At 72.5% G+C, this 57,671-nt stretch carries 48 protein-coding genes (1 of these 48 running past the window's edge); 21 read left to right on the top strand and 27 right to left on the bottom strand.

The features are described 5' to 3' along the window. The 6 genes in view from rfbB to SM447_RS23305 are tightly spaced (each overlapping or abutting the next) and all read left to right on the top strand, a layout consistent with a single transcriptional unit that may run on beyond the window. Positions 1-65: the 3' portion of a dTDP-glucose 4,6-dehydratase gene (gene rfbB / locus SM447_RS23330; protein ID WP_474574983.1), read on the top strand. It extends 934 nt beyond the left edge of the window; 65 of the gene's 999 nt are visible here — the last part of the coding sequence; its start codon lies beyond the left edge, outside the window; it ends in the stop codon at positions 63-65. Then, positions 62-946, top strand: a complete 885-nt coding sequence (gene rfbD / locus SM447_RS23325) for a dTDP-4-dehydrorhamnose reductase (RefSeq protein ID WP_474574982.1) — start codon at positions 62-64, stop codon at positions 944-946. Before rfbB ends, rfbD begins: the two co-directional genes overlap by 4 nt. Further along, positions 943-1,341 (top strand): DUF2304 family protein, encoded by a 399-nt coding sequence (locus SM447_RS23320; RefSeq protein WP_474574981.1) that lies wholly within the window; start codon positions 943-945, stop codon positions 1,339-1,341. Before rfbD ends, SM447_RS23320 begins: the two co-directional genes overlap by 4 nt. Next, positions 1,334-2,035 (top strand): glycosyltransferase family 2 protein, encoded by a 702-nt coding sequence (locus SM447_RS23315; protein WP_474574980.1) that lies wholly within the window; start codon positions 1,334-1,336, stop codon positions 2,033-2,035. Before SM447_RS23320 ends, SM447_RS23315 begins: the two co-directional genes overlap by 8 nt. Next, on the top strand, positions 2,035-3,336 hold the full coding sequence (locus SM447_RS23310) for a lipopolysaccharide biosynthesis protein (protein WP_474574979.1): 1,302 nt from the start codon (positions 2,035-2,037) through the stop codon (positions 3,334-3,336). Before SM447_RS23315 ends, SM447_RS23310 begins: the two co-directional genes overlap by 1 nt. Next, positions 3,333-4,361 carry a glycosyltransferase family 2 protein gene (locus SM447_RS23305; RefSeq protein ID WP_474574978.1) on the top strand — a complete coding sequence of 343 codons (1,029 nt, stop codon included), beginning with the start codon at positions 3,333-3,335 and terminating at the stop codon, positions 4,359-4,361. Before SM447_RS23310 ends, SM447_RS23305 begins: the two co-directional genes overlap by 4 nt. Positions 4,362-4,442: 81 nt before the next feature. Here the strand turns inward: SM447_RS23305 and prcA are convergent, their stop codons facing one another. From prcA to arc, 7 genes are all read right to left on the bottom strand, one after another. Beyond that, entirely contained in the window at positions 4,443-5,273 is an 831-nt protein-coding gene (prcA, locus tag SM447_RS23300; protein WP_474574977.1) for a proteasome subunit alpha, read from the bottom strand. Between the two features lie 61 nt (positions 5,274-5,334). After that, a complete protein-coding gene (prcB, locus tag SM447_RS23295; protein WP_474574976.1) occupies positions 5,335-6,174 on the bottom strand; it encodes a proteasome subunit beta in 840 nt (279 codons plus the stop codon). After that, positions 6,093-6,356 carry an endonuclease VII domain-containing protein gene (locus SM447_RS23290; protein WP_474575149.1) on the bottom strand — a complete coding sequence of 88 codons (264 nt, stop codon included), beginning with the start codon at positions 6,354-6,356 and terminating at the stop codon, positions 6,093-6,095. Before SM447_RS23290 ends, prcB begins: the two co-directional genes overlap by 82 nt. A gap of 412 nt (positions 6,357-6,768) precedes the next feature. After that, the gene (locus SM447_RS23285; protein ID WP_092380345.1) at positions 6,769-6,984 is read right to left on the bottom strand and encodes a ubiquitin-like protein Pup; all 216 of its coding nucleotides are present in this window, start codon (positions 6,982-6,984) and stop codon (positions 6,769-6,771) included. 143 nt (positions 6,985-7,127) lie between these two features. Further along, a complete protein-coding gene (gene dop / locus SM447_RS23280; RefSeq protein WP_474574975.1) occupies positions 7,128-8,645 on the bottom strand; it encodes a depupylase/deamidase Dop in 1,518 nt (505 codons plus the stop codon). A gap of 108 nt (positions 8,646-8,753) precedes the next feature. Next, positions 8,754-10,727, bottom strand: a complete 1,974-nt coding sequence (locus tag SM447_RS23275; RefSeq protein ID WP_474574974.1) for a hypothetical protein — start codon at positions 10,725-10,727, stop codon at positions 8,754-8,756. A 128-nt stretch (positions 10,728-10,855) separates the two neighbouring features. Continuing rightward, complete coding sequence (arc, locus tag SM447_RS23270) at positions 10,856-12,637, bottom strand: proteasome ATPase (protein WP_474574973.1); 1,782 nt, start codon at positions 12,635-12,637, stop codon at positions 10,856-10,858. Between the two features lie 178 nt (positions 12,638-12,815). Between arc and SM447_RS23265 the strand changes: the two genes are divergently transcribed. After that, complete coding sequence (locus tag SM447_RS23265) at positions 12,816-13,109, top strand: ferredoxin (protein WP_474575148.1); 294 nt, start codon at positions 12,816-12,818, stop codon at positions 13,107-13,109. 59 nt (positions 13,110-13,168) lie between these two features. Here SM447_RS23265 and SM447_RS23260 read toward each other — a convergent pair whose 3' ends face one another. The 3 genes from SM447_RS23260 to SM447_RS23250 form a co-directional block, all read right to left on the bottom strand. Further along, positions 13,169-13,741, bottom strand: a complete 573-nt coding sequence (locus tag SM447_RS23260) for a hypothetical protein (protein WP_117227855.1) — start codon at positions 13,739-13,741, stop codon at positions 13,169-13,171. A gap of 129 nt (positions 13,742-13,870) precedes the next feature. Then, on the bottom strand, positions 13,871-14,842 hold the full coding sequence (locus tag SM447_RS23255; RefSeq protein ID WP_474575147.1) for a tRNA (adenine-N1)-methyltransferase: 972 nt from the start codon (positions 14,840-14,842) through the stop codon (positions 13,871-13,873). A 47-nt stretch (positions 14,843-14,889) separates the two neighbouring features. Continuing rightward, positions 14,890-16,053 carry a M50 family metallopeptidase gene (locus SM447_RS23250; RefSeq protein WP_474574972.1) on the bottom strand — a complete coding sequence of 388 codons (1,164 nt, stop codon included), beginning with the start codon at positions 16,051-16,053 and terminating at the stop codon, positions 14,890-14,892. 83 nt (positions 16,054-16,136) lie between these two features. Between SM447_RS23250 and SM447_RS23245 the strand changes: the two genes are divergently transcribed. The 5 genes from SM447_RS23245 to SM447_RS23225 all read left to right on the top strand — a co-directional run bounded on the left by SM447_RS23245 (position 16,137) and on the right by SM447_RS23225 (position 22,633). After that, positions 16,137-17,051: a RecB family exonuclease gene (locus SM447_RS23245; RefSeq protein WP_474574971.1), complete on the top strand. Its 915-nt coding sequence runs from the start codon at positions 16,137-16,139 to the stop codon at positions 17,049-17,051. 77 nt (positions 17,052-17,128) lie between these two features. Then, positions 17,129-18,322 (top strand): sensor histidine kinase, encoded by a 1,194-nt coding sequence (locus SM447_RS23240; protein WP_474574970.1) that lies wholly within the window; start codon positions 17,129-17,131, stop codon positions 18,320-18,322. A gap of 26 nt (positions 18,323-18,348) precedes the next feature. Next, positions 18,349-19,035, top strand: coding sequence for a response regulator (locus tag SM447_RS23235; protein WP_474574969.1), 687 nt, complete (start codon positions 18,349-18,351; stop codon positions 19,033-19,035). 281 nt (positions 19,036-19,316) lie between these two features. Next, entirely contained in the window at positions 19,317-20,084 is a 768-nt protein-coding gene (locus SM447_RS23230; RefSeq protein WP_474574968.1) for an ABC transporter ATP-binding protein, read from the top strand. Next, the gene (locus tag SM447_RS23225; protein WP_474574967.1) at positions 20,084-22,633 is read left to right on the top strand and encodes an ABC transporter permease; all 2,550 of its coding nucleotides are present in this window, start codon (positions 20,084-20,086) and stop codon (positions 22,631-22,633) included. The genes SM447_RS23230 and SM447_RS23225 overlap by 1 nt, the downstream gene beginning before the upstream one ends. 142 nt (positions 22,634-22,775) lie before the next feature. Here the strand turns inward: SM447_RS23225 and SM447_RS23220 are convergent, their stop codons facing one another. Both SM447_RS23220 and SM447_RS23215 read right to left on the bottom strand, forming a co-directional pair. Next, on the bottom strand, positions 22,776-23,423 hold the full coding sequence (locus tag SM447_RS23220) for an HAD family hydrolase (protein ID WP_474575146.1): 648 nt from the start codon (positions 23,421-23,423) through the stop codon (positions 22,776-22,778). 101 nt (positions 23,424-23,524) lie between these two features. After that, positions 23,525-24,319, bottom strand: coding sequence for a neutral zinc metallopeptidase (locus tag SM447_RS23215; RefSeq protein WP_474574966.1), 795 nt, complete (start codon positions 24,317-24,319; stop codon positions 23,525-23,527). A gap of 218 nt (positions 24,320-24,537) precedes the next feature. On the opposite strand from SM447_RS23215, the gene SM447_RS23210 reads away from it, so the two are divergent. Both SM447_RS23210 and SM447_RS23205 read left to right on the top strand, forming a co-directional pair. After that, on the top strand, positions 24,538-24,927 hold the full coding sequence (locus SM447_RS23210) for a YciI family protein (RefSeq protein ID WP_474575145.1): 390 nt from the start codon (positions 24,538-24,540) through the stop codon (positions 24,925-24,927). After that, a complete protein-coding gene (locus tag SM447_RS23205; protein WP_474574965.1) occupies positions 24,927-26,165 on the top strand; it encodes an RNA polymerase sigma factor in 1,239 nt (412 codons plus the stop codon). The genes SM447_RS23210 and SM447_RS23205 overlap by 1 nt, the downstream gene beginning before the upstream one ends. A gap of 228 nt (positions 26,166-26,393) precedes the next feature. On the opposite strand, the gene SM447_RS23200 is transcribed toward SM447_RS23205, so the two are convergent. The 3 genes from SM447_RS23200 to SM447_RS23190 form a co-directional block, all read right to left on the bottom strand. Beyond that, entirely contained in the window at positions 26,394-27,026 is a 633-nt protein-coding gene (locus tag SM447_RS23200; RefSeq protein ID WP_474574964.1) for an HNH endonuclease family protein, read from the bottom strand. Between the two features lie 167 nt (positions 27,027-27,193). Next, positions 27,194-28,180: a serine hydrolase domain-containing protein gene (locus SM447_RS23195; protein ID WP_474574963.1), complete on the bottom strand. Its 987-nt coding sequence runs from the start codon at positions 28,178-28,180 to the stop codon at positions 27,194-27,196. 200 nt (positions 28,181-28,380) lie between these two features. Then, positions 28,381-29,052, bottom strand: a complete 672-nt coding sequence (locus tag SM447_RS23190) for a response regulator (protein ID WP_474574962.1) — start codon at positions 29,050-29,052, stop codon at positions 28,381-28,383. A 282-nt stretch (positions 29,053-29,334) separates the two neighbouring features. Here SM447_RS23190 and SM447_RS23185 point away from each other — a divergent pair, with 282 nt between their 5' ends. Beyond that, on the top strand, positions 29,335-30,048 hold the full coding sequence (locus SM447_RS23185) for a DUF2306 domain-containing protein (RefSeq protein ID WP_474574961.1): 714 nt from the start codon (positions 29,335-29,337) through the stop codon (positions 30,046-30,048). Positions 30,049-30,095: 47 nt separating this feature from the next. After that, a complete protein-coding gene (locus SM447_RS23180) occupies positions 30,096-30,872 on the top strand; it encodes an SDR family oxidoreductase (RefSeq protein WP_474574960.1) in 777 nt (258 codons plus the stop codon). Between the two features lie 141 nt (positions 30,873-31,013). On the opposite strand, the gene SM447_RS23175 is transcribed toward SM447_RS23180, so the two are convergent. From SM447_RS23175 to SM447_RS23160, 4 genes are all read right to left on the bottom strand, one after another. After that, entirely contained in the window at positions 31,014-31,262 is a 249-nt protein-coding gene (locus SM447_RS23175; protein WP_474574959.1) for a hypothetical protein, read from the bottom strand. A gap of 22 nt (positions 31,263-31,284) precedes the next feature. Continuing rightward, complete coding sequence (locus SM447_RS23170; protein WP_474574958.1) at positions 31,285-32,394, bottom strand: putative manganese transporter; 1,110 nt, start codon at positions 32,392-32,394, stop codon at positions 31,285-31,287. 70 nt (positions 32,395-32,464) lie between these two features. After that, positions 32,465-33,334, bottom strand: coding sequence for a manganese catalase (locus SM447_RS23165; RefSeq protein WP_474574957.1), 870 nt, complete (start codon positions 33,332-33,334; stop codon positions 32,465-32,467). Between the two features lie 84 nt (positions 33,335-33,418). Further along, positions 33,419-34,150 (bottom strand): sensor histidine kinase, encoded by a 732-nt coding sequence (locus SM447_RS23160; RefSeq protein WP_474574956.1) that lies wholly within the window; start codon positions 34,148-34,150, stop codon positions 33,419-33,421. A gap of 65 nt (positions 34,151-34,215) precedes the next feature. On the opposite strand from SM447_RS23160, the gene SM447_RS23155 reads away from it, so the two are divergent. From SM447_RS23155 to SM447_RS23145, 3 genes are all read left to right on the top strand, one after another. Further along, positions 34,216-34,857 carry a response regulator gene (locus SM447_RS23155; protein ID WP_474574955.1) on the top strand — a complete coding sequence of 214 codons (642 nt, stop codon included), beginning with the start codon at positions 34,216-34,218 and terminating at the stop codon, positions 34,855-34,857. A gap of 67 nt (positions 34,858-34,924) precedes the next feature. Then, positions 34,925-36,067: a GTPase HflX gene (hflX, locus tag SM447_RS23150; protein ID WP_474575144.1), complete on the top strand. Its 1,143-nt coding sequence runs from the start codon at positions 34,925-34,927 to the stop codon at positions 36,065-36,067. Positions 36,068-36,133: 66 nt separating this feature from the next. Next, positions 36,134-37,369, top strand: a complete 1,236-nt coding sequence (locus SM447_RS23145; protein WP_474574954.1) for a cytochrome P450 — start codon at positions 36,134-36,136, stop codon at positions 37,367-37,369. 16 nt (positions 37,370-37,385) lie between these two features. Here SM447_RS23145 and SM447_RS23140 read toward each other — a convergent pair whose 3' ends face one another. From SM447_RS23140 to SM447_RS23120, 5 genes are all read right to left on the bottom strand, one after another. Then, entirely contained in the window at positions 37,386-39,758 is a 2,373-nt protein-coding gene (locus SM447_RS23140) for an ATP-binding cassette domain-containing protein (protein ID WP_474575143.1), read from the bottom strand. Between the two features lie 2 nt (positions 39,759-39,760). Further along, positions 39,761-40,171: a VOC family protein gene (locus tag SM447_RS23135; protein WP_474574953.1), complete on the bottom strand. Its 411-nt coding sequence runs from the start codon at positions 40,169-40,171 to the stop codon at positions 39,761-39,763. Positions 40,172-40,176: 5 nt separating this feature from the next. Next, the gene (locus tag SM447_RS23130; protein ID WP_474574952.1) at positions 40,177-40,656 is read right to left on the bottom strand and encodes a helix-turn-helix transcriptional regulator; all 480 of its coding nucleotides are present in this window, start codon (positions 40,654-40,656) and stop codon (positions 40,177-40,179) included. A gap of 121 nt (positions 40,657-40,777) precedes the next feature. Continuing rightward, positions 40,778-41,440, bottom strand: a complete 663-nt coding sequence (locus SM447_RS23125) for a response regulator (RefSeq protein WP_474574951.1) — start codon at positions 41,438-41,440, stop codon at positions 40,778-40,780. After that, the gene (locus tag SM447_RS23120) at positions 41,437-42,573 is read right to left on the bottom strand and encodes a sensor histidine kinase (RefSeq protein ID WP_474574950.1); all 1,137 of its coding nucleotides are present in this window, start codon (positions 42,571-42,573) and stop codon (positions 41,437-41,439) included. The genes SM447_RS23125 and SM447_RS23120 overlap by 4 nt, the downstream gene beginning before the upstream one ends. Positions 42,574-42,799: 226 nt before the next feature. Between SM447_RS23120 and SM447_RS23115 the strand changes: the two genes are divergently transcribed. Beyond that, positions 42,800-43,189 (top strand): DUF6223 family protein, encoded by a 390-nt coding sequence (locus tag SM447_RS23115; RefSeq protein ID WP_474574949.1) that lies wholly within the window; start codon positions 42,800-42,802, stop codon positions 43,187-43,189. Positions 43,190-43,295: 106 nt separating this feature from the next. Here the strand turns inward: SM447_RS23115 and SM447_RS23110 are convergent, their stop codons facing one another. Both SM447_RS23110 and SM447_RS23105 read right to left on the bottom strand, forming a co-directional pair. Continuing rightward, positions 43,296-43,937, bottom strand: coding sequence for a DUF305 domain-containing protein (locus tag SM447_RS23110; RefSeq protein ID WP_474574948.1), 642 nt, complete (start codon positions 43,935-43,937; stop codon positions 43,296-43,298). A 73-nt stretch (positions 43,938-44,010) separates the two neighbouring features. Then, positions 44,011-44,904: a DUF1996 domain-containing protein gene (locus SM447_RS23105; protein WP_474574947.1), complete on the bottom strand. Its 894-nt coding sequence runs from the start codon at positions 44,902-44,904 to the stop codon at positions 44,011-44,013. A 204-nt stretch (positions 44,905-45,108) separates the two neighbouring features. On the opposite strand from SM447_RS23105, the gene SM447_RS23100 reads away from it, so the two are divergent. Then, a complete protein-coding gene (locus SM447_RS23100; RefSeq protein WP_474574946.1) occupies positions 45,109-57,066 on the top strand; it encodes an amino acid adenylation domain-containing protein in 11,958 nt (3,985 codons plus the stop codon). 82 nt (positions 57,067-57,148) lie between these two features. Here SM447_RS23100 and SM447_RS23095 read toward each other — a convergent pair. Continuing rightward, the coding region (locus SM447_RS23095) for a glycoside hydrolase family 11 protein (protein WP_474574945.1) at positions 57,149-57,671 on the bottom strand (523 nt) is incomplete at its 5' end.

Genomic DNA, 57,671 nt, shown 5'->3' with positions numbered 1-57,671 from the left:
ACACCGTCCGCTGGTACCGCAACAACCGCGCCTGGTGGGAACCGCTGAAGGCGGCAGCCGAATGAGGTTCCTGGTGACCGGTGCCGGCGGCATGCTCGGCCGCGACCTGGCCGACGTCCTCGCCGCGCGACCGGAACACCAGGTCACCGCCCTCACCCGCACCGAACTCGACATCACCGACGCCGCCGCCGTACATGCCGCCGTCGACGGCCACGACGTGGTGGTCAACACCGCGGCCTGGACCGACGTCGACGGTGCCGAGCAGCACGAGCCGGCCGCCACCGCCGTCAACGGCGACGCCGTCACCCACCTCGCCACCGCGTGCGCCGTCCACGGTGCCCGCCTGCTGCACCTGTCCACCGACTACGTCTTCGACGGCACCGCCACCGCCCCGTACCCGGAGGACGCGCCGACCGCACCGGTCAACGCGTACGGTCGCGGCAAGCTCGTCGGCGAACGGGCCGTGACCCGGCTGCTGCCCGACGCCGGCTACGTGGTGCGGACCGCCTGGCTCTACGGCACCCACGGCCGCAACTTCGTCACCACCATGCTCGATCTGGCCGACCGACGCGAGGTCCTCGACGTCGTCGACGACCAGCGCGGCCAGCCGACCTGGTCCCACGCGCTGGCCCGCCACCTGGTCAGGCTCGCCGAGGCCGCTCACGCCGGACATGCCACCCCCGGCGTGTATCACGGCACCTGCTCCGGCGAAACCACCTGGTACGGGCTGGCCCGCGCGGTGTTCGCCCTGCACGGGCTCGACCCCGACCGGATCCGACCCACTACCAGCGCCCGGTTCGTGCGACCCGCTCCCCGACCGGCGTACAGTGTGCTAGGGCACGGCCGGTGGGCCGAGATCGGGCTGCCACCCCTGCCGGACTGGCACGCCACCCTGGTCGACGCGTTCGCCTCCGCCGCTCCACTCTCCCCGTGGAAGGTCGCATGAAGCTCACCCTGGTCACCGGCCTGACCGGTCTGGTCCTGCTGGCCACGATCGTGGAGCTGCTGCGCCGCCGGCAACTGCGCGAGAAGTACGGCATGCTCTGGCTCGGGCTGCTGTTCGTGGTGATCCCGCTGTCGCTGTTCCCCCGGCTGCTCGACGGCGTCGCCGACCTGCTCGGCGTCGCCTCCGGCGTCAGTCTGGTGCTCTTCCTCGGCATCGTCTTCCTCCTGCTGGTCTGCATCCACCTCAGCTGGGAGGTCAGCGCGCTGGAGGAGGAGACCCGCACCCTCGCCGAGGAGTTCGCCCTGCTCCGCGCCGAGGTCGAGGCCGAACGGGCGGAACGTGCCGAGTGGGTAGGACGCCCCGACCGGGCGGAGATGGTGTCCCGCGATGGTTAACGGCAAGCGACTGCTGATCATCATCCCGGCGCTCAACGAGGCCGCCTCCATCGGCGACGTCGTCGGCGAGATCCGGGGCGAACTGCCCGACGTGGACGTACTCGTCGTCGATGACGGCTCCACCGACCGCACCGCCGCCGTCGCCGCCGCCGCCGGGGCCCGCGTCGCCCGGCTGCCGTACAACCTCGGCGTCGGTGGAGCCATGCGGCTCGGCTACCGCTACGCCCACGACCACGACTACGACGTCGCGGTACAGGTCGACGCCGACGGGCAGCACGACCCCCGGTACGTGCCGAAACTGGTCGACCTGCTCGACGACTACGACCTGGTCATCGGGGCCCGGTTCGCCGGCGAGGGCGACTACACCGTACGCGGCCCCCGCCGCTGGGCGATGGGCATGCTGTCGCTGGTGCTGTCCGGCCTGGCCGGCACCACGCTGACGGACACCACCTCCGGCTTCCGCGCCGCCAACCGCCGGATGATCGACATGTTCGCCCGCTGGTACCCCGCCGAGTACCTCGGCGACACCGTCGAGACGCTGGTCCACGCCGCCCGGCGCGGCTACCGGATCCAACAGGTGCCGGTCGCCATGCGTCGCCGGATGGCCGGCACCCCCAGCCACTCCCCCGCCAAGGCGATGATCTACCTTGGCCGGGCTCTGGCCGTCCTCACCCTCGCCCTCATCCGCCGGTGATGCGCCGCCTGCTCCGCCTCCTCCCACCCGGCACGCTCCCCGTCGGCATCGGCCTGGCCGTGGTCGGACTGGCCGCGTACGTCCACCTCGCCCTGGCCGGGCACAACCTCGACGCCGCCGACTACTCCGCGCTGTCGGTGCTCTGGTCCGTCGTCTTCACCCTCGGCATCGGCGTGTTCTTCCCCGTCGAACAGGAGATCGCCCGCCTCGTCGCGGCCCGCCGCACCCGCGCGCTGCCACCCGGTCCGGTACTGGCCCGCGGGGCCGCCGTCGCCGCCGCCGTGCTCGGCCTGCTCCTGCTGTTGACCATCAGCACCGCCGGCACCCTCACCGACCGGCTCTTCGACGGCGACCCCACCATGGTGCCCGCCCTCGGTGGCGCCCTGGCCGCACTGGCCGTGGCACACACCACCCGCGGTGTGCTCTCCGGCCTGCGCCGCTTCGGCTGGTACGGCACCCAACTCGGCCTCGACGGCGGACTACGCATCGTGCTGGTCGCCGCCCTCGCCGTCGCCGGCGTCGACTCCCCCGTGGCGTACGCGCTGGTCCTGGTCGTGGCGCCACTGGCCGCCGTGGCACTGACCGCCGCACCGGTGGCCCGGGCCACCGGGCGCGGACCCAAGGTCCCATGGCCCCCACTGCTCCGCGGACTCGCCCTGCTCACCGCCTCCAGCCTGCTCGCCCAGGTGGTGGTCAACATCGGCGTGATCAACGTACGGCTGCTCGACCCGACCGACGTCGCCACCGCCGGCGCCCTGCTCTCCGCGCTGGTACTGGTCCGCATACCACTCTTCGTCTTCGGCTCGATGCAGGCCGCGCTGCTACCCGGTCTGTCCACCGCCGCCGCCACCGGCGACGACCGCGCCTTCGGCGCCCTGCTGCGCCGCTCCCTGGCGATCGTCACCGCCCTCGGCGTCGCCGGTGGCGTCCTCACCGCCCTGCTCGGCCCATGGCTCGTGCGAGCCCTCTTCGACGCCCCCGACGTCCTCGGCCACGGCGACTTCGTCTGGCTCTCGACGGCCACCGTGGCGTACCTGTGGGCTCTGGTGCTCGGCCAGGCGCTGCTGGCCCGCGACCGGCACCACGCCCAGGCCCTGGCCTGGATCGTCGGCGTCGCCGCGCTGGCCGGCGCGACCCTGGCCCCGCTCTCCGTCGCGCTCCGCGTCGAACTCGGCTACGCCGTGGGCTCCGTGACGGCCGCGCTCGTCATGGGCACCCTGCTGCGTCGCCGCTCGACGCCGCCGCCCGCCCCGCCGGTCGCGGCCCCGGTGCCCGCCACCACCCCCGGAGGAGCCCGATGAAACCACCCCGCGTCACCGCCGTGATGCTCGCCTACGGCACCGAACCCTGGCTGGTCGACGCCGCCCGGGCCGTGCTGGCCAGCACCGGCGTCGACATCGACCTGGTGGTGGTCGACAACGGCTGCACCGGCGACGGCATCGACGTGGTCAAGGGTCTGCCCGGCGTACGGGTCGTCCGGCCCGAGACCAACACCGGCTACTCCGGCGGCTGCAACCTCGGTGCCGCCGAGGCCACCGGCGACTGGCTGGCCTTCGTCAACTCCGACGCCCTCGTGACCCCCGACGCCCTCGCCAAGGTGGTCGCGGTCGCCGCCGAGCCGGGCGTCGGCGCCGCCATGGCCTCCATCCGGCTCGCCAACGACCCCGACCTGATCAACACCTCGGGCAACCCACTGCACTTCACCGGCCTGTCCTGGGCCGGCGGCAACGGTGAACCGGCCAGCGCCCACGCCCGGCGCACCGTGGTCCCGTCCCTCAGCGGCTGCTGCTTCGTCATCAGCCGCCACCGGTGGGAGGAACTCGGCGGCTTCCCCGACGAGTACTTCGCCTACCACGAGGACACCGAACTCAGCCTCCGGCTGTGGCAACGCGGCCTGCGGCTGGAGTACGTGCCCGACGCCGTCGTGCTCCACCACTACGAGTTCTCCCGCAACCAACTCAAGCTCTACCTGGTAGAACGCAACCGCCTGCTCACCCTGCTGACCGCCTACCAGGGCCGGACCCTGACGCTGCTGGCACCGATGCTGCTGCTCACCGAGGCCGCCATGCTCGCCACCGCGCTGGCCGGCGGCTGGGCGGCCCAGAAGGCCCGAGGCTGGGCCTGGCTGTGGCGCAACCGCGCCTGGGTACGCGACCGCCGACGACGCCTGCAGGCCGAACGTACCGTCGGCGACGGCGCCCTCGCCGAGCTGATGACCGCGCGAGTGGCTCCGTCAAATGTGGCGGCCCCGCCGGGAATGGGCCTCTTCAACGCGGTCGCCGTCGCCTGGTGGGCGCTCGTGCGGCCACTGCTCGCCCGGCACTGACCGCCCGGAAAACACGGACGGCGCCCGCCGGTCGTGACCGGTCGGGCGCCGCCGCTGTCCGGTCCGAGACCGGGATGGCGATCAGCTGCCGGACTTGTCGCCCGGCTTGTCCTCCAGGTCCGCTGAGCCGGCGGAGGTGGTCGGCTTGTGCCCCTCCTCCGTCGGCGTGCTCGGGGTCTGCGCCCGGTCGCCCTCCGCCGCCGCGCCGGCCGCGTCGCCGTCGAGCAGCGCGGTCAACGCGGCACCGGTGATCCGCCGGAAGGTGCGACCCACCCGGTTACGGTCCAGGATGGCGACCTCCAACTGGTTGCCGGCGATCGTGCGGGCGGCACCACCCTCGCCGCCGACACTGCCCAGCGCCTGCACCGCCACCTTCACCGCGTCACCGAGCGACATGTCCGGCCGGTGATTCGACTTCAGCACCCCGGAGATTGCCTCGGCCTGACCGCCCATCGCCATCCGGCCCGGCTCGTCGGTCACCGACCCGTCGTAGGTGCACCGGTACAGCGAGTCCTCCTCCGGCGTGGCACCCACCTCCGCCACGCAGATCTCCACCTCGAACGGCTTCGACTGCTCGGTGAAGATGGCGCCGAGGATCTGCGCGTACGAGTTGGCCAGTGCCAGACCCGTCACGTCCCGGCGGTCGTAGCTCAGGCCGTTCAGGTCGGCCATCCGCACACCCGCGCGGCGCAGGTTCTCGAACTCGTTGTAGCGGCCCACGGCGGCGAACCCGATCCGGTCGTAGATCTCGCTGACCTTGTGCAGGGTGCTGGAGAGATTCTCGGCAACGAAGAGCACCCCGCCGGCATAGCTCACGACCACCGCGCTGCGCCCCCGAGCGATGCCCTTGCGGGCCAACTCGGAACGGTCGCGCATGATCTGTTCGGGCGAGGCGTAGAACTGCATGGCCACGGCGGCGGCTCTCCTTCGGGCGCGTACTGGGGGAAACTGCGATCAGCTGCGGGCGGGCGGCTCAGCCACCCGGATTCTCCATCCGGCCGGCGACCACGCTCTCCGCGATCGCCGAGGTCTCCGCGTCGGTCAGCCGGTGCGTCCCCTCCGCCGTCGCGGTCATCACCACCGGGTAGATCCGCCGGGTCAGGTCGGGCCCCCCGGTCGCGGTGTCGTCGTCGGCGGCGTCGTAGAGCGCCTCCACCGCCAGCCGCACCGCGTCGTCGACGGACAGCCCGGTCCGGAACCGCTTCTTCAACGCCGACCTGGCAAACAGCGAACCGGAGCCGATCGCGTCGTAGCCAGTTTCCTCGTACGGGCCGCCGGTGACATCGAAACTGAAGATCCGCCCGGCCCGCGCCGGATCGCTGGCCGCCAGGTCGAACCCGGCGAAGAGCGGAATCACCGCCAGCCCCTGCATCGCCGCACCCAGGTTGCCGCGGATCATCGAGGCGAGCCGGTTGGCCTTGCCGTCGAGCGAGAGCATCGCGCCCTCGATCTTCTCGTAGTGCTCCAGCTCCACCTGGAACAGCCGCATCAGCTCCATGCCGATACCGGCGGTGCCCGCAATGCCCACCAGCGAGTACGCGTCCGCGGGGTGCACCTTCTCGATGTCCCGCTGGGCGATCAGGTTACCCATGGTGGCCCGCCGGTCACCGGCCATCACGACCCCACCGGCCGCCGAGATCGCCACGATCGTGGTGGCGTGCGGCGCCAGATCGGCGGCCATGCCCGGGGGCAGCGCCCGACGGCCGGGCAGCATCTCGGGAGCCACCTTGCTCAGGAAAGCCGTGAAGGAGGACGTCCCCGCGTTGGTGAACACATCTGGAAGACGCCCGGATGGATCAAAACCCGCTGCCACGTGGTTCCTCTCAGGTACGTGATGGCCCTGGCCAGCCTCGTCGGACTGTCGCGGAACTGGCCAAGACCACCGTTGCAGTTGAAGCAGAGTATCCCGCGCACCCACCCGGTGCGATGATCGTGGTCCACATGTTCCGGATCGGGGTCACCGCACACCCCGCAGACCCCGCCCTGCTCGGCCAGCAGCTCATCGAACTCCTTCTGCCCGATGCCGTACCGCCGCCGCAGGTGGTACTCGCGGTTGCCTCCGTAGAGCCTTGGGCGGTCTCCTTGCCCCGCGCGTTATGGCAAGGCTTGCAGTAGCTGTGCCGGCCGCTGGCCTTCCGGGTGGTGCTTGGGAACTCGTCCAACGGCTTGACCTGCTCGCAGTCCGGGCACCACTTCAGACCCTGACCCACCGGAGTCGCCGACCTTCGTGCGGGAGCGATGCCACGCCTGCGGCGGCTGGCCTCCGAGCGGGCGGTCGCACACGCCTTGCAGTAGTAGCCGAGGCCGTCCGCCCGACGACGGTTGCGGTGAAACTCGGTGGTGGGGAGTGAGCGCCTGCACTGGGGACATACTTTGCCCGACCGCCCGGGCAAATCGGACATATGCCCTATTCACCCCCTTTCTGGACATATCCCCTCACGAATTCTTCGGCGTTTTCCTCGAGGACGGAGTCGATCTCGTCGAGCAGGTCATCGACGTCCTCGGTGATCTCGGCGTGCCGTTCGGCGACCTCCGGGTTCGCCTCGACGGTGACGTCCTCGACCTCTTCGCCCTGACGGGACTTGCCCGACTGCGACTGACCGCCGCTGTCACGAGTGGCCATCGTTGCCTCCTCCACGATCTCCCTGCGATGAACTTACCTCGCGGCAGCGACGAAACGCCCGCCGCGCGCCGGTACCGGCGCGCGGCGGCGGACCGCGCTACGGAGGGCGGCCCGGTGGGGCAGTCGCGATGGCGACCGGTGGGTCAGCCGCCGGTCAGGGTCTCCAGCAGATCCTTGGCGCTGGCACAGCGGTCGAACAACTCTCCGACGTGCCGCCTGGTGCCCCGCTCCGGCTCCATCATCGGCACCCGCACCAGCGACTCCCGACCGACGTCGAAGATGACCGAGTCCCAGCTCGCGGCGACCACTTCGGAGGCGTACTGGGCCAGGCAGCGGCCCCGGAAGTAGGCGCGGGTGTCCTCCGGCGGCTCCGTCATCGCCGTACGGCTCTCCTCGTCGCTGAGCAGGGTCTTCATCGACCCGCGGGAGACCAGCCGGTGATAGAGGCCCTTCTCCGGACGTACGTCGGAGTACTGCAGGTCGACCAGCTGGAGCTTGTGCGAGCCCCAGCCGAGCTTCTCCCGCTCCCGGTAGCCCTCCAGCAGCCGCAGCTTCGCCACCCAGTCCAGTTCGTCGGCGCAGAGCATCACGTCGCGCCCCAGCCGGTCGAGGACGTTCTCCCACCGGTCGAGCACGTCGGCGGTCTGTTCGTCGACGTCGTCGCCGTAGCGGTCGTCGACGAACGCGCGCACCCGCTCCAGGTAGGCCCACTGCACGTCCATCGCGGTGAGTCGACGCCCGTCGCGCAGCCGCATCAGGTGCGACAGTGACGGGTCGTGGCTGACCGCCCGAAGTTCGCCGACGGGGTCGGCGATGCCGAGGTCGGGACCGAGCGCCTTCTCCTCGATCATCGTGAGGATCAGCGCGGTGGTGCCCACCTTGAGGTAGGTGGAGATCTCCGAGAGGTTCGCGTCTCCGATGATGACGTGCAGCCGGCGGTACTTGTCCGCGTCGGCGTGCGGTTCGTCGCGGGTGTTGATGATCGGCCGCTTGAGCGTGGTCTCGAGGCCGACCTCGACCTCGAAGAAGTCGGCACGCTGGGAGATTTGGAAGCCGCTCTGGCCGCCGTCCTGGCCGATGCCGACACGGCCGGCGCCGCAGACGATCTGCCGCGTGACGAAGAACGGCGTCAGGTACGCCACGATGTCGGCGAACGGCGTCTGCCGGCGCATGAGGTAGTTCTCGTGCGCGCCGTAGCTGGCGCCCTTGTTGTCGGTGTTGTTCTTGTAGAGGTGGATCGGCGCGGTGCCGGGAATCGTGGCGGCCCGCCGAGCCGCCTCCGCCATCACCCGTTCTCCCGCCTTGTCCCAGCGGACGAGGTCGCGGGGGTTGGTCACCTCGGGGGTGGAGTATTCGGGGTGCGCGTGATCGACGTAGAGCCGGGCCCCGTTGGTGAGGATCACGTTGGCCAGGCCGAGGTCCTCGTCGGCGAGCGCCTCGGCCGGGTCGTAGGCGGCGCCGGAGTAGGTGAAGCCGCGGGCATCGCGCAGCGGTGACTCCTCCTCGTAGTCCCAGCGGGCCCGGCCGCCCCGGTTCAGTTCCGGCCGTGCGCCGTAGGCGTTCACCACCTGGGAGGAGGTGACCATGGGGTTGGCCCCGGCCTGGCCGGGCACGGAGATGCCGTACTCGACCTCGGTGCCCATGATTCGTCTTACGCTCATCGACCTACCCGCTTCGTTTGCCGACCGGTCCCCGTCATGTCGAGCGTAGTCGTCGCTCGGCCAACCGGGGGCGTGGCGGTCGTGCGGCGTACCGCTGGGTCCCGCCGGTCAGGACGGGGGCTCGTCGACGAGCATCACCTCGACGGTGACCCGGTCACGCAGTTCCGGGGCGTCCCGCAGCAGCCTGTTGACCCGGACCTGGGCACCGTCGGTGGTGACCACGAGCCGGATGTCACCCGGAGTTCGTTGCAGCATCTGCGAGGTTCGCTCCGGTTCGACGAAGGCCATGTGGTAGATCCCGGCTTCGGTCTGCGCGGTCGTGCCCTGCATGGTGGCGACGCAGATGTTGGCCAGGTAGGCGCGGTACGGGCTGCGGTCGAGGATCAGCGTGGTGACGCCGTCGGCCGGTGGATACCGCCGCAGGGCCCGGTCGCACACGACGGGGACGCGGGTGGGCTGGTCGACCTGCTGGTGCACCCAGCGCTGCGCCCAGGTCGGGTTGTCGACGACGAGCAGGCTGCGGTGCCAACCGGTGACACCGACGAGCAGCACGGTGGCGGCGGCGACGGCGACGGCGGTGAGGCCGGCCGTGGCGGTGTGCAGCGGGCGGTTGCGACGTGGGACCGGCAGTAGCCGTACCACGGCGGCGGTGCCGGCGATCAGCAGCACGGTGGTGAGGTGGCCGGCCTTGTTGAAGTAGTAGCCGGGTTCACCGCCGAGGCTGACGCTGGCCTGCCCGATGCCCAGGACGAGGGCGAGGCTGACCAGCAGGATGAACAGCCAGCGCCGCCAGGCCGGGTCGTCGCGTCCGGACCGTACGGCGTGCACCAGCAGCGCCGGTACGACGAGGGCGCCCAGGCCGCCGAGGGCGAGCCAGGTCTCGGTGAGGTCGGGTCCGACGGTGGCGGTGAGTGCCTCGGTCTGGTTGGCGCGGAACACGCCGAGCAGGATCGGCAGCGGGGTGAGGACGGCGGTGGCCGTGCCGATGGCCAGCGCGGTGCGGCGGGCCCGCAGCACCTCGCGGCGGCGGGCGAGCAGGGCCCCCAGCACCATGACGGCGGCGGCGGGGAGGAACAGGTAGTAGGTGTAGCCGATGCCGACGAGCAGGGCACCGAGCAGCAGCAGGTGTTCGCGGAGGGCGGCGACCGGCCGGGCGACGAGCGCTGCGAGGGCGATGGTGAGGGTCAACCCGAGCGTCTCGGTGGGGTATCCCGACAGGAGCATGCGGGGCATCTGGCTGCCGAGGACGAGGGCACATACGACGATGGTGAGCACGCTGCGGCTGAGCGGGTGCAGCGGCCCGGGTAGGCGGTGCGCGGCCCAGAGCAGGGTGATCACGAAGAAGCCGAACGTGGCGACGTTCCACCACAGGAACGGCTGCAGCGCGCCGGTGCCGGCCGGTGCGGTGCCGGGCGGGGTGAGGTGGCCGTCGAGCAGGGCGACCAGCAGGTGCCAGCCCTGTGGGTAGTGGACGAGCAGGGAGAGGAGTTGCTCGCGTACGGCGTCGGGGTCGAGGAAGACGTAGCCGCCGTGTCTGCCGATGACGTCGACGAGGGAGAAGTGCCGGAAGTAGTCCTCGCCCCTGGAGAGGATCGTCAACCGGCCGAGGGGGTCGTCGGCGCGCAGTACGGGCTGCGCGAGATAGCCGACGAGCGCGGCGGTGCCGAGGACGGGGAACAGGTCGTCCCGGCCGGGTCGGGGCAGGGTGGGGTGCCGGCCGGTGGCCAGGGCGGTGAGGATGAGGACGGTCAGCGCGGTGCCGGCCACCGGGACCGGTGCCATCCCCCAGGGCCAGACGGCGAAGAGCAGCCCGGCCGCGGTGGTGAGGCCAGCGAGCAGGAGGGTGGCGAGCAGCAGCCGGTCGAGCAGCGTCCGGCCGCCGCGCAGCAGGCTGGCGGTGGCGAGCAGGACTGCCGGGGGCAGTGTCCAGCGGGCGTCGACGGCGGTCGCGGCCAACGGCAGCAGCCAGGCCGCGGGCAGCGCGGCAAGCGCGGTGAGCAGGGGCCGGCGGCGCCACGCGGCGGGGCTGGCGGTCGGACTAGTGGGGAGCGCCGGGGCTTTTTCGCTCTGCTGGGTGGGCACGACTGTCCTTCTCGGATGGGAAGGTGGCCCCGGAGTCTATCCGTGCGGAGTGGTGCGCGCGCGGCGGGCCGGAGCGCATGCGCGGGGCCCGTGACGGGTGGCGTCACGGGCCCCGGTGGTGCGTCGGGTCAGAGGTACTGACCGGTGTTGCTGGCGGTTTCGATGGAGCGGCCGGCCTCGGTGCCCTTGCCGCCGGAGACGAGCGTGCGGATGTAGACGATCCGTTCGCCCTTCTTGCCGGAGATGCGCGCCCAGTCGTCCGGGTTGGTGGTGTTGGGCAGGTCCTCGTTCTCGCGGAACTCGTCGACGCAGGCGTCGAGCAGGTGCTGCAGGCGTAGTCCCTTGCGACCGGAGGTGAGGAACTCCTTGATGGCCATCTTCTTGCCCCGGTCGACGATGTTCTGGATCATCGCGCCGGAGTTGAAGTCCTTGAAGTACAGGACTTCCTTGTCGCCGTTGGCGTAGGTGACCTCCAGGAAGCGGTTCTCCTCGGTCTCCGAGTACATCCGTAGCACCACCGCGTCGATCATGGCGGCGACGGTGGCCTGGGGGTCACTGCCGTGTTCGGCCAGGTCGTCGGCGTGCAGCGGCAGGCCGGGGAGGATGTACTTGGAGAAGATGTCCTTGGCCGCCTCGGCGTCCGGACGCTCGATCTTGATCTTCACGTCGAGTCGCCCCGGGCGCAGGATCGCCGGGTCGATCATGTCTTCCCGGTTGGAGGCGCCGATGACGATGACGTTCTCCAGCCCTTCGACGCCGTCGATCTCGCTGAGCAGCTGCGGCACGATGGTGTTCTCCACGTCGGAGGAGACACCGGAGCCGCGGGTGCGGAAGACCGAGTCCATCTCGTCGAAGAAGACGATGACCGGAGTGCCTTCGCCGGCCTTCTCCCGGGCCCGCTGGAAGATCAACCGAATGTGCCGCTCGGTTTCGCCGACGTACTTGTTGAGCAGCTCGGGGCCCTTGATGTTGAGGAAGAAGCTGGTGTGCTTCTCCTCGCCCCGCCGCTCGGCGATCTTCTTGGCGAGTGAGTTGGCGACCGCCTTGGCGATCAGCGTCTTGCCGCAGCCGGGTGGGCCGTAGAGCAGGATGCCCTTCGGCGGGCGCAGCTGGTGCTCCCGGAACAGGTCGGCGTGCAGGAACGGCAGTTCCACCGCGTCGCGGATCTGCTCGATCTGGGAGTGCAGGCCGCCGATGTCGGTGTAGTCGACGTCGGGCACCTCCTCCAGCACGAGTTCCTCGACCTCGCTCTTGGGGATCCGCTCGTAGGCGTACGCCGAGCGGGGTTCGATCATGAGCGAGTCGCCGGCCCGGATCGAACTGCCGATCAGGGTCTCGGCGAGGTGCACGATGCGTTCCTCGTCGGAGTGCGAGACCACCAGCGCCCGGTCGCCCGGCGCGCCCTCGGGACCCGCGAGGATCTCCTTGAGCATGACCACCTCGCCGACCCGCTCGTAGCCGAACGCGTCGACGATGTTGAGCGCGTCGTTGAGCAGGACCTCCTGGCCGCGTTGCAGCTCGTCGACGTCGAGCGACGGCGACACGGCGACGCGCAGTTTGCGTCCGCCGGTGAAGACGTCGACCGTGCCGTCGTCGTGCCGGGCCAGGAAGACGCCGTAGCCACTTGGGGGTTGAGCGAGCCGGTCGATCTCCTCCTTGAGCGTCACGATCTGCGCGCGAGCTTCCTTGAGGGTGCTCACGAGCCGTTCGTTGTTCTCGGTCAGCCGCGCCAACTGCGCCTGGGTGGCGGCCAGCCGCTCTTCGAGCTGCCGGACGTGTCGGGGGCTCTCGGTCAACTTGCGCCGCACCAGAGCGAGTTCCTCTTGAAGGAACGCGACCTGCGTGGAGAGATCGTGGGCCTCCTTCTCCCACCGTGCGGCGCGCGAGTCCGCGTCGTCGCTGCGTGCCACGTCCCACCTCCCCGGGGGGCTTGAACGTTCTGACCTAACACTAGCCGCTATGAGCCCGATTCGGTCCTCCGCAACGCGCCCGTCACCGAAGCTTGATCGCCAAGGGTGGGTCGACGGGCGGGTACCGGCATTCGGGTACCGTCGGGGGGTGGGACGGGAGAACATGGGGGGTGCGCCGGTGGCCGAGGTCGCGACCGACCAGTTGCAGGTCTGGGTGGATCAGGATCTGTGCACGGGCGACGGGCTGTGCGTGCAGTACGCGCCGGAGGTCTTCGAGTTCGACGTCGACGGGTTGGCCTACGTCAAGGGTCCCGACGGTGAGCTGGTGCAGCAGCCGGGTGGCCGGGTGGCGGTGCCGGAGCACCTGCGCCTCGAGGTGATCGACTCGGCGAAGGAGTGCCCGGGCGAGTGCATCCACGTCGTACGCGGCAGTGACGGCGTCGAGGTGGCCGGCCCGGAGGCCGACGACTGACGCGGGCCGCCCTGCTGACAGCGGCTCACCCGCCCGGCGGCACCGGTCGCGGGCCGCTGCTACAGCAGTGGACGGCCGACCACCGAGGCGACAAGCCGGGCGAACTCCTCCAACCGGGCGATCTGCCCGGCGCCCCCGTCGTCGAGGGTCTTGCCGAAGCGCAGCGCGTCGTGGCGCGGGCCACCGGCGGCCTCCTCGCTCGGCGGCGACTCGTCCAGCGAGGTCAACAGCAGGTAGACGTCGATGCTGTCGACCCGGATCTCGCCGTTGTCGTGGCGGAACAGTCGGCGCCGGCAGCCCACCTCGGTGACCGAGGAGACCGGCACCACCCGCAGCGAGGAGGTCATCGAACCCGGCGGCCCCTCCCCCGGCGGCACGTCCTCGCCGTGCCAGAGCACCAGGCGGCTGCCGTCGCAGACGACGACCTCCTGCCACACCCCGTTCACCTCGTTGACGAAGCGTTCGAGGGTGAAGCCGAGCACCGAGGCCCCGCGCAGCACACCGCCGAGGGCCTCCAGGGCGACGTCGGGGTCCCGCAGGTAGGCCCGCGCCGCCGATTCGAGGTCGGTGTACGGGGACCAGTCGGGGAAGACCGCCGGCAGGTCGCCACCGCCGAAGCCGGGACGGCTCATGCGGTCACCTCGCTCCGCTCGGCGTCGGCCTCGGCCCGCGTGGCACCGCCTCCGCGCACACCGTCACCTCCGGCCACCGCCGGACCTGCCAGGATCAGCCCGCTCACTCCCAGCCGTCCCATTCCGCCGTCACGGCCTGTCCGTCTCCTGCGTCACCTCGGGTGGTGTCTGCTCGGCCGACGCCTCGTGCGGCACCACGGTCGCCTGCCGGGCCGCCTCCGCCTCGCGTAGCGCCTGGCGGCGCTGCGCGTACGCCTCGGTGCCCTTGCTGGGCTTGCGGCGCCGGGGCGGGGCGGTGACTCCGGGGGCGAGCTTACGCGCGGAGACGAGGAACGCGGTGTGCGCGATCATCCGATGGTCCGGACGGACGGCCAGCCCTTCGGCGTGCCAGTCCCGGACCAGGGACTCCCAGGCCCGTGGCTCGGTCCAGCCGCCGCGTTCGCGCAGCGCCTCGACCAGCTCGGACAGCTGCGGGGTGGTGGCCACGTAGCCGATGAACACGCCGCCGGGCAGCAGCGCCCGCTCGACCATGTCGAGGTTCTCCCAGGGAGTCAGCATGTCCAGGATGATCCGGTCGAAACCGGTCTCGCGGCACTCGGCGACGTCGCCGACGTGCAGGTGCCAGGCCGGGTGCGGGCCGCGGAAGAACGACTCGACGTTACGTCGGGCGATCTGGGCGAAGTCGTCGCGCAGCTCGTAGGAGTGCAGCTCGCCGGAGGTGCCCACCGCGCGCAGCAGCGAGCAGCTCAGCGCTCCGGAGCCGGCGCCGGCTTCGAGGACCTTCGCCCCGGGAAAGATGTCCCCCATGGCGACGATCTGCGCGGCGTCCTTGGGGTAGATCACCTGGGCGCCGCGGGGCATGGAGAGCACGTAGTCCGACAGCAGCGGGCGCAGCGCCAGAAACGCGGTGCCGCCGCCGGAGGTGGTGACGACGCTGCCGTCGGGCAGGCCGATCAGCGTGTCGTGCGCCAGGATGCCGCGGTGGGTGTGGAACTCCTTGCCCGGCTCCAGGGTCACCGTGTGCATTCGCCCCTTGGGGTCGGTCAGCTGCACCCGGTCACCGGGCTGGAACGGCCCACGCCGCACGGCGGGCGGCTCCACCTTCTCCTCGGGGAGGTCGCTGGCCGGGTGGGCGGAGTGGGTGACGGTCACGTGTTCATCTTCCGGTGAGGTTCGAGCAGTTGAGCCAGATCCGCGATGTGCAGAACGCCGACGACATCTTCGCCTGCCGTCACGACGTACTGTGCGCCCGGGTGTGCCTGCACGGTCTCCAGCACCCGTTCCCCATCGGTGGCCACCGGGATGCTCGGCAGGTCGGCGAGGGTACGGGCGACCGCGTCCACGGCCAGCCAGGGCCGGCGGGCCGCCGGGACGGCCGCGGCGGCGGCCGGGTCGACCAGGGCCACCGGCCGGCCGGCGGAGTCGGTCACCAGCAGCGCGGCGGGGCGCCGCGGTTCGGTGGCCGGGTGCGCCTGCGCGGCGCGGCGCTGCGCCTCGGCCAGTGGGGTGCCGGTGGGCACGGTGTGCACCGGGCGGGCCAGCTCGGCCAGGTCGACCAGCGGGAGCCGCCGGCCGATGCGGGACATCCGGATCGACTGGCCGGCGCCGTGCCAGAGGGTGAGGGCGACCAGTGCCGTCAGCGGCAGGGCCAGCAGGCTCAGCACGTCGATCGCGTACAGCGTCGCCACCAGCAGCGCGGTGGCCACGGCCAGGACCCGCCCGGCCCACCCGGCCACCTCGGTGGCCCGGTGCCGGTCGCGGGTCAGCGCCCAGACCACCGCGCGCAGCGCCCGCCCGCCGTCCAGCGGCAGGCCGGGCAGGATGTTGAACACCGCGACGATGACGTTGCTCGCCGCGAGTTGGAACGCGAGCTGATCGGCGACGGTGCGGTCGGGCAGGGCCAGCGTCGCCGCGACGGCGGCCGCGCCGAGCACGGCGGAGACGGCCGGCCCGGCCAGCGACACCAGCAGGTCCACCCGTGGGGAGGGGGCGTCGCGGTCCATCTCGGTGTACCCGCCGAGCAGTTCCAGGGTGATTCCCCGCACGCCGATGCCGAAGCGACGGGCGGTGAGGGCGTGGCCGAGCTCGTGGGCCAGGACCGAGCCGAGCAACGCGAGGACGAATCCGGCGCCGACGAGGTAGCCGCCGAGCGGGGACAGTTGCAGCCGCTGGCCGGCCAGTTCGCCGTACAGGACGGTGATCAGCAGGGCGAGCAGCAGGATCGAGGCGTTCAGGTACAGCGGTACCCCGAGGATCCGACCCACCCGCATGCCGGGGCGCTGGCCGGCCCGCGGTCGCCTCCGCTGTTCCATCGGGCTGATGCTACGCGTCAGGTGATCACCTTTCGGAGCGGCGGCGGCCGGCCTGTCACACACGTGGCCTAACCTTCCGGGGCATGACGGCCGATCCGGTGATCACTCAGCAGGCCCCGACCCCGACGCCCCTGCCGGCGACCGTGCGAGCCTCGCTGTCACCGTCGCGGGCGGCGGATTTCAAGACCTGCCCGCTGCTCTACCGGTTCCGCAGCATCGACCGACTGCCTGAGCGGCCCACCGTCGAGCAGGCGCGGGGCACGCTGGTCCACGCGGTGCTGGAGCGGTTGTTCGACCTGCCGTCGGCCGCGCGTACCCCGGAGGCCGCCGGTGACCTCGTCGCCGGTCAGTGGGACCGTCTGGTCACCGAGCAGCCGGAGCTGGGCGAGCTGTTCGCCGACGACGAACCGCCCGCCGTGGCGGAGTTCCTCCGCTCGGCGTCGGCTCTGCTGCAGGGCTACTTCGCGGTGGAGGATCCGCGCCGGCTGGAGCCGGCCGAGCGGGAGAGCCTCATCTCCGCCGTGGTCGACGACGAGCTGCTGATCCGCGGCTACCTCGACCGGCTCGACGTGGCGCCGGACGGCGCGTTGCGGGTGGTCGACTACAAGACCGGCGGCGCTCCGCGGGAGGCGTTCGAGGCCCGTGCCCTGTTCCAGCTGAAGTTCTACGCCCTGGTGTTGTGGCGGACCCGTGGCGTGGTGCCCCGGGTGCTGCGGCTGCTCTACCTCAAGGACGCCGAGGTCTGCGACTACGCCCCCGACGCCGAGGAGTTGGTGCGCTTCGAGCGGACGGTGGTGGCGCTGTGGCGGGCGATCGAGCAGGCCACCGCGGCGCGGGAGTTCCGCCCCCGGCCGAGCCGACTGTGCGACTGGTGCAGTCATCAGGCGCGCTGCCCCAGCTTCGGCGGCACCCCGCCGCCCTTCCCGGAGCCGGTGGCGACGCCGGATCCGCTGCGTGACGCCCGGTCCTCCCCGGCACCGCCGGGCGCCGACGAGTAGCCTCTCCTCCCCGGGGAGGAGACCTGGCTCACCACACAAGACGATCTTTCGGCTGCTGGGGAAGCTAGCGTCGTGGCGTGGGTGGCGAGCTGAGGGAGTGGTTGCGTCGACGGCCGGTGGCCGGCGATCTGCTGCTGGCCGCCGGGCTGGTGGTGGCGGAGGTCGTGTTCACGCTGCTCACTCCGCGGGAGTTCTGGCCCCGGCCGCTGCCGGCGGCGCTGGGCTGGAGTCTGCTGTGCGCGGCACCGGCCGCCCTGCGCCGGGTGGCGCCGTGGCCGGCGGTGCTGGCCGCGCTGGCGACGCTGGTGCTGCCGGGCACGCTGGGGGTGGCGCCGACGACGCAGAGCCTGACGTTCGTGGTGCTCACCTACACGATGGCCGCTTATCATCCGGCACGCGCGGCCCTGGCCGCGGCGCTCGTGTTGTGGCTGCCGGTGGCGGTGGTGAACGCTGTCGTGCCGCCGGAGGGCATCCCGCAGGTCAGCTCGGCGTACCTGATCGCCAACAACATCCTGGTCGGGATCGTGTCGTTCTCGGTGGGCCGGACGGTACACGCGCGCCGCTCCTCCCACGAGGCGCTGCGGGAGCGGGCGCGGGTCGCCGTGGCGAACCAGCGGGCGCTGGCCGAGCAGGCGGTCGCCGACGAACGGCGGCGGATCGCCCGCGAGCTGCACGACGTGGTGGCACACCATGTCAGCGTGATGGGGGTGCTGGCCACCGGGGTGCGGCGGGTGCTGCGCCGCGATCCGGACGGCGCCGACGAGGCGATGGCCACGATCGAGGAGACCAGCCGGGCGACCCTGCGGGAGCTGCGCCGGCTGCTCGACGTGCTGCGTACCGAGGCGGAACCGGCGGCGGAGTTGGCGCCGCAGCCGGGCATCGCCGGCCTCGAGGCGCTCACCGATCAGGTCCGCGAGGCCGGTTTGCCGGTGCGGCTGACCGTGGCGGGCAGGCCTGGGCAGTTGGAGGAGGGGGTGGCGCTGACCGTGTACCGGATCGTGCAGGAGGCGCTGACGAACGCGCTGAAGCATGCCGGGGCGGCGACCGCGCAGGTGCGGGTGAGTTTCGCCGGTGACGCGGTGGAGGTGGAGGTCACCGACACCGGCCGCGGGCCGTCGCCCACCGATCGGGTCGGGCACGGCCTGGTCGGGATGCGGGAGCGGGTCGGCCTCTACGGTGGGATCCTGCGCACCGGCGCGCGGACCGGCGGCGGCTACCGGGTGTACGCCCGGATCCCGGTCGAGCCCCTGCCGGAGGCGACCCACGGGTGAGCGGTGCTGGCGAGAGGGAGGACCAGATGGCCGATTCGACGGCACAGGCCCGGCCGGTGCGGATCCTGCTCGCCGACGACCAGCCGCTGCTGCGTACCGGCTTCCGGATGGTTCTCGGCGCGGAAACCGACCTGGACATCGTCGCGGAGGCGGGCGACGGGGTGGAGGCGGTGGAACTGTCCCGTCGGTTGTTGCCGGACGTGGTGCTGATGGACATCCGGATGCCCCGCATGGACGGGGTGACCGCCACCCGGGCGATCGTCGATGCCCGGCTGCCGGTGCGGGTGCTCATCCTGACCACCTTCGACCTGGACGAGTACGTGGTGGGGGCGCTGCGGGCGGGGGCGAGCGGCTTCCTGGCCAAGGACGTGCCGGCGGAGGACCTGGTCACCGCGATCCACACGGTGGCCGCCGGTGACGCGGTGGTGGCGCCGCGGATCCTGCGGCGGCTGCTGGACCGGTTCGCCGACGTGCTGCCGGACCCGGCCGCCGCACCGCCGAAGACCCTGGGCGCGCTGACCGAACGGGAGCGGGAGGTGCTCGTGCAGGTCGCCCGTGGGCTGTCCAACGCCGAGATCGCCCGGGCCTTGTCGGTGAGCGAGACCACCATCAAGACCCACGTCGGGCACGTGCTCACCAAGCTCGGGCTGCGGGACCGGGTGCAGGCGGTGGTGTTGGCGTACGAGTCGGGTCTGGTGCGACCTGGGGCGTAACGCGCACGTTGCATCCGTCACCTACCGTGACGGCGGGCGGCGGAAACTGGTTGACCCTCACGTGGCGACAGCGTGCACCATGGCCGTGCGCCGTCCGGCCAGGGCGGCGACGGTGCGGTGTCGGGGTCAACCCTGACGCCGCGTTGGGGGGTACCCGCAGCCGGAAATCCGCCACGGCTCCGCCCGGAGTCGGACGGATCCGCCTCGGGCAGCACAGATGATGGGACGCGTGCCGGACCAGCGGGGGCGGCACGATCGACACCGACGGAGAGGTACGTGACGTGACCGCTACGACAGGCCAGCCGGCACCGGCCGCAGCCCGGGCGAGCGACGTGTGGAAGGTGTACGGCAGCGGCGAGGCGCAGGTCATCGCCTTGCGGGGGGTCAGCGCGGAGTTCGAGCGCGGCCGGTTCACCGCGATCATGGGCCCGTCGGGTTCCGGCAAGTCGACGTTGATGCACTGCCTGGCCGGGTTGGACACGGTGACCCGGGGCACCGTGCAGATCGGCGACACCACCGTCACCGGGCTGGGTGACGCGGGCCTGACCAGGCTGCGCCGAGACAAGGTCGGCTTCATCTTCCAGCAGTTCAACCTGCTGCCGACGTTGACCGCCAAGGAGAACATCCTCCTTCCGCTGTCCATCGCCGGGCGCCGGCCCGACCCGGCCTGGTACGACATCGTGATCGACACGGTGGGCCTGCGGGACCGGTTGGGCCACCGGCCGGCGCAGCTGTCCGGCGGCCAGCAGCAGCGGGTGGCGTGCGCCCGCGCCCTGGTCGCCCGCCCCGAGGTGATCTTCGCGGACGAGCCGACCGGTAACCTCGACTCGCGCTCCGGCGCGGAGGTGCTGAACTTCCTGCGCAACTCGGTGCGCGAGCACGGGCAGACCATCGTCATGGTCACTCACGACCCGACGGCGGCCGCGTACGCCGACCGGGTGGTGTTCCTCGCCGACGGTCAGATCGTCTCCGAGCTGATCGAGCCGACCGCCGACACGGTGCTGGACACGATGAAGAAGCTGGACACGCCCGCCGAGGTGGCCGGCTGATGTTCCGCGCGACCCTGAAGAGTCTGCTGGCCCGCAAGGTCCGGCTGATCCTGTCCGGCCTGGCCGTGGTGCTCGGCGTCATGTTCGTCTCCGGTGCGTTCGTGCTCACCGACACCCTCGGCCGTTCCTTCGACTCGCTGTTCGCCGACGCGTACGCCGAGGTCGACGTCAACGTGGCCGCCAAACCGAGGCTGGAACTCAGCGAGATGGAGGGCGAGCAGCTCGCCAGCCCGTTCCCGGCCGCCACGCTGGAGACGGTCCGGGCGGTCGACGGGGTGGCCGAGGCCACCGGGGTGGTCGTCGCCGACGGGGCTCGGTTGATCGGCAGCAACGGCAAGGCGGTGACCTCATTCGGGCCGCCGCAACTGGGCGGCAACTGGACCGGCGAGAGCGACCTGGTGCAGCTGCGGGAGGGCCGGGAGCCGCAGGCCGACGACGAGATCGTCATCAACAAGGCGCTGGCCAACGCCGGCAAGGTGGCTCTCGGCGACCGGGTCGGCGTACTCACCCTGGAGCCCCGCAGGGACTTCACCATCGTCGGCATCTTCGGTTACAGCGGCGACCGGGACTCCCTCGGCGGCACCAACGAGGTCATGTTCACCACCCCGGTGGCGCAGCAACTGATGCTCGGCGAGCCGGACGTGTTCAACAACATCGTGGTCAGCGCCGCCGCCGGTGTCTCCGACGAGGAGCTGCGCGACGCGGTGGCCGCGGCCGTCGGTGACGGCTTCGTGGTCAAGACCGGCGAGCAGCTCTCCGCGGACGCCTCCGCCGACCTGAAGGAGGGGCTGTCCTTCTTCAACCGGATCCTGCTCGGCTTCGCCGCGGTGGCCCTGCTGGTCGGCACGTTCCTGATCCTCAACACGTTCTCGATCATCGTGGCGCAGCGCACCCGGGAACTGGCGCTGCTGCGGGCCGTCGGCGCCAGCGGCAAGCAGATCATCGGTTCGGTCGTGCTGGAGGCCATCGCCATCGGTCTGATCGCCTCGGTGTTCGGCCTGGCCGCCGGCATCGGCATCGGCGCGCTGCTGGCGTACCTGTTCAGCAATCTGGCCGGCGGGCTGGCCCTGGCCGGGGTGGGGGTGCCCGCCTCGGCGGTGATCGGCGCGTTCGGCGTGGGCCTGGTGATCACCGTGCTGGCCGCGTTGCTGCCGGCGCTGCGGGCCGCGCGGATCCCACCGATCGCGGCGATGCAGGACGTCGCCACCCCGGACCGTCCGCTGACCAAGGTGACCGTCGCGGGTGCGCTGGTCACCGCGATCGGCGCCACCCTGCTCTTCCTCGGGCTGGGTGGTCACGCCGGCAGCAGAACCCTGGTCACCATCCTCGGTGGCGTGCTGTTCGCGTTCATCGGGGTGGCCCTGTTGACGCCGCTGATCAGCCGGCCGGTGGTGGCGGCGCTCGGGGCGGTCTTCTCCGGGTGGGTGCCGGGCAAGCTGGGCCGGCTGAACTCGGGACGCAACCCGCGCCGCACCGCGATCACCGCCGCCGCGCTGATGGTGGGCATCGCCCTGGTGACCGGCATCACGGTGATCCTGGACTCGGCCAAGAGCAGCATCAGCGGTCTGGCCCAGGACAGCATCAAGGCCGAGCTGGTGATCGCCGGGGCGCAGTCGGGCCCGCGTCCGCCGTCCTTCGACCCGGCCGTGCTGGACGAGGCGAAGGCGATCCCCGGGGTCCGCATGGTCGACGGCGAGTACGGCGACATGGCGATGGTCGGCGGCCAGACCACCTGGGTCGGTGCCAGCAGCGAGCCGAGCGCGCTCACCCAGATGTTCGGTCTCACCGCCACGGCCGGCGACATCGAGCGGCTGGGGCCGGGCCAGATGCTGGTCAGCTCCGACGCGGCGCAGTCGCGCGGTCTGACGGTGGGCTCCACCGTGCCGGTGCAACTGGCCCGCGGTGACGAGCGCACCTACACCGTCACCGGCATCTACCAGAGCAGCCCGCTGTTCGGCCCGGTGGTGCTGCCCGTGGACGCGGCTCGGGACTTCACCATCCCGCAGCCCATCCAGGGTTACCTCCAGCTGGAGCCGGGTGTGCGGACCGCGGACGTGCTGCCCCGCGTCGAGTCGTTGCTGGCGAACAGCCCGGAGGTCTCGGTGGCCGATCGGGACGCGTTCATCGAGCAGCAGACCGGGCAGCTCGACGGGCTGCTCCAGATGATCCAGATCCTGCTGGCGCTGGCCATCGTGATCGCCGTCCTCGGCATCGTCAACACCCTGGCCCTGTCGGTGCTGGAACGCACCCGGGAGCTGGGTCTGCTGCGCGCCATCGGTCTGCGCCGGTCGCAGACCATGGGGATGATCACCGTAGAGGCGGTGGTGATCTCGGTGTTCGGCGCGCTGCTCGGCATCGTGGTCGGCGCCGGTCTGGGTGCTGCCGTGGTGGAGGCCCTGCGCGACGAGGGCATCACCAGGCTGGTCCTGCCGTGGGGCCAGATGGGCGTCTTCCTCGGCCTGGCCGCGATCATCGGCGTCGTCGCGGCGGTGCTGCCGGCGATCCGGGCCGCCCGGATCAACGTGCTGGGTGCCATCGCCCACGACTGAGGTGAAAGGAAGGGCCCCCTGCTGACGCCTCGCGTAGAGCAGGGGGCCCTTCTTAACGCGTAGCGGCGCGCGTCGACCGGGACAGCGTTAAGAAGGGGCCCTTTCTCTACCGGAGGCGTTAAGAGGGGGCCCTTCCTTACTGTCAGACGGGGGTTCGGCGTAGCAGGCCCGCGAGCAGTTCCAGGTCCGCCGACAGCAGGCTCTCCAGCTGGTGCACACCGTCGCGGGGTGCGAGCGGCACCTCGGCTGGTACCGCCAGCACCGCGGCTCCGGCGGCGACCGCACTGGCCACCCCGGTCGCCGAGTCCTCGATCGCCACGCACCGGTCGATCGGCACGCCGAGCAGTCGGGCGGCCGTCAGGTACGGCTCCGGGTGCGGCTTGGTCGAGTCGACCTCGTCGCCGCAGACCACCACGTCGAAGCTGTCGCGACCCAGGGTGTCCAGGGCGATCTCGACCAGCGCCCGACCGCTGGAGGTGACCAGCGCGGTCGGGATCCGCTCCTGCCGGACCGCGCCGAGCAGCGCCAGCGCTCCCGGCCGCCATTCGAGTCCGGTGCGGAACAGTTCCAGGATCCGCGCGTTGATCCACTCCGCGCTGGTCTGCGGGTCCCGGTGCGGTTGCCCAAGGTCGTCGTGGAGGATACGCATCGAGTCCGCCATGCCGGTGCCGACGATCGCCCGGCGGGCGGCGGTGGACAGTGTGCCGCCGTAGCGCTGCGCGAGTTCGGTCAACGCGACATCCCACAGCCGCTCGCTGTCGACCAGCGTGCCGTCCATGTCGAAGAGCACGGCCGCCGGGCGGGTGCTGCTCACCGGATCCTCCTCGGGGTCGGGTACCCGATGAATCCTGTCAGCCCGCGCCGGCCGAACGCCCGGCACAGTGAGCTTTCTCAACCGAGGTCGCAGGCGGACAGGGACCGCTCGTAGCCGCGGAAGAACGCCTCGGACCGTTGCTCGGGGGTGCCGTGGGACCCCTCGGCGAACCAGGGCTGACCCGGGTCGTCGCCCACGGCCAACAGCCCCTCGTTGAACTCGTCGAGGTCGCCGTCCTCGAGGGTGAGGCGGCCCGCCCGCACCGAGTCGCCGAGGAACGCCCCGGCCATGCAGTCGGCCTGCAACTCCTGCTGGATGGTGTAGTTGTAGCGGATACCGAGCCGGGTCTGGATGCCGTGCGCGTACTCGTGGCCGAGCAGGTAGAACACGAACGCGTCACCGATCTGCCGGAAGGCACCGAAGGACCAGTTGATGTCGTACGCGATGTAGTCGCTGACGGTGCAGTAGACCGCGTTGTTGCGGGGCACCTCCTGGCCGCCGCAGGAGACCTCGCCGTCGCGCTGGTACGGGATCACCCGCCGGATCGGCCGGAAGGACCGGCCCGACGCCCGGAACTGGTCGGCCCAGTACAGCTCGGCGAGCCGTTGCGCGTCGGCCACGTCCTGCCGGAACTCCTCCACCGTGTCGGTGCCGTCGGCGCGGGTCACCTCGGCGGTGGGTGAGGCCGGCTCCCCTGGCCCGCCGGGATCCGCCGGTTCGGCCAACGGCTCCACCATGCAGGCGGCCGCCGCCACCAGCGCCACCGCCAGGCCGGCGAGCCTGCCCCGGCGTCGCCCTCGCCCACCTGCCGCCACCGCGCTCCTCCCGCCTCGACGTTGCCGGTCCCAGTACCCCGACGGTACGGCCGGCACGCCCGTTGCCGTCAGGTACGCCTTACCGCCCCCTGCGGTTCAGCAGGACCGGGAGACGGAAGGGTGGAGGCTGCTCCGCCGCTCCGGTCGCCGGTTGCTCGATAAGGTCGAGAACAGGTGCGGTGACCGGTGTCCGGAACTGACGCGCGGCTCCGACGTCCCCGATGAACCGGCACCGCAGGGGTGGCGGCCACGAGAGGGAGACACCCGTGAAATACATGATCATGCTGTACGGCTCCCAGCGCGACTACGACGCGATGGCCGGGCGTGACACCGACCGGCCGGCGATGTCGTCCGAACAGGTCGCGGCGATGCACGCGCACATGGGCAAGGTCCACCAGGACCTCGCCGACGCCGGTGAGCTGGTCGACGCGCAGGGCCTGACCGCGCCCGTGCACGCCCGGCGGGTCCAGGTACGCGACGGTGCCCCCGTGGTCACCGACGGACCGTACCCGGAGACGCAGGAGGTGCTCGCCGGGTACACGGTGGTGGAGTGCGCCAGCTTCGACCGGGCCGCCGAGATCGCCGCCCGTCTGGTGAACCCCGACAACCCCGGCGAGTACGTAGACGTCCGCCCGATCGCCGAGGGCGTCGACGACCTCGTCTGATGGGTGAACAGTCCGTCGAGGACCTGCTGCGCACGCTCGCGCCGCAGGTCCTCGGCGCGCTCGTACGCCGCTACGGGCACTTCGACGCCGCCGAGGACGCCACCCAGGAGGCGTTGATCGCGGCGGCGGTCGGTTGGCTCCGCGACGGCCTGCCGGAGAATCCGCGGGCCTGGCTGATCACGGTGGCGTCCCGGCGGCTGACCGACCTGCTCCGGGCCGAGCAGGCCCGACGGCACCGGGAGGACGTCGTCGGCCGGCGGGTGCTGGCCGAGTGGCGACTGTCGCCGGCGAACGACCGGGCGACGGACGCCGACGACACGTTGATCCTGCTGTTCCTGTGCTGCCATCCCGCACTCCCCCCGGCCTCGCAGATCGCGTTGACCCTCCGAGCGGTGGGCGGGTTGAGCACGGCCGAGGTGGCCCGGGCGTTCCTCGTGCCGGAGCAGACCATGACCCGGCGGATCAGCCGGGGCAAGCAGCGGGTCCGGGACAGTGGCCTGCCGTTCGCGATGCCCGCGCCGGCCGAGGTCCCGACGCGACTCACGGCCGTCCTCCGGGTGCTCTACCTGATCTTCAACGAGGGGTACGCGAGCACCTCCGGCCCGGGACTGCTCCGCGCCGATCTGTGCGCCGAGGCGATCCGGCTGACCCGGCTGCTGCATCGGATGCTGCCCGACGCCGAGGAGGTGACCGGCCTGTTGGCGTTGCTGCTGCTCACCGACGCCCGCGCGCCGGCGCGTACCGGCCCGCACGGCGAGCTGGTGCCGATGGCCGAACAGGACCGTTCCCGCTGGCGGGCCGAGCAGATCACCGAGGGCACGGCGCTGATCGCCGAGGCGTTGCCCCGAGGGCGTCCGGGGCCGTACCAGATCCAGGCGGCGATCGCCGCCCTGCACGACGAGGCGCCCGGCCCGGAGGAGACGGACTGGCCGCAGATCACGGCGCTGTACGAGGTGCTGCGGCGGATGGACGCCAATCCCCTGGTCGCGCTGAACCACGCGGTGGCGGTGGCCATGGCGGCGGGGCCGGACGCGGGACTGGCCCTGGTCGACACGGTGGCCGCCGACGGGCGGCTGGCCCGGGATCCGAGGCTGCCCGCCGTACGGGCGCATCTGCTGGAGCGGCGCGGTGACCCGGCGGCGGCCCGGGCCGAGTACCGGACGGCTGCGGCGCGGGCCACCAACCTGGCCCAGCAGCGCTACCTGAACGCCCGGGCCGACCGACTCACCGGCGGGTGACGGCCCGCAACCGGAAGGGCGCGGGGGCCTGGTCGGTTCGACCGCCGCGGGGTCGACGACGCCGCAGCGACCGGAGCCGCACCGCCGACGGGTACGCCAGGGCGGTGGACGACTGGCGACGCGAGCGCGCCGACCTGCTGGAGGAGGCGATCGCCGGCCGGCTGACAGCGACGAGGGGTGTGACGCCGTCGACGTCACACCCCTCGTGGGCCGGTGCGGGCCGGGACCTCAGCAGGTGCTGAGCATGCTGTTCAGCGCCGACTTCTCCGCGCTGTCGACGGTGAGGCTGTAGTACCACTTCACCTGGATCCAGGCCCGGGCGTAGGTGCAGTGGAACGCGGCACGCGGGGGCTTCCAGGCCGCCGGGTCCTTGTCACCCTTGGACCGGTTCGACGTGGCGGTGACCGCCCACAGTTCGGGGCCGCCCAGGTCGTTGGCGTAGCTCTGTCGCTTCGCCGTGGTCCACGACCAGGCCCCGGACCGCCAGGCCTCGGCGAGCGGCACCATGTGGTCGATGTCGATCTCGGCAGGGCTGGTGCGGGTGAGACCGTCGTACGGGCTGTACCAGGATCCGGAGGTCGGGTAGCAGTTGGCATCCACCGCGACGCCGCTGCCGTCGCGCTTGAGCACCTGCTCACGGGTGTTGCAGGTGCCGGTGATCGTGATCCAGTGTGGGAACAGGTCACGGTTGTAGCTGGACTGGTGGGACTCGGCGGCGACGGTGAGCGAGTTCAGCCGGCTCACCGCCGTGCTGTGCGAGGGGATGTTGGGCGGCGCGGCGTGCGCCGGCTGCGGCACGAGTACGACGGACAGGACGACGGCGACCACCGAGACGATGGCGACCCTACGTGCGTGAGCCACGGGACGACTCCTGACTGTCTCCTGCCACGGCGGGTGGGGGAACCCGTCTTGGGGGCGCGGCAGGCCGACCAGTGGATTCTCGCAGAAATCGCGATCAATAAATGTCGCTGCGCCGGAAGCCCCGTGAACGCCACGTGAAGATCACCCGTGCCTCCGCCGCGCGGCCGTCATCCCAGCACGGGCAGGATCACATGTTCGAGCAACGTCGCCGGCGTCCGCCACTCGTCCGGATCGTCGTAGTTGCCGGCCGTCACGGCCACGGCGAGGTCCAGTTCGGGCACGACCACGAGCCGCTGCCCACCGTTGCCCCGAGCGGTCGCCAGATGGTGACCCGCCACGGTCTCCCGATACCAGTGGTAGCCGTACCGGATGCCCCAACTGGTCTCCAGGCGGGGTTCGAGCATCGCCCGGATCCACTCGGCGGGAACGACCTGGCGGCCGTCCCATTCCCCGTCCGCGAGCACCAACTCGCCGATCCGGGCCAGCTGGCGTGGTGTGAGCCGCAGCCCGGAGGCGGCCGAGGCCACCCCGTCCGGGCCGGCCATCCACTCGACACCGTTGATGCCCAGCGGCGCGAACAGAGTCGCGTCCGCGTACTGCGGCAACGGCTGCCCGGTCCCGTCGGCGATCAACCGTCCGAGCAGGGCGGTGGCGCCGCCGCAGTAGTGCCACCGGTCACCGGGTGACTCGACGACCGGGCGCTCCAGCACGTACCGGTACCGGTCCGGCGCCAACTCCATGGCGATCTCGGCGTTGGCGGGGCTGGTGTATGGCAGGTCCTCGCGCCACTCCAGCCCGAGCGACATCGTCAACGCGTGCGCCACGGTCAGCCGCGCCCGCTGCGGGTCGGCCGCGAGATCGGGGTGTTCCGGGAAGTGGTCGAGCAGCGGCTGTTCCGGACCGGGAACCCGGCCCTCCCCGAGTGCGATCCCGTACAGCAGCGCGGTCACGCTCTTGGTCACCGACCGCAGATCGTGCCGGGTGTCGGGACCGAACTCGACGACGCCCAGCGGTCTTCCCCAGCTGAAGTCCGCCCCCGAGCCGTAATGCTCCAGCAGGATCTCGCCGCCGCGCACCACGACGGCCGCGTGCAGGCCGGTCAGCCGTCCGGCGCGCAGGGCCGCCGCCAGTTCGTCGCCCAACCTCGTCCGCATCCCGCTCCCTCGGCATGAGATGACCCGAACGGTGACAGCGACCCGAGCGAGACGCTGGAGCCCGACCTGCGGTGCCGGATCGGTCCGGGCGTCTCACCGAGCCGCCGGTTCGATGACCGGGTCACGCTACCGTCCTCGGGGTGTTCGCGGTGACCCGCCGGCGGTGACCTCCGAACGGCGGCACCACGCACGGCGAGCGGCTACGACGGGTCCGGGCTGGGGCGGACGCGGTCGGTCTCGTACGCCCACATCGCGATCTCGACGCGGTTACGGGCGCCGAGCTTGACCATGAGGCTGGCGATGTGGGTCTTGACGGTGCTGAGGCTGATGTACAACTCGTTGGCGATCTCGGTGTTGGTGCGACCGTGCGCGACGGCGGCGAGCACCTCCTCCTCCCGCAGCGTGAGCGCGTCGACCGGCTGTCGCGGCGGCGCGGCCGGTCCGGCGTCGGCGAAGGCCCTGAGCAGCCGCGTGGTGATGTTCGGCGCGATGAGGGCATCGCCGGCGGCGGCCGCGCGCACGGCCTGGGTCAGCAGGGCTGTGCCGGCGTCCTTGAGCAGAAAGCCCTTCGCTCCCGCGCGGAGCGCGGCGTAGACGTACTCGTCGAGGTCGAACGTGGTGATGACGACCACGGCCAAGGGTTCGGTCACGGCGGGGCCGGCGAGCCGGCGGGTGGCCTCGATACCGTCCACACCGGGCATCCGGATGTCGAACAGGCACACGTCCGGACGCAGTCGTCGGGCGAGTTCGACGGCCCGGTGACCGTCGCCCGCCTCGCCCACGACCTCGATGTCCGGCTGGGCGTTGAGGATCATCGTCAGTCCGGTACGGACGATCTCCTGGTCGTCGGCGACGACCACGCGGATGGCCATCCCACGATTCAACCCTCTCCCCGCTCCGCGCCGCGAGCCGGGCCCGGCACGGACCGCCCACGGGCCGGCCGGCCCAAAGTACGGCCCGCGATCCCGTCGATCGGCCGAGCTGATGCCGCCCCGCACTGCGATGAGTTCCGCCCGCCCGGTCGCCAGGATCGACGAGCAGAGGTGACCAGGTCCCTGCCGGACCGAGCCCCGCGACGCCCCGCGCGCCGCCTCCGACCGCCTGGCGGCGGGCCCGAACGGGAGTCACCGCACCGCGAGAAGGGACGAACCACTGTGCAGCCATCCACCAGATCCTCCTGGCTCATTCCCGCCGGCCTGCTGGTGCTCGGTGCCGTGCCGGCGCTCGCGGGCGGCCTCCGGCTGGCCGAGCTGGCCGGCGGTGCGCAGGTGCTGCCGGACGGTGACCGGATCGCCTCGGCCCCGGTGCCCGTGGTGATCCACATCGTCAGCGTCACCGTGTTCAGCGTCCTCGGCGCCTTCCAGTTCGCGCCCAGGTTCCGTCGGCTCCGCAGCGGCTGGCACCGGATCGCGGGACGGATCCTGATTCCCTGCGGTCTGCTCACCGCCCTGACCGGTCTGTGGCTGACCCTGTTCCTGCCCCGGACGGCGCTCGACGGCGACGCGTTGGTGGCCGTCCGCGTGGTGGTCAGCCTCGCCATGGCCGCGTCGCTCGTCCTCGGCTTCGGGTCGGTCCGGCGCCGCGACTTCACCGGGCACCGGGCGTGGATGATCCGCGGATACGCCATCGGCATGGGAGCGGGCACCCAGTTCTTCACCCACCTGGCCTGGCTCACCGCCGTCGGGCCGATGACCACGGCGAGCCGGACCGGCACCATGACCGCCGCCTGGCTCATCAACGTCACCGTGGCGGAATGGGTCATCCGACGGCGCAGGGGTGTCGCCGGCAGCCGTTCAGCGCGGCCGGGACGCCAGGCACGAGACGCCACCGCGCTCGCGGCACGGGCCGGCCGGTCGGTGTCACGATAGGCGGCCGGGCGGGGTCGAGGTGCTGTACCCGACAGAACGGATGGGCCATGAACGACCCAGCGAAGAACGCTCCCCTCCTGGTCACCGGCGGCACCGGCACGCTCGGCGGTCACGTCCTGCCGCGCCTACGCGAGGCGGGCCGCACCCTGAGGGTGCTCAGCCGTACGCCCCACCGCAGCGCCGACGGTGTCGAGTACGTCGTGGGCGACCTGCTGCGAGATGAGGGCGTCGAGCCCGCGGTCGACGGTGTCCACACGTTGCTGCACCTGGCGGGTGGCCCGAAGGGCGACGACCGGGCCACGACCAGCCTGATGCGGGCCGCCGTCCGGGCGGGGGTGCGGCACGTCGTCCACATCTCCGTCATCGCTGCCGACCGGGTGCCCATCGGCTACTTCAGGGCCAAGCACGGCGCGGAGCGGGCCGTCAGCGGATCCGGCGTGCCGTGGACGATCCTGCGGGCGGCGCAGTTCCACGACCTCGTCCTCACCGTCGTCCGGAAGGTGGGTGCGTTGCCGGTGGTACCCGACCCGAAGGTGATCCGGCTCCAGCCGGTCGACTCCCGGGACGTCGCCGACCGTCTCGTCGACCTGGCCCTGGGCGCTCCGTCCGGTCTGGTGCCGGACCTGGCGGGTCCGAAGGTCTACGCTCTCGCCGATCTGGTTCGCGGCTATCTCGCCGCGCGCGGCCGGAGCCGGCCCTTCCTGCCGGTGCCGGTACCCGGGGCGGCCGGCCGGGCCTACCGCGCAGGCGACAACCTCAACGTCGCGGGAGCCACCGTCGGCAAGCGCACCTGGGAGGAGTTCCTCGCGGAGCGGCTGCGTTGATCGGCTCCGGCCCGTACGTGGGGAGGTGACCGTCGTCGCCCTCGCCGGCCGGCACCCCGGCCCGCCGGGGCGGATCCACCGCCAGGCCCCAGTGGTCGTACTTGGCGTGGCCGGTAACCAGCGCCAGCGGCGAGGACCGCGTCACGGTCGGTGTCGCACCGCCCGCGCGCCCACGGTCACGTCCGGGTGCGGGCGCAGCAGCTCGCGCAGGAGGGCTCTGCCCCCGGCCAGGCCGACGGCGGCGGGAATCGCGAGGCTGGTCAGTGTCAGCGCCGCGACCGTCCAGCCGGGCAGCCCGACGGCCAGCGCGACGACACTCAGGGCGCTGAAGACGGCCAGCTTGCGCCGGACCCGCGACAGTGGGGCGGGGTCCGGGATGACGATCGACATCGGATGCTCCTTCGGCCGGATCTCACAACAGCACGAGCAGTGCCCCGCCGACGACCGCCGCGGGGATGGTGGTGATGACGGTGGCCACGACCGCGGACTGGCGGCGCAGCGCGGCGAGCGGGATCAGGGCGTCGCCGTCCTGGCTGATCGCGTTGGCCACCAGGGTGGGTAGCGGCAGTCCACCACTGACGTAGAGACCGGTGAAGACGATCTGCAGGGCACATCCGGGTACCAGGCCGACCACGGCGCCGACCAGCACGCCGACGATGCCGGTCAGCACGAGCTGCGAACCGTCGAAGCCGGTCGTGGTGCTCAGCACCTGCCAGCCGAGATAGGCCACCGCCACCCAGACGGTGACGAACGAGGCCTCGTGGGCGCTGTGCCGCAGCGTGGCGGCCATCGTGCGGGCGTGCGCGGTTTCCAGGCTGTCGTCGGCCAGCCGTCCCCGCCCCGCGGCGAAGATGAGGGCCGCCACCAGCGTGCCGAGCACACCGAGCGCCAGGTACGGGTCCACCCCGCCGAACACGCCGGCCAGTGTCTGCGGGTCGACGAGCTGGAACACCACCGGCACGGACACGGCGAAGGACGGCGTCGTCAGACCCCAGAACGCGGTCGACGCGGGCACCCGGGGCAGCAGTCCGCCCAGCAGGCGACGGGACGAGGCGAGGTCGGGCCCGGCGTCGGCGGCGAGGCCCACCGGCGCCGCGACGGGCCCGGGTCGCCGCCGGCCGGCGGACCGGACCGGGTCGATGCCGAGGGCGTCGACGGCGTACCCGGTGGCCAGACCGACGACGAACAGCAGCGCGTGCAGTTGGAGCGCGAAGAGCGGGTTCCAGGCCAGCACCACCCAGGACGAGTCACCCATGGTCGCGACCAGGGCTCCCACCACGGTGCCGAAGGAGACCTTGCCGCGCGCGTACAGGGGCATGAGGATGATCGCGCCGCCGCAGCCCGGAGTGACTCCCAGCAGCGCGCCGACCAGCGGGCCCACCCGGCGACGACGGGTCAGCCCGTCGGTGACCCGGTCCCCGTACCGCCAGCGCAGCCAGCCGAACAGCGCCACCATCACGGCGACGTACACACCCACCTGCATGAACGCGTCCGCGAGCGGACGGAGCACGAGTTCGGTCACGGCACACCTCCTCAGGACGGGCGGCACCCGCCGGGCCGCCCGGGTGGACGGACGACCCGGCGGACCGACGTCAGCTGATCTTGCTCTTGACCGTGTTGACGACGCCCTGCGCCATGCCCGGGTTGGTCCCGTACAGGCGCGGGTCGCCCGGAGGCAGGACCGGTTCGGGCGCGTGGGCGCGCGGGCTGTGGTCGTAGCGGAACTCGCCCTTGCCGTCCGGCGTCGGCCCGGAGGCCCAGCGGCCCTCCGCGGCGTCCTGGCCGGGCGAGAAGTCCAGGTAGGTGTAGCTGAACTGCTCGGTGAAGTCCGGCGAGTCGGGGAAGGCGTCCGGCACCGGCATCTCCTCCAGGCCGTCCTCCTTGAGCTGCTCGATGGCGGCCATCCACATGTTCTGGTGCATCGTGTCGCGGGCCAGCAGGAACCGGAGCATCTGCTTGACCCCCGGGTCGTCGGTCATGTTGAACAGGCGCGACACCTGGAGCCGGCCCTGCGCCTCGGCGGTGACGTTGAGCTGGAAGTCGGCCATCAGGTTGCCGCTGGCGGTGACGAAGTTGCCGTTCCAGGGCACCCCGACGCTGTCCACCGGCATCGCGCCGCCGCCGCCGTGGATGAAGTGCGCCGGGTTGGAGCCGCCGTAGATCGCCCCGACCATCGGGTTGTCCTCGGCCGCCTCCTGCAGCGACAACGGCGCGTTGTCCAGCAGTCGGGTGATCATGGTGGCGATCATCTCGACGTGGCCCATCTCCTCGGTGCCCACGTCGAGCAGCAGATCCTTGTACTTGCCCGGCAGCCGGCAGTTCCAGCCCTGGAAGAGGTACTGGTTGGCGACCGTCATCTCGCCCCACTTGCCGCCCAGGATCTCCTGGAGGCGGCGCGCGAACGCGGCGTCGGGGCCGTCCGGCTTGGCTTCGAACTGCAGGTCCTTGATATGGGTGAACACGGGCCCTCCTCGATGCGATGTGCTGTCACCGAGGTCAGTTCCCGCATCGCCGGCCCGGTGGGGCCAACGGGTGGCCCGCCCGGGTCAACCTCTGCGGTGAGCCGGAAGGAGCACCTCCACGGCCACCCCGTGCGGCCGCAACCCGTGCAGGCACACCCGGCCGCCGTCGGCGGCGGCGAGTTCACGGACGATCCACAGCCCCAGGCCGGACATGCCGACGGCCGGGGCGGGCCGGCGCAGCGCCTCGACGAGGCCGTCCGCCACCCGCCCCTCGTCCAGCACGCTGATGCTCAGCTCACCCGCACGCCGAACCGCCCGGATGCTCACCCGCCCGGCGACCGGTCCGTGCCGCAGCGCGTTCTCGACCAGGTTGCCCAGTATCTGCCGGGTACGACGTGCCGACACCGGACACCGCGCGGCTTCCCGGCTGACCCGGATGCGCCGCCGCTCCACCGGTACGAGCGCCGCGACGGCGGGCAGGATCTCCGCCAGCGCCACCGTCCGCTCGTCCCGCCCGGTCACCAGGGTCAGCGCGCCCGCGCTCGTCGCCGCCTCGCCGAGCAGAACCTGCAGGTGGACCGCCTGATCGCGGGCGAGGGCGGAGATCGCCCGGCGGTCCGCACCGCTCAGCGGTGTCGTCTCGTCGGCGAGGGCCCGCGTCAGGGAGGTCAGCGTCGTGACGGGCGTACGCAGTTCGTGACAGAGCACCCGCAGCAGCAGGTCGGAGGAGCCGGCCGCTGACGCGGCCCCACCAGCGAGGGGGTCGGTACGGCGCAGTGCCTTCAGCAGTCGTCCGATCCCGTACCGTCTGCGCATTCGTCCCACTCCCCCCGCGGTGGCACCGGCCGCATGATCGGTACCCGCTCGGGAAGGGAACAGACATGTCCGAATCCCCCGCTATCCGGGTGGCCGTCGTCGACGACCATCCGCTGTTCGCCCGTGGGCTCGACCTGCTGCTGCCGGCGGCCACCGGGGGGCGGGTGCGGGTGGTCGGTTCCACCGGTGACGCGGCCGCGGCGGCTTCGCTGGTGGCTCGATGCCTGCCGGACGTGGCCCTGGTCGACCTGCACATGCCCGCCCCCGGCGGCACCCGCGCCGTGGCGGCCATCCGACGCACCACACCGCGGGTACGGGTGGTGGCGATGTCCGGTGACGGCGATCCGGCGCCGGCACTGGAGGCCCTGCGCGCCGGTGCCGAGGCGTTCCTGCCCAAGAGCGCCGAGCCCGAGGCACTGTTGCCGCCGCTGCTGGCCGTCCTCGACGGATGGGCCGTACTACCCGCCCAACTCCTGCGCGACCTGCTGCACTCCGGGCCGGGCGTCCGGGTCGATCTCGACCCCGACGAACGCGCCCTGCTCCGGTCGATCGCCGCCGGACGCAGCACCCTGGCGATCGCGGACCAGTTGCACGTCTCCGAACGCACCGTGAAACGGATGACCGCCGCGCTGCTGCGCAAGCTGCGCGTCACCACCCGCGCCGAGGCCGCGGCGCTCGCCGGGCACGCGGGCCTGCTGGCCGAGTGACAGCCGCACGGCATGGTCGGCCGCGAGCGGGGTACGAGGGCCTCACCAGAATCGAGAAGAGGTGACCATGGCGGGAGCCTGGCTGTTGGGCCCGGACGCCGGCACCACCGGTGAACGTCCCACGGCGGTGCTGGTCGCGGTACGACCAGAAGACGGTGACGGCGGACCGGGCACCCGCACGTCCCTGAACGAACTCCGACGCCTCGCCGACACCGACGGCCTGCGCGTCGCCGACGAGGTCGTGCAGAACCGTGCCCGGCCGGACCCGGCGACCTTCGTCGGCTCGGGCAAGGTCGACGAGTTGGCCGCGATGGCCGAACGCACCCGCGCGGACCTGGTGATAGCCGACGGGGAGCTTTCCCCGGGTCAGGTACGCAACCTGGAGGAGCGGGTCGGGGTGCGGGTGGTGGATCGGACCGCCCTGATCCTGGACATCTTCGCCGAGCACGCCCGTACCAGCGAGGGGCGGGTCCAGGTGGAACTGGCGCAGATCGCCTACCAGCTGCCCCGGCTGCGTGGAGGCGGTCGGTCCATGTCCCGCGTCGGTGGTGGTCGGATGGCCGGCGGTGCCGGGATGGGTGTGCGTGGTCCCGGTGAGATGCGCCTGGAAACCCAGCGACGCACGCTGCGTCAGCGGGCCACCCGGCTGCGCCGGGACGCCACCGACCTGGCACGGCGTCGGGAACGCACCCGCGCCCGGCGGGCCCGCAACCGCGTCCCGTCGGTGTCCATCACCGGCTACACCAACGCCGGCAAGTCGGCGCTGCTCAACCGGCTGACCGGCGCCGACGCCCAGGTCCAGGACGTGCTGTTCGCCACCCTCGATCCGACGGTCCGACGGATCAGCACCGCGGATCTGACGTACACCCTCACCGACACCGTCGGTTTCGTCCGGCATCTGCCCCATCAGCTCGTGGACGCGTTTCGCTCGACGCTGGAGGAGGTCAGCCGCAGCGATCTGGCCCTGCACGTGGTGGACGCCTCCGCCCCCGATGCCCTGGACCAGGTCACCACCGTGCACGGTGTACTGCACGAGATCGGTGCCGGGCAGGTGCCGGAACTCCTGGTCCTGAACAAGATCGACGTGGCGCCACCGGACTGGGTGAGCGCGCTGTGCCGAGTCCATCCCGACGCCGTCCCGGTCTCCGCGGTGACCGGTGCCGGCATCGACGCGCTCCGGGACGCCCTGGCCCAGCGGCTACGCGGCTGACCCGGGCCCCATTTCCGACTGCCCGGACGGGTGGTTTGGCGGGCGGCCCGCTGGGCACCACACAGCATGCCCGATCTGATCAATCGCCTTGACAACACTCTCCCGCTGGCCGTTCGCGGCTACGCCTGGCTGCCCAACCGGCTGCGCCGCAGCGATTCGGACGTGCTGCGTACCCGGCTGCTCGGACAACGCGCGATCGCGCTGCACGGGCCGGAGGCCGTGGAGTGGTTCTACGACGAGCGCCATGTCCAGCGCCACGGCGCGGTTCCGGAACCGGTACGCGGCACCCTGTTCGGACGCGGCGCCGTGCACACTCTCGACGGCGAGGCGCACCGGGTACGCAAGGCCATGTTCATGGCGCTGCTGAACGGCGGTGGGATCGACGATCTGGTCACCCGGGCCGAGGGAGCATGGGACGAGGCTGCCCGCGCGTGGGCCGGCCGGCGGGTCGTGCTCTTCGACGAAGGCGCCCAGGTACTGACCCGGGCGATCTGCGACTGGACCGGCATCCCGGTGCAGCGCGAGGAGGTGCCCGCGCTCGCGGCGGACCTGGTCGCCGCGGTGGACGGTTTCGCCACCGCGGGTCCCCGGCACTGGCGGGCCCGCCGCGCCCGGGGACGTCGCGAGCGGTGGATCTCCGACCTGGTGCAGCGGGTGCGCGTCGGCACCGCCGAGGTCCCGTCCGGCTCGGCGGTCAGCGCGGTCGCCGAACACCGGGACGCCGACGGTCGACCGCTGGACGCGCACACCGCCGCCGTCGAGATCCTCAACATCATCCGCCCGACGGTGGCGGTGACCTGGTTCCTCGCGTTCGCCGGGCACGCGCTGCACCGCTGGCCGGCCCAGCGCGACCGACTGCGCGCCGACGATCCCGCCTTCGCCCGCGCGTTCGCCCACGAGGTCCGCCGGTTCTACCCGTTCGCACCGTTCGTCGGTGGTCTCGCCGTGGCCGACCTGAGCTGGGGCGGCGTGGCGATCCCGAAGGGCGCCATGGTGCTGCTCGACCTGTACGGCCAGAACCACGACGCCCGGCTCTGGCCGAACCCGTACCGCTTCGACCCGAACCGGTTCGTGGGACGTCAGATCGGCCCCTTCGAGCTGATCCCGCAGGGCGGTGGCGATCCACGCACCGGGCACCGCTGCCCCGGCGAGGAGATCACCGTGGCCCTGCTCCAGGCGCTCGCCGTGCGGCTGGCGCGGTTGGACTACACGGTCCCGGAGCAGGACCTCACCATCCCGCTGCACCGCATTCCGACCCGCCCCCGCAGCGGCGTGGTCATCGAGCCGCAGCCGGCACCCTGATGCCGGCGGTGACCGGTCAGGCGCCCACGTAGGCGGCGAGGTGCTCGCCGGTGAGGGTGGACCGGGCGGCGACGAGATCGGCGGGGGTGCCCTCGAAGACGATCCGGCCGCCGTCGTGACCGGCACCGGGTCCCAGGTCGATGATCCAGTCCGCGTGTGCCATGACCGCCTGGTGATGTTCGATGACGATGACCGACTTGCCGGAGTCGACGAGCCGGTCGAGCAGCCCGAGCAGGTGCTCGACGTCGGCGAGGTGCAGCCCGGTGGTCGGCTCGTCGAGCACGTAGATCCCGCCCTGCTCGGCCATGTGGGTGGCCAGCTTGAGCCGCTGTCGCTCGCCGCCGGAGAGCGTGGTGAGCGGCTGGCCCAGGCTGAGGTAACCGAGACCGACCTCGGCGAGCCGGCTGAGGATACGGTGCGCGGCGGGCGTACGTGCCTCGCCCGCCCCGAAGAACTCCTCCGCCTCGCTGACCGGCATCGCGAGCACCTCGGCGATGTTCCGGCCACCGAGGCGGTACTCCAGCACGGACGCCTGGAACCGCTTGCCCTCGCACTCCTCGCACACGGTGGCGACACCGGCCATCATCGCCAGGTCGGTGTAGATGACTCCGGCGCCGTTGCAGTTGGGGCACGCCCCCTCGGAGTTGGCGCTGAACAACGCCGGCTTCACGCCGTTGGCCTTCGCGAACGCCTTGCGAATCGGGTCGAGCAGCCCGGTGTAGGTGGCCGGGTTGCTCCGCCGCGAGCCACGGATGCCGCCCTGGTCGATCGAGACCACCCCGGCACCGGCGGGGATCGACCCGTGCACCAGCGAACTCTTGCCCGAACCGGCGACGCCGGTGACCACGACGAGCACCCCGAGCGGGATGTCGACGTCGACGTCGCGCAGGTTGTGCGTCGACGCCCCACGGATCGGCAGCTGCCCGGTCGGGGTACGCACCGATTTCTTGAGGGTGGCCCGGTCGTCGAGGTGGCGGCCGGTGAGCGTACCGCTGGCCCGCAGCCCTTCGACGGTCCCCTCGAAACAGACGGTGCCGCCCGCCGTACCGGCCCCCGGGCCGAGGTCGACGACGTGGTCGGCGATGGCGATCGTCTCCGGCTTGTGCTCCACCACGAGCACCGTGTTGCCCTTGTCGCGCAGGCGCAGCAGCAGGCGGTTCATCTGCTGGATGTCGTGGGGGTGCAGCCCGATGGTGGGCTCGTCGAAGACGTAGGTGACGTCGGTCAGCGAGGAACCGAGGTGGCGGATCATCTTGGTGCGTTGCGCCTCGCCACCGGAGAGCGTCCCGGACGGTCGGTCCAGGCTGAGATAGCCGAGCCCGATCTCGACGAACGAGTCGAGGGTGTGTTGCAACGACGCCAGCAGCGGTGCCACCGAGGGCTCACGCAGCCCGCGCACCCACTTGGCGAGGTCGCTGATCTGCATCGCGCACGCGTCGGCGATGTTGATCCCGGCGATGCGCGACGACCGGGCCGCCTCGCTCAGCCGGGTGCCGTCGCAGTCGGGGCAGACCGTGAAGGTGACCGCCCGCTCCACGAAGGCGCGGATGTGCGGCTGCATCGCCTCGACGTCCTTGGACAGGAACGACTTCTGGATCTGCGGGATCAGGCCCGCGTACGTCAGGTTGATCCCCTCAACCTTGATCTTGGTTGGCTCCTTGTGAAGCAGGTCGTGCAGTTCCTTCTTCGTGTACCGGCGGATCGGCTTGTCGGGGTCGAAGAAGCCGCTACCGCGGTAGATCCGGCCGTACCAGCCGTCCATGCTGTAGCCGGGAACGGTCAGCGCGCCCTCGTTGAGCGACTTGCTGTCGTCGTACAACGCGGTCAGGTCGATGTCGGTCACCCGCCCGGTGCCCTCGCAGCGCGGGCACATGCCGCCGGTGATGCTGAAGCTCCGCCGCTCCTTCGTCGTGGTGCCGCCGCGCTCGATGGTGACCGCGCCGGCGCCACTGATCGAGGCGACGTTGAAGGAGAAGGCCTGGGGCGAGCCGATCTGCGGCTGACCGAGCCGGCTGAACAGGATCCGCAGCATGGCGTTGGCGTCGGTGGCGGTGCCGACGGTGGAGCGCGGATTGGCGGCCATCCGCTCCTGGTCGACGATGATCGCGGTGGTCAGCCCGTCGAGGACGTCGACCTCCGGACGGGCCAGCGTCGGCATGAAGCCCTGAATGAAGGCGCTGTAGGTCTCGTTGATCATCCGCTGTGACTCGGCGGCGATGGTGCCGAACACCAGCGAGCTCTTGCCCGACCCGGAGACGCCGGTGAACACCGTCAGCCGACGTTTCGGCAGCTCGACCGTGACGTCTTTGAGGTTGTTCCCGCGCGCACCCTGCACCCGGATCAGATCGTGGCTGTCGGCGGCGTGCGGTGCCGTCGACCGGTTGCCCATGCTCATCGCGCTTCCTGAATTCGGATCATGTTGCCGGCGGCGTCGCGGACGGCGCAGTCACGGACCCCGTACGGCTGCTCGGTGGGTTCCTGCACGATCTCGACGTCGCTGGCCTGGAGCCGCTCGAAGACGCCGTCGAGGTCGGGGGTGGCCAGCAGGATCGAGGCGTAGGTGCCCTTCGCCATCATCTCGGTGATGGTACGGCGCTCCTCCTCGGTCACGCCGGGGTCGACGCCCGGCGGGTGCAGCACGATGGAGGTGCCGGGCTGGCCGGGCGGGCCGACCGTGATCCAGCGCATGCCCTGGTACCCGACGTCGTTGCGGACCTCGAAGCCGAGCGTGTCGCGGTAGAAGGCCAGGGCGGCGTCCGGGTCGTTGTGCGGCAGGAAGCTGGCGTGAATGTTGATGTTCATGGCGGTCACGCTAGCTGCGGCGCACGGGCCGCCGCTTCTCGATTCCTGACCGGTCTGGTCACCTGTTTCGCCACGCAGGAGGGCATCCCCTTCGTCGCCCGCGCCGCCTCACGGCGGTAGACGCTGGGTGGTACGCCGACCAGTTCGGTGAAGCGGGTGCTGAAGGTGCCCAGCGACGAGCAGCCGACCGCGAAACAGACATCGGTGACGCTCAGGTCGCCGCGACGCAGCAGCGCCATGGCGCGCTCGATGCGCCGGGTCATGAGATAGCCGTACGGGGACTCACCGTAGGCCAGCCGGAACTGGCGGCTCAGGTGCCCGGCCGACATGTTGACTCCCCGAGCGAGCGCCTCGACGTCCAGCGGTTGCGCGTGCTCCCGGTCGATGCGGTCGCGTACCCGACGCAGCCGGGCGAGGTCACCGAGGCGTTGCTGGGTGGTGGATCTGCTGGTCACCTGAGCGATCGTGCCACGCCGGTCCGACATCCGGCGACCCTCGTCGCTCCCCCGGCGCGCCGACGATCGTCGCGACAGCGCGACGACCGGCCGGGACGCGGAAACCACTGCCGACCCGACAGCAGCCAAGCGGCTCCCCGGGCCGTCGAAGTCACCGGCCGCGTGGCGTGACCAGGCCGTACTCGTAGGCGAGCACCACGAGTTGGGCCCGGTCCCGGACGTGCAGCTTGGTCATGGCCCGGTTGATGTGGGTCTTGGCGGTCAGCGGGCTGATCACCAGGCGCGCGGCGATCTGGTCGTTGGACAGGCCCCTCGCGAGCAGGGCGACGATCTCGCGCTCGCGGTGGGTCAACTCCGTCAACCCCGTACCGGTGTCGACCCGCAGCGGCTCGGTGACGTACCGGTCGATCAGTTTGCGGGTGATCGACGGTGCGAGCAGGGCGTCGCCGCGCGCCGCCACGCGGACCGCGTGGATGAGGTCCGCCGGCTCGATGTCCTTGACGAGGAACCCGGCGGCACCGGCACGTAGGGCGTGGAACACGTGTTCGTCGAGGCCGTAGTTGGTCAGGATGACCACGTGCACCCCCGCCAGGGTCGGGTCGGCGGCGATGCGTCGGGTCGTCTCGATGCCGTCCATGACCGGCATCTGGATGTCGACGAGCGCGATGTCGGGCAGGTGTTCCCGAGCCATGGCCAGACCCCGGCCACCGTCGGCGGCCTCGGCCACCACCTCGATGTCGTCCTCGATGTCGAGCAGCGCGCGGAAGCCGCTGCGCAGCAGCGGCTGGTCGTCGACCAGCAGGACCCGGATCATGCGGCACCGCCGACCGGAAGTTCGGCGTGCACGGTGAACCCGCCCTCGTCGCGGGCCTCCGCGCGGAGTCGACCGCCGACGGCGACGGCGCGTTCGCGCATCCCGAGCAGACCGGCGCCGGGCACCGGTACCCGGCCCGGAGCGGCGGTGCCGTCGTCGTCGACCCGGATCGCGAGGGCGTCCGGGCGGTAGTGGATCCGCACCGACGCCTTCGCGGCGGCGGCGTGCCGGGCCACGTTGGTCAGCGACTCCTGGACGATCCGGTAGGCGGCCCGGTCCACGGCGACCGGCACGAGCGGCCGTTGGCCGTCGATGGTCAACGTCGCGTCGAGACCGGCCATCCGGGCCCGCCGCACCAGGTCCGGGAGTTGGTCCAGTCCGGGCGACGCGGCCGGGCCGTCGTCGCGCAGTGTCTCCAGGGTCGCGCGCAGCTCCCGGGTCGCCGCGCGGGCGGCCTCCCGGATGGCCAGCAGCGCCTCCGAGACCGGCTCACCCCGGCGGCGGGCCAGATGTACGGCGACCTCGGCCTGCACCTTGACGATCGAGATCTGGTGGGTGAGCGAATCGTGCAGCTCCCGGGCGATGTGCAGCCGCTCCTCGTCCGCGCGTCGCCGCGCGGTCTCCTCCCGGGTGCGCTCGGCCTCCGCCGCCCGCCACTCGGCCTGCCGGAGCGCCTCACCGGCGGCGCCGGCGGCGACCAGCCAGGCCAGTTCGAGGGCGTCCCGGCCCCGAGCGAACGCCTCCCCGGCGGGCAGACCCGGCGGCAGGGCCAGGGCCACGAGCGGCAGCGAGACCAGCATCACGACGGCCGCCACCACGGTGACGACGCGGTGTCCGGCCCGCACGGCCGCGTACACCGCGAACAGGAAGGCGACGGCGGGCACCTCGACACCGACGGCCTGATGGCCCACCGCGCACACCCCGGTGACGATCAGCACCGCGACCGGTGCCCGTCGGCGCGCGGCCAGTGCCAGACCACCGGTCACCAGCAGCGTGTAGCCGAGCACGCCGACTCCCGCGGCGGGGTGATCGCCGGAGAGCGCGGCGACGAGCAGCACCGCCGCCACGCACACGGCGATGGCCCAGTCCCTGACCGCGGCGAGCCGGACGATCCGTTCGCACCGCTCGCCCATGCGCGCACCCTAACGCGGAGGGGCTGCCCGGCGACTCCTGCTCGCGGACGAGTGGACACCTACCACGTACGCGGTACCCGGCCGGCGGTTACGGCGTACGTGGCAGCAGGACTTGCCCTCCGGGGCAGTGGCAAGTGCCTGCGTCGGCGGGACGTCCGGCGGCACGCCCGGCGACATGATCGGGGACGTCCGGAACACGACCGGACGCACGACGAAGGAGACAGACATGACGATCGTCAGCACCGCGCTCGACGCCGCCCCGTCCGGGACGGTCTGGCTCGGCACAACCCTGGCGGCGCAGCCGGCGGCCGCCGAGGTCACGACGATGAGCGCCGGTCGCCTCGGATCGACGGTGGCCGCCCTGCTGGGACTGGCGGGCGTGGTCATCGGCGGGCTGGCCCTGGCTCGCCCCGGTGCCGGCAACGCGCGGCGAGGCTGGGTCGCCCTGGCGGCGGGGATCGCCGGCATCGCCCTCGGTGGACTGGTGGTGGCAGCCTCGGACAGCGGCATCGGCACCGGCAACGGGCGCGGCGGCGGCTACGTGGCTCTGGTGGTGGGGCTGATCGCTGTCGTCGTCGGCGGACTCGCGCTGGTCCGCGCCCGCCGCGCCGGCTGACGGACCGCCGCGACGCAGCGTTGACCCACGGTGCGCGGCGGTGACGTCGCCGGCCAGGCCGGGTTGACCGGCTCGGCGACAGGCGCCGGCGGTTCAGGCGGCGGGTTCACGGTGTGGGGGAATGTCCCGGGTCTGACGTCTCTGCCCGGTCGAGCCGGTCAAGCCGGTCGAGGTCGGCGGTGCCGGCCTGGACCACGGCCGTGGCCAGGGCGGTGGTCGCCGGGTGCGCGCCGCTCTGCCGCTCGGCGGCGGCGATCCGCACCGACTGCTCCAGGTGGGCCCGCAGGTGGCCGGCGACCAGCCGGTGGAAGGCCCGTCCGGTGGTCGAGCGCAGTGCGGCCAGGTCGCCGTCGGTCACCATGCCCGGCATGTCGTGGCCCTCGTGCGGGTTCGTCGCCGGTGCGCCGGAGTCGACCAGCAGCCGGCGGGAGCCGGCCAGGTGGGCGTGCTGACTTGCCTTGATCCGGTCGGCGAGCCGCCGCCAGGCGGGGTCGGTGGTCCGGGTCGGCACCAGGTCGAGTACCGGCAGTAGCCGTTCGGCCATGGCCACCGCCAGTTGGAGCCAGGCGATGTCGGTGGCGCTGAACTGCCCGGTGGTCCCCGCGAACCCCGCCGTTGCCGAGCCGCCGACCGATTGTGGATCGGTGAGCGGCGGCGGTGTGGTTCCGCCGCTGGCGGGTGGCGATCCGGCGGCGCAGCCGGCGACGAGCAGCACCGCGATGAGCAGTGCCCCGGCGTTGGCGCGCACACGGCCTCCTTCACGTCCGCCGACGGCGGGCCCGGCGTCTGACCGGGCCCGCCGTCGGGTGCGTACGGTCGGTTCAGAGCGGCCGGCCGTCGTGGCCGCACTTGATGACGGGGCGGATGCAGTCGCGGACGCGGCGCGCCAACTCCTCCACCGGCCAGGCGTTGAAGAAGTCGCCGTGCATCGTGTAACCCGGTCCGGAGGCCAGCCGGAACCGCGACGGGTCGCCGTTGACCGGGTACCGCAGCACCTGCCGCAGCTTCGGCACGTGCACCGGGTGGCTGGCCGGGCAGGCCTGGTTCACCGGGTACGCGAGGTGGCTCTTGTGATCCGGCGAGTCGAGATCCCGGCCGTTCCAGCACTGCGGGAAGTCCAGGTACGACTCCAACATCGTGCCGGCCGGGCAGTTGACGAAGTCCTTCGACGGCGGCACGTGCCCGGCGTGCAGGCAGGACCAGCGGGCGATGCTGTCGCCCGGTCCGCTGGCCCGGGCGTTTCCGGCGACGAGTCGCAGCCCCAGCGGGAACGGCTGGGTCTGCGCGACGACGTCGGAGCGCACCCCCTCACCCAGGTAGTAGAACGTCGCGATCGACGGCTCCACCGGGACGTTGTTGTTGTAGAGGGTCGGCACCCAGTACGACGAGACATCCACCCGCGGGTTGCAGGTGGTGGAGGATCGGACCAGGTCGGGCAGGGTGGTGTGGGCGTTGGTCACCGTGGCGCCGAAGAAGCTGTGCATGTGCGAGGCGCCGGGCAGCCCGGGGAAGATGATCGGGTCGTCCGGGAGCCGGTGGCTGTACGTGCAGTCGGCGGGGAACTCCGCCACCCGGATGACGTTGATGCCCGGTGCGGCGTCGGCCCGTGCCGTGGTGGACACGACGTAGGTGCCGAGCAGCACCAGCAGGGCGCCGATCGCGGTGGCGAGGCGCAGTCGACTGCGGCTGGCGGAGAGGGGTGCGGCCCTGTCCATCTCGTGACTCCTGTCGGGAGGGTCAGGGACACCTCCGTAGCCACCGCCGAGACAGCGGAGCTTCCCTGGCCGGACTGGTGGTGGTTGGCCGTGCGAGAGAGCGCTCTCACACCAGCGTCGCCTCGATGTCGAAGCTTGTCAATACATACGCCGGAAGCGGCTGCCCTCCCCCGGTGAGCAGAGGTGGCGATCTACCATCCGGCTGTGTCGATCACGATCGGGCCCGGGGCCCACAGGGGCCTGCTCGACGTGCTTCTCAACGCGGCCGACCTCAGACCCGACCAGGTCATCGTGCACGTCCGGGAGGACGGCTCCGAGCGTACGGTCAGTTTCCGGCAGCTGCGGGACGAGTCGCTGCGGGTGGCCGGCGGATACCGGGCCGCGGCGGTGGCACCGGGCACCCCCGCGCTGCTGCTCGCCGACGCCGGTGACGACTTCCAACCGATGTTCTGGGGCGCGCTCGCCGCGGGTCTGGTGCCGGTGCCGTTGCCGCCGGAGCCGAAGCGGGTCCGGGCGGTCCGCGACCTGCTCACCGACGCCGTGGTGGTCACCGACGACAGCACCGCGACGATGGTGGACGGGCTGCCCGCGCCGGTGCTGCGACTGACCGCGCTGCGCGACGCGGACCCACCGGCGGATCTGCCGACGCCGGCCGGTGACGACGTCGCGTTCCTCCAGTTCTCCTCCGGCAGCACCGGCGCGCCGCGCGGAGTGGAGCTGACCCACGACAACGTGCTCGCCAACCTGGCGCAGGGCGCGGCGGCCAGCGGCGCACGCCCGGACGACGTCCTGGTCACCTGGATGCCGTACTTCCACGACATGGGGCTGATCGGTACCCACCTGACCCCGCTCGCCGTCGGCCTCAAGCAGGTGCGCATCGGCCCGCTGGCGTTCGCCAAACGTCCGGCGCTCTGGTTCGTCACCGCCCACCGGCACCGGGCAACCCTGCTGTCGGCGGCGAACTTCGCACTCGCCCTGGCGGTACGGCGGGTGCCACCCCAGACCCTCGCCGGGCTCGATCTGAGCCCGGTCCGGTGCCTCGTGGTGGGCGCCGAGCCGATCTCGGCGGCGGTGTGGCAGTCGTTCCTGGCGCACACCCGAGCCGCCCGGCTGGATCCGGCCGCGCTACGGCCGGTCTACGGCCTCGCCGAGGCGACCCTGGCGGTGACCTTCCCGCCACCGGGAGAGGTGGCCACCCCGTTGGTGCTCGACCGCGCGGAGTTGAGCGCGGGCCGGGCCGTGCCGACGCACCCCGGCCGGCACGCGGTCGAGCTGATGGATCTGGGCGCTCCCGTACACGACTGCGCGGTAAGGATCGTCGACGAGCACGGTCGACCGCTGCCGGAGCAGCGCGTCGGTCAGATCGAGGTGCGCGGTCCGAACGTGGCCCGGGGCTACCACCGGGCGCCGGAGGCGACCCGGGACACCTTCGTGGCCGGTTGGGTGCGTACCGGTGACCTGGGTTTTCTCCGTGACGGACGGCTCTGCGTCACCGGTCGGGCGAAGGATGTGGTCTTCGTCAACGGGCGGACGTTCCACGCCTCGGACCTGGAGGCGGTGGCCGTCGCCACCCCGGACCTGCCGGGTGACCTCGCCGTGGTGGTCGGCGCGAGCGACCCGCGGTCCGGTGGGGAACGCGTCGTGGTGTTCGTGGCGTGGTCCCGGCCGCCGGCCGACGCGGGTGCGACCCTGGCGACGGTCCGCGCACGGGTGGCCGAGGCCTGCGGCCACGACGACGTGCGGGTGCTGCCGCTGCCGCCCGGCGCGTTCGCCCGCACCACCAGTGGAAAACTGCGTCGCCGTCGGATGCGCGAGCGGTACCTGGCCGGCGACTTCGCCGACCGGGAACGACGCTGGTGCCCGCCGGCCGACGTCCCGGCTCACGGCACGGCGTCCCACGGGACGGCGGTGGACTGCCGGCCGCCGGCCACCGCCGGTCGGAAACCCGATGACCGCCCTGCCGGCGGACGGTCCCGTGAAGATCTCGAACTCCTCGTCCGCACGGTCTGGGGCCGCGTGCTGGACCGGCCGCCCGCCACGATCGGGCCGCACGACCGGTTCCTGGCCATCGGTGGCTCGTCACTGAAGGCGATGGAGGTGCTCGCCGGGCTGGAGGACGACCTGGGGCGGGTGCTGAACCCGGCGGACCTGCGCGACTGCGCCACCGTCGCGGCACTGGCCGACCGGCTCGCCGCCGGAGCGCTCACCCGTCCCGAGCCCGGCCCCGCCGACGACGGCACCGGCAGCGGGTCGACGGCCGTCGCGGTGATCGGGATGGCCTGCCGGTTCCCCGGCGCGGACACCCCGGAGGAGTTCTGGCGGCTGCTCGTCGACGGCGTCGACGCGGTCGGCCCGGTGCCCGCGCACCGGTGGACCCCGCCGGAGGGCACCGCCGGGTTCGGGTCCTTCCTCGACGACCCGATGCTCTTCGACGCCGACTTCTTCGGGCTCTCCGCAGCGGAGGCCCGGCTCACCGACCCGCACGCCCGGCTCTTCCTGGAGCTCGGGTACGAGGCCCTGGAACGCGCCGGGTACGCCGGACCTCGCCGGCACGCCCATCGCATCGGCGTCTTCGCCGCCGTCGGCGAGAGCGCCTACCCCGAGCTGCTGGCCGCGGACGGACCGGTCGTCGGGGCGGCGGCGTTGGTCGGGAACCTGCGCAACCTCGTGCCCGCCCGACTGGCGCAGGCGCTGGACCTGACCGGACCGGCGATGGCGGTGGACACGGCCTGCTCGTCGGCTCTGGTGGCGCTGCATCTGGCCGCCCGCAGCCTGGCCACCGGCGAATGCGACGTCGCGGTGGTCGGCGGGGTGAACCTCAACCTGACCGGAACCGGGTACCGGCTGCTCGGTGCCGCCGAGGCACTCTCACCGACCGGTCGGTGCCGCGCCTTCGACGCCGACGCCGACGGTTTCGTCCCCGGCGAGGGCGGCGCCGCCCTGGTGCTCCGCCGGGCCGACGACGCGCGCACCGACGGCGATCCGGTGCTGGCCGTCGTGGCCGGAACAGCCGTCGCCAACGACGGTCGTTCGCTGAGCCTGCTGGCACCGAACCCGCACCGGCAGTGGGAGGTCATCGCCAGGGCGTACCGGGAGGCCGGAGTCGACCCGGCCGACGTGTCGTACGTGGAGGCCCACGGCACCGGCACCCCGCTCGGCGATCCGGTGGAGGTGCGGTCGCTGGCCACCGCGTACCCGCCGCCCGTCGCCGGGGTGCCACGCGGGCTGGGCTCGGTGAAGACCAACCTCGGTCATCTGCTCAACTCCGCCGGGATGCCCGCGCTGGTCAAGGTGGTGCTGGCGCTACGGCACCGGTACCTGCCGCCGTCCCTGCACCACCATCGGCCGTCCAGCCGCGTCGACCTCGACGCGGCCGGCTTCGCGGTGGTCACCGAGGGACGTCCGTGGACCGCGTCCGGTCCGCTGGTCGCCGGGGTCAACGGGTTCGGGTTCGGCGGGACGAACGCGCACGCCGTCCTGCGGGAGGCCCCGCCGCACCCGCCCTCGACGGCCGCGCAGGAACCCGGCTGCCACCTGGTCACCCTCAGCGCGCACTCGCCGTCGGCGCTGCGCCAGGCGGCCCGGGACCTCGCCGCGCACCTGCGGGCCCACCCGGAACTCGCCGAGGCCGACGTCTGCGCCAGCGTGTGCACCGCCCGCGACGACGCCCCGCACCGGCTGGCGGTGGCCGCCGACCGGAACCTGGCCGACCGGCTCGACGCCGCCGCCGACACCGTCGGGAACGCGCCGACGGGCCGGCTGCCCCGGACCGTACTGATCCTCCCGGACGACGCCACGGCGCTGCCGGTGGCCGCCGTGCGCGAGTTGCACGCCCGGCTGCCCGTCTTCCGGGAACTGCTGGTCACCGCCACCGCCGCACCGGTGGCGGGCCGGCCGCTGCTTTCCTGGTGCCTGACCGGTCCGGTCGCCGATCCTCAGGTCACGGGAATGGTCGCGGTCGCCGTCGGAGTGGCCCTGGCCGGCCAGCTCGCCGCCTGGGGAATTCGGCCGGACAGCACGGTCGGCCACGGTGTCGGTGCGCTGGCCGCGGCCGCCGCACGCGGTGAACTCGACCCCGTCGAGGCGGTCCTTCGGGCCGGCGCGACCCCGTATTCCGACGCACCGACGACGCCACGTCCGCCGCACCACGAGGGACATGACACCGTCATCGAGCTGTGGCCAGGGCGCCCCGACGCCGCGCCATCCGACCACTCGACCGGACCGGCACGAGTGGTGACGGTGTTGCCCGCGACGGACCGGACGGGTACCGGGGCACTGTTGGCGGCGGCGGGTCGGTTGTGGACGCTCGGGCTGCCGCTGGACCGGATCGCGCTGCACGTCGGCCGGCGACGCGTACCCGTGCCGACCTATCCGTTCCAGCGGCGCTCGTACGCCCCGGCGACGTGGGCCGCCGCGCCGCTGTACCGCGTCGCATGGCGGGACGCGCCGGTGGGCGTCGGTGACCTGCCGACCCGGGTACGGCTGTGCGGTCCCGGTGTCGGCGGCGACCTCGCCGCCCGGCTCGCCGCCACCCTGACCGGCCACGGCGTCGCCGTCCGGAGCACACCGGAAACCTCCGACGACGTCGCGGACACGACGGTCGTCGACGCCGCCGGAGCGGAGGTGACCGTGCTGCTCGCCGGGGAGGCGGTCGACCCGCCCGACGTCGCCGCCCTGGACGCGGCCGTGACCGGGCAGGTACGGGCGTTGCGCCGGCTGCTCGACGAACCGGACGGACAGCTCGGCCGGCTGCTGGTGCTCACCGAGGATGTGCTGGTCACCGGGGCCGCCGAACGGCCACGACCGGCGCAGGCGGTGCTCACCGGGCTGTGCGCGGCGCTGGCCGACGAACGCCCCGGCCTACGGTCGCGGGTCGTCGACCTGTCCAGCGCGGACGAGTTGGCGACCCGAGTGGATTCGGTACACCGGGAGCTGTCCGACCTGCACACCGGCGACACCGCGCCGGCCGGACACAGCGGCGTTCACGCGTTGACGGGAGTGGCGTGGCGGGCCGGGAGACGGCTCGGACGGTGCCTGGTACCGGAACCGGTCGGCACCGACCGGACCGGCGCGGCGGGCGGCTCGCGCTCCGGCGGCGTCCATGTGATCGTCGGAGGCGGCGGCGGGTTGGGAGCCGAGTTGGCGCGTACCCTCGCCCGTCAGGACCGCCCCACGCTGGTGCTCGCCGGACGGTCACGACAGGCCCCCGACGGCCTGCTGGAGGAGTTGATCTCAGCGGGCGCCACCGCGACGTACCGTCGCTGCGACGTGACGGTACCGGCCGACGTGGACGCGCTCTTCGCCGGTCTGCCCGAGGTGGAGACCGTCTGGCACGCCGCCGGGACGGTACGCGTCGGCACCCTCGCGGCGAAGTCCGTCCCGGAGATCCTGACCGTGCTGGCACCCAAGGTGCGCGGCAGCCATCTGCTGGCGGAGACGCTGCGCCGGCACGGGCACGACCGGGCGGCGCTGGTCGGCTTCTCGTCGGTCAGCGCGGTGCTGCCCGGTCTGGCTGGGGCGGTGGGTGACTACGCGGCGGCCAACTCGTTCCTCGACGCCTTCGCCGCCGCGCAGCGGGCCGCCGGCCGTCCCTTCCAGTCCGTCGGCTTCGCCGCGATCACCGACCTCGGCATGGCGGCCCGGCACGCCGTCGGTCACCGGACCGGCGGCGGGGGCGTCACCGGCCACGGCAGCACCGGCGCCCTGCCTGCCCGCGCCGCGTTGCGGGCCCTCCAGGTGGCCCGCGAGGTCGACACGGCCCACCTGGTCGTCGCGGACCTCGTTCCGGGGCAGCCGTCCGCACCCGATCACGACAGACCGACCCCGCACCGGTCGACCACCGGCCAGCCAGCACCCGATCAGACAGAGCCCGGTCAGACAGAGCCCGTCCAGACAGAGCCCGATCGGGCGGCGGCCGGACGGGCGGCGTGCGGCGGGCCGGGCCGGGCCGCGGCGGGCTTGCCGGCACCGGGGCGACCGGACGTCGTCGAGCTGGCCCGGTTGCTGCGCCGGCTGCTGGCCGAGGCGCTGCACCGCCCGAGCGACGAGATCGCCGACGATGTCTCGCTGCTCACCCTCGGGCTCGATTCGCTGGCCGCGGTGGACCTGGTCAAGCGGTTGGAGGACGAACTCGGCCGCCAACTGCCCGTCACGCTTTTCTTCGAGCACACCACCGTCGCGGCGCTCGCCGACCACCTGGCCGACGCCACCGTCGGCGCTCCCCCGTCGCCGCCACCGTCCCCCGGATACGGGGCACCGTCACCCGCAGGCCGAGCCGCGTCGCCGCACCCGGGCACGACACCCCGGCCCGCGACGCCGGAGCGCCCGGCGGTGCCGGTCGCCGGGGGCGAGCCGTTCCCGCTGACCGCCGTGCAGCGGGCGTGGTACGTCAACGAGCGGCTGCACCCGGCCGTGGCCAGCTACGCCTTCGTGCGGCAGACCGTCACCGGGCCGCTCGACGCGTATCTGCTCGGCCGGGTGCTGTCCGGTCTGGCCCAGCAGCATCCGATGCTGCGGGTCCGGTTCGTCCCGGGCACCGGCACCCCGCGCCAGCTGGTCCTACCCGCCACCGCCGACGCGATCCGGTACGAGGTACGTCCGCTGACCGGGCCGGTCGAGGTCATGGAGGAACAGCTCTGCAACACTCCGGTCGACCTGACCCGGCACCCGCCACTGCGGGCGGTGCTCGCCACGGAGGGCCCCGACCGCTCCCACCTGCTCCTGGTGCTACACCACGGGGCCGGTGACGGGTTCAGCCTCAACCTGCTCAGCGAACAGCTCTGGGCCGACTACACCGCGCTGGCCGGGGGCGGCGTCCCCACCGTGCAGCCGGCCGGTCCCGGATTCGCCGATCACGCCGGTGCCGTCGAGCCGCCGACCGAGACGGATCTGACCTGGTGGCGCGGCACCCTGAACGATCCGGGGTGGACGCTTCGGCTGCCCTACGACGGCGATCCGAGGCAAGCTCCCGCACCGCCCTACCTGATGCATCTCGACGAGCTCGACGAGACCCTGGTCGCCCGGTTGCGTACCCGCGCCGCGGCGGCCGGCGTCTCCCTGTTCCACCTGCTGCTCGCCGGGTACGTCCGGTGCCTGGCCCGGTGGAGCGGGCAGACACGGGTGCCGGTGAGTGTGGCCCGCGCCGGACGAGACGCCCGGCTGCCCGGGATCGAACGGATCGTCGGACCGTTCGCCGACACCCTGCCGCTGCTGGTCGGGGTGGACCCGACCGAGCCCGCCACCCGGCTGGCCGATCGACTCCGACGATCCTGGACCGACGCGCAACGACACGGGTCGGTGTCCAGCCTCGACCTGGCCCGGCTGCTCCGCCCCACCGACGCCGGGCCGCGCACCGCCAGCCCCGCCGGGTTCAGCTTCGCCCGGTTCCCGGTCACCGTCGACGCCGCCTGCCCGGTCACGGTCAGCCCGACGGCCGCCGGTTCCGCTTCCGCCGCCACCCAGCTCAGCCTGCTGTGCTGGGAGTCGGGCACCACGCTGCGGCTGTCCTGGAACTTCCCGCTACGGCTGTTCCGGCGTGCGACGGTGGCCCGGCTGGCCGCCGAGCACCACCGTGAGCTGGTCGACCTCGCCACCGAACACCGAACCGCCTCCTCCCGGCCGGGGGTCGACGTGGACGACGTCACCGCGCGGATCCGGGCCGTCTGCCGACGCGTCCCCGACGCGGTCGCGGTGACCGACGGCGAACACACGACCACCTACCGGGAGCTGGACCGGGCCGCCGACCGGGTGGCGGCGTTGCTGGCCTCGTACGGCGTACGCCCCGGCGACCACGTCGGGTTGCTCACCGCCCCCGGCCCGACGTCGGTCGTCGGGGTGGTGGGGATCCTGCGGGCCGGAGCGGCCTGGGTGCCGCTGGACGCCGCGCATCCTCCGGCCCGCCTCGACGGATGTCTGCGGACCGCCGGGGCCGACGTGGTGCTGCACGACGACGCGAGCGCAACCACCGTCGACCGGCTCACCGGTGGGATCCGGCCGGTGCGCCTCGGAACGGGCCGGGACGACCTGCCGGTGCCGACGGTCACCCCCGCGCCGGACGACATCGCGTACGTGATTTTCACGTCGGGCTCGACGGGGAGACCGAAGGGGGTGCCGGTCACGCACCGCGCGCTGGCGAACTACCTCCACTGGGCGATCGGCGCGTTCGGTTACCGGCCCGGTGACCGGCTGGCGCAGACCGCGTCGATCTGCTTCGACGCCTCCGTCCGGCAGATCCTGGCACCGCTGCTGGTCGGGGCGACCGTGGTCAGCTACCCCCGGTCGGTGCTACGCGACCCGCGGGCGCTGCTGTCCCGGATCGAACGGGACCGGCTCACCGTGTGGAGTTCCGTACCCACCCTGTGGGAGCTGATCCTGCGCGCCGCCGAGGAACGCGCGGCACGCGACGGTGTGCCGCCCGACCTCGCCGCGCTGCGCTGGGTGCACGTCGGCGGCGAGGAACTGTCGCCGGTCCCGGTGCGACGCTGGTTCGACCTGTTCGGCGACGGCTGTCGGATCACCAACCTGTACGGCCCGACCGAAGCGACGATCAACGCCACCTGGCATCTCGTCGACGCCCGCCCCGACGACCGGGTTGACCGGCTGCCCATCGGCCGACCGGTCGGCGGGGCCCGGGTTCGGGTAGTCGACCCGGACGGTCGTCCGTGCCCGCCCGGTGTGGCCGGCGAGCTGTACCTCGGCGGTGTCGGCCTCACCCCCGGTTACCTGGGAGAGCCGGAACTGACCGCCGCCGCCTTCGTCCGTCACGACGGCGAGCGTTACTACCGCAGCGGCGACCGGGGCCGGGTCGCCCCGGACGGCACCCTGGAGTTCCTCGGCCGCCTCGACGATCAGGTGAAGATCCACGGTCATCGGCTGGAACCGGGTGAGATCGAGGCGGTGCTGCGGACCCATCCGCAGGTGGCCACGGCGACGGTGCTGCACCAGGCCGAGCCGTACCCGCGGCTGCACGCGTTTGTGGCACCCGTGCCGGGGGCCACGACGACCGCGGCGGAGCTGCGTGCGTTCCTCGCCGACCGGCTGCCGGAGTACCTGGTCCCGGCCCGGATCCACCTGCTCGACGACCTTCCGCAGACCCCCACCGGCAAGATCGACCGGGACCGGCTACGCAGCCACGGCGGCTTCGCACCGGACCACGGCCCGACCCAGCGCCCCGTGCCGGCCGCCCGGGTGGCCAGCACCGACGCCCGGAGCGACACAGAGGCGAGACTGGCCGGGATCTGGGCCGAGCTGCTCGGCCTGGCGGCGGTCGCGCCCGAGGACGACTTCTTCGCGCTCGGCGGCGACTCCATCCTGGTGCTGGAGGTCTTCGCCCGGGCACAGGACCAGTTTCCGGCGACCCCTGGCCCGGCGGTCATCTACCGGCACCGCACCCTACGGGAACTCGCCGCCGCATTCGACGCCGCCGCCGACGCTCACCACCCTCTCCCGGACGACGCCGCCGACGTCCACTCCCCTGCCCCTGACGACGGCGGCGCCACGCCCCACATCCCGACGGAGGCGGTGGACGGCGCCGCCGGGACAGTGGCGGGAGGTGACCCGGGCGGGCCCTTCCCGGTGACCGCCACCCAGCGCGGGTTCCTGCTCGCCGACGCCATCCGCCCTGGCGCCGGCACCGCCTGGCTGGCCCGACTGCGGTTGCGCGGACAACTCCGCCGCGACGTCTTCCAGCGCGCCGTCGACCTGCTGGTGCTGCGGCATCCGATGCTGCGTACCGTCTTTCCCGCCGGCGCGCGCCCGCCGGTCCAGCAGGAACTGCCGGCGTCGCTGCGGCTGCCGGTCGACTACGACACCGTGACGGGCCCCGCCGAGCTGGACGAGCGGGTCGCCGAGGAACGCCGCCAGGGCTTCGCAGCCTGGGCGTGGCCGCTGCTGCGGCTGCGGCTGCTGGCCCTCGCCCCGGACGAGCACATCCTGCTGGTGCACGCCCACCACCTGATCGGCGACGGGTACAGCGCCGCCCTGCTCGGTCGGGAACTGCTGACGGTCTACCACCGCCTGGTGTCGGGCCGGCCCGACGACCTGCCGCCGCTGCGCACCCACTTCCGGGACTACGTCGCGTTGCTGGACCGCCGCGCGGCCGGGCCGCCCGAGCCGGCCGCCCACGCCTGGTGGAGGGGGCGGTTCGCCACGCCCTACCGGCCGCCCGCTCTCCGGGTCCGTGGTGGCCGACCAGAACTCGACCCGGCCGCCTCGGACCGCACGGCGGCGGCGAGTGGCTTCACCCTGCCCGGGTCGGTGGTCGACGGCCTCCGCCGCCTGGCCACCGGTGCCGGCACCACCCGGTACGCCCCGGTGCTCACCGCGTACCACCGGGCGCTGGCCCACCTCGCCGGGCAGGATGACCTGGTCGTCGGCCTGGCGCTGACCGGCCGCGACCACGCACTACCGGACCTGCACCGGATCTTCGGCCCGTGCGCGGCCATGCTGCCGCTGCGCCTGGACGGATCGGCCGGCTTCGCCGAGCAGCTCGCGCGGGTCGCCGCCGAGGTCACCGCCGCGCGACGGTACGACGATCCGCCGTCGATCGCGGCGGCCGTGCCCACCGGACCGGGCGGCGTCCCCGTCGGCGCCCAGTTCTTCTTCAGCTTCCTCGACTTCGCCGCCCTCGACGCGCCGACCGCCGACTCCCACCCCGATGCCGACGCGGATCGGCTCCGGCTCGACTGGCAGACCGACAGCGAACTGACCCCACCACCGACCGGCACCGACCTCTTCCTGACCGCGCGTCCCGGAGCGGACGGTCTGCGGGTCACCCTGCGCGGTTCCCCCGACGCGGTCACCGCGACCGAGCTGGACCAGCTCGCGGACCGACTGCGCGCCGACCTCATCGCGGCGGCAGCACCACCGGTCACGACCACCGCCGCCTCGGCACCGGTCACCGCCGCGTCGGCACCGACCATCGACGCTGCGGCGGCACCGGCCAAGACCGTCGCCGCGTCGGCGTCGCCGGCCCCCGCCCTCGCTGCCGGTAGCAGAGCGAGCGCCGACACCGGCTCCACAACAGGCACCGGTGACGGGGCACGGACCCGGTTGACGGCCGCGATCATCGGCTACCTGCCCGCCCCGGCACAGCTCGCCGCGGCCGTGGGCCTGCCGGCCGATCGCCTGTCCCGGACGCAGGTGCGTGACCTGCTGTTCCCCGACGGCAGGCCGCGACTGCTGGAGCGGCTGCACACTCCGCTGGGCGTTTCCGGCTTCGTCTGCCTGCCCCGGTTCGCCGACGAGCTGGCCACCAGCGCGGACTCCCTCGCCACGGCGGTCGGCACGGCGGTCGACCTGGCCGCCGGCCTCGGCGCGCGGTGCGTATCACTCGCCGGCATGATCCCCGCCCACACCGGCTACGGCCTCGGCGTGCTGCGACATACCCGCAGCGGAGTCGCGGTGACCACCGGCCACGCGGTCACCGTCGTCTCGGTCGTCCGCACGGTGGAGGCCGCGCTCGCCGCCGCCGGCCGGAGCCTCGCCGGCCGCACCGTCGCCGTCGTCGGTCTCGGCTCGATCGGCTACTCCGCGCTGCGGCTGTTGCTGGCCCGGGCTCAGCACCCGCCCGAGCGCCTCGTGCTCTGCGACGTACCGGCCGCCGCGCCCCGACTGTCCGAACAGGCCGCCCGGCTGCGGTCGGCGGGCTTCGCCGGCGACATCGAGGTGTGCGCGTCACCGTCCGGGGTCGGGACCGCCGGATACACGGCGCAGGTCATCGTCGCGGCGACCAGCGCGGCCACCGCGCCGATCGAGGTCGACCGGTTGGCACCAGGGACGATCGTCGTCGACGACTCGTTTCCACCCGCGCTGGACACCGCGCGGGCCCTGCGGCGGATGCGTCACGACCGTGACGTGCTCGTCGTCGGCGGCGGTCTGCTGCACCTCGGCCGAAGCCACCACGAGGTGCCGGGGGACCTGCCGCCGATACCGGCGGCCCTGCGCACCGCCGCCCTCGGGCTGCCCGGGACGATCGCCTCCTGCCGGCTCGAATCGCTGTTGTGGACGGTCGATCCGGACCTGCCCCTGGTGCACGGCTTCGTCGACGATCGGATCGCCGCGACCTGGGCGCGGGCGATGACCGATGCCGGCGCCGTCGCTGCGCCCCTGCACCTGCTGCACCATCCGATCGAATCGGATCTGCCCGGGAGCCTGCCCGCATAGGCAACGGCCGCCATGCTGCCGGGCCGGAAACAGCCGGTGGGGTGCCGGCGGTTCGCCGACACCCCACCGTGAGTTCACCGCATCAGCCGGTCGAGCAGGTCGCCGTTGGTGTGGTGTTGTTGCCGTTCTTCCAGAGCGTGATGCCGAAGTTGTTGCCGTTGCCGTTCGGACGTGCGGTCAGCGTTCCGCTGGAGCCACTGACCGAGGCGTTCCAGCTGTTCTGCAGGCTCTGGCCGCCGTTGGTGCGGATGGTGACGACCCAGTTGTTGGTGCCGCTGACCGAGAAGGTCGTGTTGAACCGGTCGTTCCAGTCCTCGGCGCGCTGCACGTTGACCGAGCAGTTGCCGCCACCGGGCGGCGGGTTGCTCGGCGGCGGGCTGCTCGGCGGCGGGTTGGAGCTGCCACCCTCCCGGACGGTGATGTCCGAGCTTCCCTGGCTCTGGTAACCCTCGGTGGCCATGATCTGGTAGTAGTGGTTGCCGAGGTTCAGGCCCACGCGAGCCCATGCGTCGAAGTGGTTGGCGGTGGTGATGGTGCCGCTGCTGCGCTTCTGCTGCCGGACGCTCCAGTACTGGTAGAACGTCGCGGTGCCGTCGATCGAGGGC

The organism is Micromonospora aridisoli (genome assembly GCF_056150025.1).
Note: the sequence above shows the minus strand (reverse complement) of the source record. Positions and strands in the feature narration are given on the sequence as shown.

Bases quoted from the DNA above. Each gene is read 5' to 3' on its own strand.
- rfbD (WP_474574982.1), top strand. From the start codon at position 62: ATGAGGTTCCTGGTGACCGGTGCCGGCGGCATGCTCGGCCGCGACCTG.
- SM447_RS23320 (WP_474574981.1), top strand. From the start codon at position 943: ATGAAGCTCACCCTGGTCACCGGCCTGACCGGTCTGGTCCTGCTGGCC.
- SM447_RS23315 (WP_474574980.1), top strand. From the start codon at position 1,334: ATGGTTAACGGCAAGCGACTGCTGATCATCATCCCGGCGCTCAACGAG.
- SM447_RS23310 (WP_474574979.1), top strand. From the start codon at position 2,035: ATGCGCCGCCTGCTCCGCCTCCTCCCACCCGGCACGCTCCCCGTCGGC.
- SM447_RS23305 (WP_474574978.1), top strand. From the start codon at position 3,333: ATGAAACCACCCCGCGTCACCGCCGTGATGCTCGCCTACGGCACCGAA.
- SM447_RS23285 (WP_092380345.1), bottom strand. From the start codon at position 6,984: ATGGCCACTCGTGACAGCGGCGGTCAGTCGCAGTCGGGCAAGTCCCGT.
- dop (WP_474574975.1), bottom strand. From the start codon at position 8,645: ATGAGCGTAAGACGAATCATGGGCACCGAGGTCGAGTACGGCATCTCC.
- SM447_RS23260 (WP_117227855.1), bottom strand. From the start codon at position 13,741: ATGAGCCGTCCCGGCTTCGGCGGTGGCGACCTGCCGGCGGTCTTCCCC.
- SM447_RS23250 (WP_474574972.1), bottom strand. From the start codon at position 16,053: ATGGAACAGCGGAGGCGACCGCGGGCCGGCCAGCGCCCCGGCATGCGG.
- SM447_RS23245 (WP_474574971.1), top strand. From the start codon at position 16,137: ATGACGGCCGATCCGGTGATCACTCAGCAGGCCCCGACCCCGACGCCC.
- SM447_RS23235 (WP_474574969.1), top strand. From the start codon at position 18,349: ATGGCCGATTCGACGGCACAGGCCCGGCCGGTGCGGATCCTGCTCGCC.
- SM447_RS23225 (WP_474574967.1), top strand. From the start codon at position 20,084: ATGTTCCGCGCGACCCTGAAGAGTCTGCTGGCCCGCAAGGTCCGGCTG.
- SM447_RS23210 (WP_474575145.1), top strand. From the start codon at position 24,538: ATGATCATGCTGTACGGCTCCCAGCGCGACTACGACGCGATGGCCGGG.
- SM447_RS23205 (WP_474574965.1), top strand. From the start codon at position 24,927: ATGGGTGAACAGTCCGTCGAGGACCTGCTGCGCACGCTCGCGCCGCAG.
- SM447_RS23195 (WP_474574963.1), bottom strand. From the start codon at position 28,180: ATGCGGACGAGGTTGGGCGACGAACTGGCGGCGGCCCTGCGCGCCGGA.
- SM447_RS23190 (WP_474574962.1), bottom strand. From the start codon at position 29,052: ATGGCCATCCGCGTGGTCGTCGCCGACGACCAGGAGATCGTCCGTACC.
- SM447_RS23180 (WP_474574960.1), top strand. From the start codon at position 30,096: ATGAACGACCCAGCGAAGAACGCTCCCCTCCTGGTCACCGGCGGCACC.
- SM447_RS23175 (WP_474574959.1), bottom strand. From the start codon at position 31,262: ATGTCGATCGTCATCCCGGACCCCGCCCCACTGTCGCGGGTCCGGCGC.
- SM447_RS23160 (WP_474574956.1), bottom strand. From the start codon at position 34,150: ATGCGCAGACGGTACGGGATCGGACGACTGCTGAAGGCACTGCGCCGT.
- SM447_RS23155 (WP_474574955.1), top strand. From the start codon at position 34,216: ATGTCCGAATCCCCCGCTATCCGGGTGGCCGTCGTCGACGACCATCCG.
- hflX (WP_474575144.1), top strand. From the start codon at position 34,925: ATGGCGGGAGCCTGGCTGTTGGGCCCGGACGCCGGCACCACCGGTGAA.
- SM447_RS23145 (WP_474574954.1), top strand. From the start codon at position 36,134: ATGCCCGATCTGATCAATCGCCTTGACAACACTCTCCCGCTGGCCGTT.
- SM447_RS23140 (WP_474575143.1), bottom strand. From the start codon at position 39,758: ATGGGCAACCGGTCGACGGCACCGCACGCCGCCGACAGCCACGATCTG.
- SM447_RS23135 (WP_474574953.1), bottom strand. From the start codon at position 40,171: ATGAACATCAACATTCACGCCAGCTTCCTGCCGCACAACGACCCGGAC.
- SM447_RS23130 (WP_474574952.1), bottom strand. From the start codon at position 40,656: ATGTCGGACCGGCGTGGCACGATCGCTCAGGTGACCAGCAGATCCACC.
- SM447_RS23125 (WP_474574951.1), bottom strand. From the start codon at position 41,440: ATGATCCGGGTCCTGCTGGTCGACGACCAGCCGCTGCTGCGCAGCGGC.
- SM447_RS23120 (WP_474574950.1), bottom strand. From the start codon at position 42,573: ATGGGCGAGCGGTGCGAACGGATCGTCCGGCTCGCCGCGGTCAGGGAC.
- SM447_RS23115 (WP_474574949.1), top strand. From the start codon at position 42,800: ATGACGATCGTCAGCACCGCGCTCGACGCCGCCCCGTCCGGGACGGTC.
- SM447_RS23105 (WP_474574947.1), bottom strand. From the start codon at position 44,904: ATGGACAGGGCCGCACCCCTCTCCGCCAGCCGCAGTCGACTGCGCCTC.